This window comes from Pseudooceanicola endophyticus, assembly GCF_018760365.1.
GTDB lineage: Bacteria > Pseudomonadota > Alphaproteobacteria > Rhodobacterales > Rhodobacteraceae > Pseudooceanicola > Pseudooceanicola endophyticus.
Window position 1 is genome coordinate 285509 of record NZ_JAHIAB010000002.1, and the last position, 56346, is coordinate 341854.

53 protein-coding genes (1 of these 53 running past the window's edge) are annotated in these 56346 nt (G+C 67.5%); 22 read left to right on the forward strand and 31 right to left on the reverse strand.

The genetic code is table 11. From position 1 onward, the window contains the following. The first annotated feature begins 88 nt into the window (after window positions 1-88). Genes fabZ through lpxB form a run of 4 tightly spaced genes read left to right on the forward strand, consistent with a single transcriptional unit; the run spans window position 89 to window position 3343 of the window. On the forward strand, window positions 89-556 hold the full coding sequence (gene fabZ, locus KM176_RS04870; RefSeq protein ID WP_160891031.1) for a 3-hydroxyacyl-ACP dehydratase FabZ: 468 nt from the start codon (window positions 89-91) through the stop codon (window positions 554-556). Window positions 557-560: 4 nt separating this feature from the next. Continuing rightward, entirely contained in the window at window positions 561-1364 is an 804-nt protein-coding gene (gene lpxA, locus KM176_RS04875) for an acyl-ACP--UDP-N-acetylglucosamine O-acyltransferase (protein ID WP_160891030.1), read from the forward strand. A 9-nt stretch (window positions 1365-1373) separates the two neighbouring features. Beyond that, window positions 1374-2195, forward strand: coding sequence for an LpxI family protein (locus KM176_RS04880; RefSeq protein WP_160891029.1), 822 nt, complete (start codon window positions 1374-1376; stop codon window positions 2193-2195). Further along, window positions 2192-3343, forward strand: a complete 1152-nt coding sequence (gene lpxB / locus KM176_RS04885; protein WP_160891028.1) for a lipid-A-disaccharide synthase — start codon at window positions 2192-2194, stop codon at window positions 3341-3343. Before KM176_RS04880 ends, lpxB begins: the two co-directional genes overlap by 4 nt. A gap of 180 nt (window positions 3344-3523) precedes the next feature. On the opposite strand, the gene mnmA is transcribed toward lpxB, so the two are convergent. Further along, window positions 3524-4669, reverse strand: a complete 1146-nt coding sequence (gene mnmA, locus KM176_RS04890) for a tRNA 2-thiouridine(34) synthase MnmA (protein WP_160891027.1) — start codon at window positions 4667-4669, stop codon at window positions 3524-3526. Between the two features lie 147 nt (window positions 4670-4816). Between mnmA and sciP the strand changes: the two genes are divergently transcribed. The 5 genes from sciP (at window position 4817) to KM176_RS25140 (ending at window position 10803) form a co-directional block, all read left to right on the forward strand. Then, on the forward strand, window positions 4817-5095 hold the full coding sequence (gene sciP, locus KM176_RS04895; RefSeq protein WP_160891026.1) for a CtrA inhibitor SciP: 279 nt from the start codon (window positions 4817-4819) through the stop codon (window positions 5093-5095). A gap of 92 nt (window positions 5096-5187) precedes the next feature. Continuing rightward, window positions 5188-5907 (forward strand): response regulator transcription factor CtrA, encoded by a 720-nt coding sequence (ctrA, locus tag KM176_RS04900; protein WP_160891025.1) that lies wholly within the window; start codon window positions 5188-5190, stop codon window positions 5905-5907. A 179-nt stretch (window positions 5908-6086) separates the two neighbouring features. After that, complete coding sequence (gene ligA, locus KM176_RS04905) at window positions 6087-8477, forward strand: NAD-dependent DNA ligase LigA (protein WP_375372107.1); 2391 nt, start codon at window positions 6087-6089, stop codon at window positions 8475-8477. Further along, window positions 8474-10561, forward strand: coding sequence for an ATP-dependent DNA helicase RecG (gene recG, locus KM176_RS04910; protein WP_160891023.1), 2088 nt, complete (start codon window positions 8474-8476; stop codon window positions 10559-10561). The genes ligA and recG overlap by 4 nt, the downstream gene beginning before the upstream one ends. A 116-nt stretch (window positions 10562-10677) precedes the next feature. After that, on the forward strand, window positions 10678-10803 hold the full coding sequence (locus tag KM176_RS25140) for a hypothetical protein (protein WP_268946099.1): 126 nt from the start codon (window positions 10678-10680) through the stop codon (window positions 10801-10803). 210 nt (window positions 10804-11013) lie between these two features. Here KM176_RS25140 and KM176_RS04915 read toward each other — a convergent pair whose 3' ends face one another. Together KM176_RS04915 and KM176_RS04920 are read right to left on the reverse strand one after the other, a co-directional pair. Beyond that, window positions 11014-12420: a methyl-accepting chemotaxis protein gene (locus KM176_RS04915; protein ID WP_160891022.1), complete on the reverse strand. Its 1407-nt coding sequence runs from the start codon at window positions 12418-12420 to the stop codon at window positions 11014-11016. A 57-nt stretch (window positions 12421-12477) separates the two neighbouring features. Beyond that, a complete protein-coding gene (locus KM176_RS04920; RefSeq protein ID WP_160891021.1) occupies window positions 12478-12927 on the reverse strand; it encodes an iron-sulfur cluster assembly scaffold protein in 450 nt (149 codons plus the stop codon). An 82-nt stretch (window positions 12928-13009) separates the two neighbouring features. Between KM176_RS04920 and hisI the strand changes: the two genes are divergently transcribed. Continuing rightward, the gene (gene hisI, locus KM176_RS04925) at window positions 13010-13369 is read left to right on the forward strand and encodes a phosphoribosyl-AMP cyclohydrolase (RefSeq protein ID WP_160891020.1); all 360 of its coding nucleotides are present in this window, start codon (window positions 13010-13012) and stop codon (window positions 13367-13369) included. An 80-nt stretch (window positions 13370-13449) separates the two neighbouring features. On the opposite strand, the gene gluQRS is transcribed toward hisI, so the two are convergent. Genes gluQRS through trmFO form a run of 3 tightly spaced genes read right to left on the reverse strand, consistent with a single transcriptional unit; the run spans window position 13450 to window position 15873 of the window. Then, entirely contained in the window at window positions 13450-14307 is an 858-nt protein-coding gene (gene gluQRS / locus KM176_RS04930) for a tRNA glutamyl-Q(34) synthetase GluQRS (RefSeq protein ID WP_160891019.1), read from the reverse strand. A 4-nt stretch (window positions 14308-14311) separates the two neighbouring features. Further along, window positions 14312-14518 carry a hypothetical protein gene (locus KM176_RS04935; RefSeq protein WP_160891018.1) on the reverse strand — a complete coding sequence of 69 codons (207 nt, stop codon included), beginning with the start codon at window positions 14516-14518 and terminating at the stop codon, window positions 14312-14314. Next, window positions 14515-15873 carry a methylenetetrahydrofolate--tRNA-(uracil(54)-C(5))-methyltransferase (FADH(2)-oxidizing) TrmFO gene (gene trmFO, locus KM176_RS04940; RefSeq protein WP_160891017.1) on the reverse strand — a complete coding sequence of 453 codons (1359 nt, stop codon included), beginning with the start codon at window positions 15871-15873 and terminating at the stop codon, window positions 14515-14517. Before trmFO ends, KM176_RS04935 begins: the two co-directional genes overlap by 4 nt. A gap of 115 nt (window positions 15874-15988) precedes the next feature. Between trmFO and KM176_RS04945 the strand changes: the two genes are divergently transcribed. From KM176_RS04945 to rpsI, 3 genes are all read left to right on the forward strand, one after another. Continuing rightward, a complete protein-coding gene (locus KM176_RS04945; RefSeq protein ID WP_160891016.1) occupies window positions 15989-16414 on the forward strand; it encodes a PaaI family thioesterase in 426 nt (141 codons plus the stop codon). Window positions 16415-16573: 159 nt separating this feature from the next. Further along, window positions 16574-17035: a 50S ribosomal protein L13 gene (gene rplM / locus KM176_RS04950; protein ID WP_160891015.1), complete on the forward strand. Its 462-nt coding sequence runs from the start codon at window positions 16574-16576 to the stop codon at window positions 17033-17035. 5 nt (window positions 17036-17040) lie between these two features. Beyond that, window positions 17041-17529, forward strand: coding sequence for a 30S ribosomal protein S9 (gene rpsI, locus KM176_RS04955; RefSeq protein ID WP_160891014.1), 489 nt, complete (start codon window positions 17041-17043; stop codon window positions 17527-17529). Window positions 17530-18418: 889 nt separating this feature from the next. On the opposite strand, the gene KM176_RS25350 is transcribed toward rpsI, so the two are convergent. From KM176_RS25350 to KM176_RS05005, 11 genes are all read right to left on the reverse strand, one after another. Beyond that, window positions 18419-18547, reverse strand: a complete 129-nt coding sequence (locus KM176_RS25350; RefSeq protein WP_375372104.1) for a transposase — start codon at window positions 18545-18547, stop codon at window positions 18419-18421. Window positions 18548-18632: 85 nt separating this feature from the next. Further along, complete coding sequence (locus tag KM176_RS25255) at window positions 18633-20444, reverse strand: methyl-accepting chemotaxis protein (protein WP_160891013.1); 1812 nt, start codon at window positions 20442-20444, stop codon at window positions 18633-18635. Window positions 20445-20510: 66 nt separating this feature from the next. Further along, window positions 20511-21131 carry a TetR/AcrR family transcriptional regulator gene (locus tag KM176_RS04965; protein ID WP_160891012.1) on the reverse strand — a complete coding sequence of 207 codons (621 nt, stop codon included), beginning with the start codon at window positions 21129-21131 and terminating at the stop codon, window positions 20511-20513. Between the two features lie 3 nt (window positions 21132-21134). Further along, complete coding sequence (gene ppk2 / locus KM176_RS04970) at window positions 21135-22004, reverse strand: polyphosphate kinase 2 (RefSeq protein WP_160891011.1); 870 nt, start codon at window positions 22002-22004, stop codon at window positions 21135-21137. A 112-nt stretch (window positions 22005-22116) separates the two neighbouring features. After that, complete coding sequence (locus tag KM176_RS04975; protein ID WP_160891010.1) at window positions 22117-23064, reverse strand: alpha/beta fold hydrolase; 948 nt, start codon at window positions 23062-23064, stop codon at window positions 22117-22119. Next, entirely contained in the window at window positions 23057-24001 is a 945-nt protein-coding gene (locus KM176_RS04980; protein WP_160891009.1) for a homoserine O-succinyltransferase, read from the reverse strand. Before KM176_RS04980 ends, KM176_RS04975 begins: the two co-directional genes overlap by 8 nt. A gap of 26 nt (window positions 24002-24027) precedes the next feature. Next, complete coding sequence (locus tag KM176_RS04985; RefSeq protein WP_160891008.1) at window positions 24028-24900, reverse strand: ATPase; 873 nt, start codon at window positions 24898-24900, stop codon at window positions 24028-24030. Window positions 24901-25031: 131 nt separating this feature from the next. After that, window positions 25032-25931 carry a DMT family transporter gene (locus tag KM176_RS04990; RefSeq protein WP_160891007.1) on the reverse strand — a complete coding sequence of 300 codons (900 nt, stop codon included), beginning with the start codon at window positions 25929-25931 and terminating at the stop codon, window positions 25032-25034. A 46-nt stretch (window positions 25932-25977) separates the two neighbouring features. Then, a complete protein-coding gene (locus KM176_RS04995) occupies window positions 25978-26499 on the reverse strand; it encodes a DUF1697 domain-containing protein (protein WP_160891006.1) in 522 nt (173 codons plus the stop codon). Beyond that, complete coding sequence (locus tag KM176_RS05000; RefSeq protein WP_160891005.1) at window positions 26496-27734, reverse strand: cation:proton antiporter; 1239 nt, start codon at window positions 27732-27734, stop codon at window positions 26496-26498. The genes KM176_RS04995 and KM176_RS05000 overlap by 4 nt, the downstream gene beginning before the upstream one ends. A gap of 54 nt (window positions 27735-27788) precedes the next feature. Continuing rightward, window positions 27789-28496, reverse strand: coding sequence for an endonuclease/exonuclease/phosphatase family protein (locus tag KM176_RS05005; protein WP_160891004.1), 708 nt, complete (start codon window positions 28494-28496; stop codon window positions 27789-27791). 27 nt (window positions 28497-28523) lie between these two features. Here KM176_RS05005 and KM176_RS05010 point away from each other — a divergent pair, with 27 nt between their 5' ends. Then, window positions 28524-29195, forward strand: coding sequence for a hypothetical protein (locus KM176_RS05010; protein ID WP_202397665.1), 672 nt, complete (start codon window positions 28524-28526; stop codon window positions 29193-29195). A 24-nt stretch (window positions 29196-29219) separates the two neighbouring features. Here KM176_RS05010 and KM176_RS05015 read toward each other — a convergent pair whose 3' ends face one another. The 4 genes from KM176_RS05015 to mazG form a co-directional block, all read right to left on the reverse strand. Next, on the reverse strand, window positions 29220-30641 hold the full coding sequence (locus KM176_RS05015) for a protein adenylyltransferase SelO (RefSeq protein WP_160891003.1): 1422 nt from the start codon (window positions 30639-30641) through the stop codon (window positions 29220-29222). A gap of 40 nt (window positions 30642-30681) precedes the next feature. Beyond that, the gene (locus tag KM176_RS05020; RefSeq protein ID WP_160891002.1) at window positions 30682-31620 is read right to left on the reverse strand and encodes a nucleoside hydrolase; all 939 of its coding nucleotides are present in this window, start codon (window positions 31618-31620) and stop codon (window positions 30682-30684) included. A gap of 192 nt (window positions 31621-31812) precedes the next feature. Further along, window positions 31813-32814 carry a Fe(3+) ABC transporter substrate-binding protein gene (locus tag KM176_RS05025; protein ID WP_160891001.1) on the reverse strand — a complete coding sequence of 334 codons (1002 nt, stop codon included), beginning with the start codon at window positions 32812-32814 and terminating at the stop codon, window positions 31813-31815. A 126-nt stretch (window positions 32815-32940) separates the two neighbouring features. Then, window positions 32941-33777, reverse strand: coding sequence for a nucleoside triphosphate pyrophosphohydrolase (mazG, locus tag KM176_RS05030; RefSeq protein WP_160891000.1), 837 nt, complete (start codon window positions 33775-33777; stop codon window positions 32941-32943). Window positions 33778-33840: 63 nt separating this feature from the next. Here mazG and KM176_RS05035 point away from each other — a divergent pair, with 63 nt between their 5' ends. The 5 genes from KM176_RS05035 (at window position 33841) to KM176_RS05055 (ending at window position 39092) form a co-directional block, all read left to right on the forward strand. Further along, window positions 33841-35010, forward strand: coding sequence for a M20 aminoacylase family protein (locus tag KM176_RS05035; protein WP_160890999.1), 1170 nt, complete (start codon window positions 33841-33843; stop codon window positions 35008-35010). A gap of 4 nt (window positions 35011-35014) precedes the next feature. Further along, window positions 35015-35980, forward strand: a complete 966-nt coding sequence (speB, locus tag KM176_RS05040) for an agmatinase (RefSeq protein ID WP_160890998.1) — start codon at window positions 35015-35017, stop codon at window positions 35978-35980. Between the two features lie 183 nt (window positions 35981-36163). Beyond that, window positions 36164-37213, forward strand: a complete 1050-nt coding sequence (gene prfA / locus KM176_RS05045; protein WP_160890997.1) for a peptide chain release factor 1 — start codon at window positions 36164-36166, stop codon at window positions 37211-37213. After that, entirely contained in the window at window positions 37210-38052 is an 843-nt protein-coding gene (gene prmC / locus KM176_RS05050; RefSeq protein WP_160890996.1) for a peptide chain release factor N(5)-glutamine methyltransferase, read from the forward strand. Before prfA ends, prmC begins: the two co-directional genes overlap by 4 nt. Before the next feature lie 350 nt (window positions 38053-38402). After that, entirely contained in the window at window positions 38403-39092 is a 690-nt protein-coding gene (locus KM176_RS05055) for a DUF4167 domain-containing protein (protein WP_456239189.1), read from the forward strand. 161 nt (window positions 39093-39253) lie between these two features. On the opposite strand, the gene rsmA is transcribed toward KM176_RS05055, so the two are convergent. From rsmA to lptF, 5 genes are all read right to left on the reverse strand, one after another. Further along, entirely contained in the window at window positions 39254-40096 is an 843-nt protein-coding gene (gene rsmA / locus KM176_RS05060) for a 16S rRNA (adenine(1518)-N(6)/adenine(1519)-N(6))-dimethyltransferase RsmA (protein ID WP_160890994.1), read from the reverse strand. A 1-nt stretch (window position 40097) separates the two neighbouring features. Then, a complete protein-coding gene (locus KM176_RS05065) occupies window positions 40098-41357 on the reverse strand; it encodes a peptidylprolyl isomerase (protein ID WP_160890993.1) in 1260 nt (419 codons plus the stop codon). Window positions 41358-41449: 92 nt separating this feature from the next. Beyond that, window positions 41450-43681, reverse strand: coding sequence for an LPS-assembly protein LptD (locus KM176_RS05070; protein ID WP_160890992.1), 2232 nt, complete (start codon window positions 43679-43681; stop codon window positions 41450-41452). Continuing rightward, entirely contained in the window at window positions 43681-44790 is a 1110-nt protein-coding gene (gene lptG / locus KM176_RS05075) for an LPS export ABC transporter permease LptG (RefSeq protein WP_160890991.1), read from the reverse strand. Before lptG ends, KM176_RS05070 begins: the two co-directional genes overlap by 1 nt. Then, on the reverse strand, window positions 44787-45932 hold the full coding sequence (gene lptF, locus KM176_RS05080) for an LPS export ABC transporter permease LptF (protein ID WP_160890990.1): 1146 nt from the start codon (window positions 45930-45932) through the stop codon (window positions 44787-44789). The genes lptG and lptF overlap by 4 nt, the downstream gene beginning before the upstream one ends. Window positions 45933-46115: 183 nt before the next feature. On the opposite strand from lptF, the gene KM176_RS05085 reads away from it, so the two are divergent. Beyond that, entirely contained in the window at window positions 46116-47576 is a 1461-nt protein-coding gene (locus KM176_RS05085; protein ID WP_160890989.1) for a leucyl aminopeptidase, read from the forward strand. Between the two features lie 3 nt (window positions 47577-47579). Continuing rightward, window positions 47580-48044: a DNA polymerase III subunit chi gene (locus KM176_RS05090; RefSeq protein WP_160890988.1), complete on the forward strand. Its 465-nt coding sequence runs from the start codon at window positions 47580-47582 to the stop codon at window positions 48042-48044. A gap of 163 nt (window positions 48045-48207) precedes the next feature. Here the strand turns inward: KM176_RS05090 and hflX are convergent, their stop codons facing one another. From hflX to KM176_RS05115, 5 genes are all read right to left on the reverse strand, one after another. Further along, complete coding sequence (hflX, locus tag KM176_RS05095; protein WP_160891272.1) at window positions 48208-49479, reverse strand: GTPase HflX; 1272 nt, start codon at window positions 49477-49479, stop codon at window positions 48208-48210. Then, window positions 49479-49718 (reverse strand): RNA chaperone Hfq, encoded by a 240-nt coding sequence (gene hfq, locus KM176_RS05100; RefSeq protein WP_160890987.1) that lies wholly within the window; start codon window positions 49716-49718, stop codon window positions 49479-49481. Before hfq ends, hflX begins: the two co-directional genes overlap by 1 nt. 129 nt (window positions 49719-49847) lie before the next feature. Then, window positions 49848-51401 (reverse strand): TrkH family potassium uptake protein, encoded by a 1554-nt coding sequence (locus tag KM176_RS05105; protein ID WP_236045172.1) that lies wholly within the window; start codon window positions 51399-51401, stop codon window positions 49848-49850. Between the two features lie 13 nt (window positions 51402-51414). Further along, on the reverse strand, window positions 51415-52791 hold the full coding sequence (gene trkA, locus KM176_RS05110) for a Trk system potassium transporter TrkA (protein ID WP_160890986.1): 1377 nt from the start codon (window positions 52789-52791) through the stop codon (window positions 51415-51417). 152 nt (window positions 52792-52943) lie between these two features. Next, window positions 52944-55421: a penicillin acylase family protein gene (locus KM176_RS05115; protein WP_160890985.1), complete on the reverse strand. Its 2478-nt coding sequence runs from the start codon at window positions 55419-55421 to the stop codon at window positions 52944-52946. 76 nt (window positions 55422-55497) lie between these two features. Between KM176_RS05115 and KM176_RS05120 the strand changes: the two genes are divergently transcribed. After that, on the forward strand, window positions 55498-56346 hold the 5' portion of the coding sequence (locus KM176_RS05120; RefSeq protein ID WP_160890984.1) for an NAD(P)-dependent oxidoreductase. The gene runs 24 nt beyond the window's last position; 849 of the gene's 873 nt are visible here — the first part of the coding sequence; its start codon is at window positions 55498-55500; its stop codon lies off the right edge, out of view.

The following is a 56346-nucleotide window of genomic DNA, read 5'->3' on the forward strand; positions in this document are numbered from 1 at the left end:
GCGCTTGCCGCAACGCGGCGGTCTTGCTAGGGGTTTGTCAAAGAACAGGCGCGGGCCGCCCGCGCGCAGTAACGAGGACAGACCCCCGATGAGCCAAGAGCTTCAGACCGCCGATATCGCGCGCATCCAGCGCCTCATCCCGCACCGCTACCCGTTCCTGCTGGTGGACAAGGTGATCGATATCGACGGCTACGCCTCGGCGACCGGTATCAAGAACGTCACCATGAACGAGCCGCATTTCACCGGCCACTTCCCCTCCAAGCCGATCATGCCCGGTGTCACCATCGTCGAGGCGATGGCGCAGACCTCGGCGGTGATGGTGGGCGCGGCGCTTGGCTTTGAAGACAAGAACGTGCTGGTCTATTTCATGGGCATCGACAAGTGCAAGTTCCGCCGCATGGTGGTGCCGGGCGACGTGCTGAAGATGGATCTGAAGACCGTGCGCGGCAAGCCGGGCGGCAAGGTCTGGAAATTCGAGGGCACCGCGACCGTCGACGGTGAGCTGGCCTGCGAGGCCGAGTTCATGGCGATGCTCGAAATGCCGGCGGAGGCCTGAGCCCATGGCCATCAGCCACGAAGCCTTCATCCATCCGCAGGCGCTGGTCGAGGACGGCGCCGAGATCGGCCCCGGCGCCAAGATCGGCCCGTTCTGCCACGTCGGCCCCGAGGCGGTCATCGGCGCGCGGGTCGAGCTGATGAGCCACGTGGTGGTGCAGGGCGTGACCTCGGTCGGCGAGGACACGCTGGTGCATCCCTTCGCGGTGCTGGGCGGCATCCCGCAGGACCTGAAGTTCAAGGGCGAGAAGACCCGCCTGACCATCGGCAAGCGCAACCGCATCCGCGAGCATGTCACCATGAGCACCGGCACCGCCGGTGGCGGCGGGCTGACCTCGGTCGGGGATGACGGGCTGTTCATGGCGGGCTGCCACGTGGCACACGACTGCCGTGTCGGCAACAACGTCATCCTGGTGAACAACTCGGCCCTCGCGGGCCATTGCGTCATCGAGGACGAGGTGATCATCGGCGGCCTTTCGGGCGTGCACCAGTGGGTGCGCATCGGGCGTGGCGCGATCATCGGTGCCGTGACCATGGTCACCGCCGACGTGATCCCGCATGGCCTTGTGCAGGCGCCGCGCGGCAAGCTGGACGGGCTGAACCTGGTGGGGCTGAAGCGCCGCGGCGTGGCGCGTTCGGACATCACCGCGCTGCGCGCCGCCTTCCAGATGCTGGCGCAGGGCGAAGGCCCGTTCCAGGACCGCGCCCGGCGCCTTGGAGACGAGACCGAAAGCGACTACGTGCGCGAGATCGTCGGTTTCATCACCGGTGAGAGCGACCGCTCCTTCCTGACACCCGGCAAGGCCTGAGGGGACGACATGAGCACGACTGAAGGACGCCTGGGCATCATTGCCGGAGGCGGCGCCCTGCCGCTGCTGCTGGCGCAGGTTGCGCCCGACGCGCTGATGCTGGCCGCCGAGGGCACTGCTTGCGGGCTGCCCGAAGCGGCGCTGACCCGCTTCCGCTTCGAGAAGATGGGCGGCCTCTTCGAGACGCTGCGCGCCGGTGGCGTGACCCGCGTGGTCATGGCCGGTGCCATCGACAGGCCGAAGTTCGACATTTCGCAGGCCGATCCGGTCTTCATGGAGCTTGCGCCGCAGCTGATGGCGGTGATGCAGGCGGGGGGCGACGATGCGTTGCTGCGCTTCGTGATCACGGTCTTCGAGGAGCAGGGCTTTGCCGTCGTCGGCGCCCATGACCTGCTGCCGCAGCTGACCGCCCCGGTGGGGCTGGTCGGCGGGCCCGAACCCTCGATGGCGATGCTGCGCGATGCGGAGCGGGGCCGGGCGATCCTGTCGGCGCTTTCCGCGCTTGATGTCGGGCAGGGCTGCGTGGTCGAACAGGGCAGCTGCCTTGGGATCGAGACAGCCCAGGGCACCGATGCGCTGCTGGGCTACGTCAAGGCGACGCCTGCGGGCCTGCGCCGGGGCGAGGGCGTCTTCTGCAAGTTCCCGAAGGTGGGGCAGGACCTGCGCGTCGACATGCCGGCGATCGGTCCGGGCACGCTCAGGGCGGCTGCCGATGCGGGGCTGTCCTGCGTCGCCATCGCTGCCCGCAAGGTGCTGCTGCTGGAGGCCGACACCCTGCCGGCCCTCGCGCAGGAGCTGGGCCTGTCGCTGATCGCGCAGGACGCCGGATGAGAGTCTTCGTCATCGCCGGAGAACCCTCGGGCGATGCGCTCGGCGGGGCGGTCATGGCGGGGCTGAAGGCGCTGGTCCCGGACGTGACGTTCGAGGGCGTCGGCGGCCCGCTGATGGAGGCCCAGGGCCTTTCCAGCCGCTTCCCGATGGACGAACTGTCGCTCATGGGGCTGGCCGAGATCCTGCCGAAGTACTTCCACCTGAAGCGGCGGATCGCGGAATGCGCCGAGGCGGTGGTGGCGAACCCTCCGGACCTGCTGCTGACCATCGATGCGCCCGATTTCAGCCTGCGCGTGGCGCGGCTGGTGAAGGCGAAATCCAACGTGCGGACAGTGCATTACGTGGCGCCGACGGTCTGGGCCTGGCGCCCGGGTCGTGCCGCGAAGATGGCCGAGGTGATCGACCATGTTCTGGCGCTTTTCCCGTTCGAGCCGCCGCTGATGCAGGCTGCCGGGATGGACTGCGATTTCGTCGGCCACCCGGTGGTGACGCAGCCCGTCGCGGATGCGGCCGAGGTCGCGGCCTTCCGGGCGAAACACGGGATCGGGGGGGCGCCGCTGTTGCTGGTGCTGCCCGGTTCGCGCCGGGGCGAGGTTGCGCGCCTGGCGCCGGTCTTCGGCGATGTTCTGGGGCGGCTGTCTCAGGAGGTGCCCGGCCTGCGTGCGGTGCTGCCGGCGGCCGGCAATGTCGCGGCCCAGGTCGAGGAGCAGGTGGCGGGCTGGCCGGTCAGGCCGCTGGTGCTGGATCCGCGCGGTCAGGATGCGGAGGTCTTCGCCGCCTCGAAACGGGCGGCCTTCGCGGCCTCGGACCTGGCGCTGGCAGCCTCGGGGACGGTCTCGCTGGAGCTCGCGGCCTCGGACACGCCGATGGTCATCGCCTACAGGATGCACTGGCTGACCCAGGAGATCATCCGTCGCAAGCTGCTGGTGGATACGGTGACGCTGGTGAACCTGGTGGCGGAGAGCCGGACCATTCCCGAGTTCATCGCTGATCGATGCCGGTCCGAGCTGATCGCTCCCGCGCTGCGGGACGTGCTGGACGCGCCGGGCGCCCAGGAAGAGGCGATGCGTCTGACGATGGAGCGGCTGGGACGCGGCGGAGAGCCGCCGGGGATGCGGGCGGCGCGGGCAATCCTGGCGCGGCTGTGAGGGAGGGGGCGCTGCCCCCGTCGCCTGCGGCGACTCCCCCGGGATATTTCGGGCCAGATGACAGGGGAGCCGGGCCGGCTCCGCAGGAGACAGCAGGGGTGGACCCGGCTCGATGCCGGGTCCGCCCCTGCGTTGGTCATGTATTGGTAAGATCTGGGGGGCGTAGGTAAGGTTACCCGATCAGTGGCCGCGCCAGATCCAGCCGCCGCCCAGGATGCGGCTGTCGCCTGTCTCGTAGAAGACGCAGGCCTGGCCGGGGGAAATGCCCTCTTCCGGGGTCAGCAGCTCCACCTCGGCTTCGGTTTCCGAGATCGGGCGCAGGATCGCCTCGCGCGGCGGACGGGTGGAGCGGACCTTGACCGAGATCTCGTAGCTTTCCCGGTCGGTGAAATTGCCTTCGCCCAGCCAGTTGATCTCGCGAATCGGGACGCGGCGGGTGGAGAGCATCTGCTTCGGGCCGACGATCACCTGCTTGGCATCGACGTCGAGCTTCACCACGTAGAGAGGCTCGGAAAGCCCGCCGATGCCGAGGCCGCGCCGCTGGCCGATCGTGTAGTGGATCACGCCGGTATGGGTGCCGAGGATCCGACCATCGGCATGGACGATCTCTCCGGGTTCGGCAGCGCCGGGGCGCAGCTTTTCGATCACCGAGGCGTAATCGCCGTTCGGCACGAAGCAGATGTCCTGACTGTCGGGCTTGTCGGCAACGGCGAGCCCGTATTCCGCCGCCAGCGCCCGGGTCTCGGCCTTGGAGGCCAGGTGGCCCAGCGGGAAGCGCAGGAACGCGAGCTGCTCGGGCGTGGTCGAGAACAGGAAATAGCTCTGGTCGCGGTTGGCATCGGCGGCGCAGTGCAGCTCGGGGCCGTTTTCGCCCATCTTGCGCTGGATGTAGTGGCCGGTCGCCATGCAGTCCGCGTCGAGGTCCTTGGCGGTCTCCAGCAGGTCCTTGAACTTCACCCGCTCGTTGCAGCGGATGCAGGGCACGGGGGTCGCGCCCGCAAGGTAGCTGTCGGCGAATTCGTCGATCACGGCATCCTGGAAGATGTTCTCGTAATCAAGGACATAGTGGGGGAAACCCATCTCTTCCGCGACACGGCGCGCATCGTGGATGTCGATCCCCGCGCAGCAGGCGCCCTTCTTGGCCAGCGCGGCGCCGTGATCATAGAGCTGCAGCGTCACGCCGATGACGTCGTAGCCCTCGGACTTCAGCTTGGCGGCCACGACTGAGCTGTCCACGCCGCCCGACATGGCGACGACGACGCGCGTCTCCTGAGGGGGCTTCGGGAAGCCCAGAGAATTCAGTCCGGTGGCGGTGTCCAGTCCCATGGCGGCTCCTGACTGCCCCGGGGTGGATGGATCGGGGCGCAAAGACGGTGAGAATATAGGAAAATGCGAGATACTCTCAACCCCGCGTTTCACCCCCCGTTAAATCGGCGGCCCAAGGATAGGTCTGTTCCACGGAGGGTCGGAGTGATGTATCTCAAGAAGGTTCAGGGGCCAAGGGCGGTCACATTGCCGGACGGCCGTGTGATGACGCGCGCGGATCTGCCGCCGCCCGAAACGCGACGCTGGGTGGCTTCCCGCAAGGCGGCCGTGGTAAAAGCCGTCGTGCATGGTCTGATCACCCAGGACGAGGCGCAGGAACGATATGCGATTTCCCCCGAGGAATTCCTTGAATGGGTGAGTGCCGTGGCCAATCATGGTGAAGAGGCCCTGAAGGCCACCGCCCTGCAGAAATTCAGACAACCCTGAGCTGATGAACATTTCAGGAATAATCGGTAACGTTGAGTTAACCAATTGGCGTCACCATCGTTCAAGTCTGGGGATTAACGGAGAAAGCTGGCATGCGTGTGCTATTGGTGGAAGACGACCCGACCACGTCGAAGAGTATCGAGTTGATGCTGACCCATGCCAATCTGAACGTCTACACGACGGATCTGGGTGAAGAGGGCATCGATCTTGCGAAACTTTACGATTACGACCTGATCCTGCTGGATCTGGGGCTGCCGGACATGAACGGCCACGAGGTGCTGCGACAGCTGCGGCTGGCGCGGATCGAGACGCCGATCCTGATCCTGTCGGGCGCCGACGACACGGAAAGCAAGCTGCGCGGTTTCGGCTTCGGGGCCGATGACTATCTGACCAAGCCCTTCCACCGCGAGGAGCTGGTGGCGCGTATCCACGCGATCATCCGCCGCTCCAAGGGCCATTCGCAATCGGTCATCCGCACCGGGCGGATCGAGGTCAACCTGGATGCCAAGACGGTGGAGGCCGACGGCAAGTCGGTGCATCTGACCGGCAAGGAATACCAGATGCTGGAACTGCTGAGCCTGCGCAAGGGCACCACCCTGACCAAGGAGATGTTCCTGAATCACCTCTACGGCGGCATGGACGAACCGGAACTGAAGATCATCGATGTCTTCATCTGCAAGCTGCGCAAGAAACTTTCCACCGCCACCGACGGCGAGAATTACATCGAGACGGTCTGGGGCCGCGGATATGTGCTGCGCGATCCCGAACCCGCGCGGATCGACGAAAAGCGCATGGCGCTCGGCGCCGGCTGACGGCGCGGCAGAGGGGCGACGGGCGCGACATGCTCGGACTGGACCTTGGATGCGACGCCCCCTATCACTCGGCTTGACGACCCCGTTCGGGGACACAGGTTCGAGTGAAGGGGGCGTTTGCCATGGCGCAGGAAAAATCCGCTGAAAACAACGGGTCGGACGCGGCTGACGTGACCGGGATGACCCGGGATCAGGCCGCGGCGGAACTGGCGCGGTTGGCGCAGCTGCTGGGGCAGGCGAACCTGGACTACCACCAGGCCGATGCGCCCGAGCTGAGCGATGCGGAATACGACCGGCTGAAGCGCCGCAATGCGGAGATCGAGACCGCCTTCCCGGATCTGAAACGTGCCGACAGCCCGTCGGAGCAGGTGGGTGCGGCCCCGGCAGAGGGTTTCGGCAAGGTCCGCCATGAACAGCGGATGATGTCGCTGTCGAACGCGTTCGAGGATTCCGATGTCGAGGATTTTGCCGCCTTCCTGCGCCGCTACCTGAACCTCGTGCCCAATGCGGCGCTGGCCTGTACGGCGGAGCCCAAGATCGATGGGCTCAGCCTGTCGCTGCTTTATGAAGACGGCAAGCTGGTGCGCGCCGCCACCCGGGGCGATGGCGAGGAGGGCGAGAATGTCACCGCCAACGCCCGGACCATCCCCGACATCCCGCAGGAGCTGCACGGCGCCCCCGACCGGCTGGAGGTGCGCGGCGAGGTCTACATGAGCCACGCCGATTTCCAGGCGCTGAACGCGCGCCAGGAAGAGAAGGGCGCCAAGACCTTCGCCAACCCCCGCAACGCCGCCGCCGGATCGCTGCGCCAGCTGGATGCAGAGATCACCCGTGCCCGTCCGCTGAAATTCTTCGCCTATGCCTGGGGCGTGCTGTCCGAGCCGCTCTCGGACACGCAAATGGGTGCGATTGAACGTCTCAAGACCCTGGGATTCCAGACCAATCCGCTGACGAAGCTGTGCGAGACCTCGGCGCAGATGCTGGCACATTACCACGATATCGAGGCGCAGCGCGCCACGCTGGGCTATGATATCGACGGCGTGGTCTACAAGGTCAACGATCTGGGGCTGCAGGCGCGCCTCGGGTTCCGGTCCACCACGCCCCGCTGGGCCATTGCCCACAAGTTCCCCGCCGAACTAGCCTGGACGCGGCTGGAAGGCATCGACATCCAGGTCGGGCGCACCGGCGCGCTCTCGCCGGTTGCGCGGTTGCAGCCGGTCACCGTGGGCGGTGTCGTCGTTTCCAACGCCACGCTGCACAACGAGGATTACATTCGCGGCCTCAACAACACCGGCGAGGAGATCCGCGAAGGCAAGGATATCCGCGTCGGCGATTGGGTGCAGGTCTACCGCGCCGGGGACGTGATCCCGAAGATCGCCGATGTGGACCTGTCGAAACGCCCCGAGGACGCCCAGCCCTATGCCTTCCCGCAGGTCTGCCCGGTCTGCGGCTCCGAGGCGATCCGCGAGGAAGGCGATTCGGTTCGCCGTTGCACCGGCGGGCTGATCTGTTCCGCGCAGGCCTTTGAAAAGCTGCGCCATTTTGTCTCCCGCAATGCTTTCGACATTGAGGGGCTGGGCGCCAAGCAGGCCGAGTTCTTCCATGCCATGGGCTGGATCGCAGAGCCCGCCGATATCTTCACCCTGCCGGCGCGCGATGCCGCCGGCGAACGCCTGGTGCGTGATCCGAAGGCGGCGCTTGCCGCGCTGGAGGCCGCCGAGGAACAGCGGGGCGAGGCGATGGCCCGCATGGCCGAGATGCTGCGCGGCGCCGGCGTCCCGGTGGATGACACCGATGCCGATCACATCGCCGCCGCCATCCGCCACCTGGCAAAGACGCCCTTGGCGCAGGTGAAGGGCTGGGGCTCCAAATCCGCGGAAAACCTCTTTGCCGCCATCGACACCCGCCGGGTGATTGAGCTGAACCGCGTCCTTTTCGCCCTTGGCATCCGTCATGTGGGCGAGGTCGTCGCCGCCGATATCGCCCGCCATTTCGGCACCTGGGAGCGCATGGTCGCCACGCTCGACGCCGCCCGCGCCGCGCAGGAACGTCACCTTGCCGCCGAGGCCGCCGAAGTCGCCGAGCGCGCCGAGGCGAAGAAGGACGGGCGCCGCGCCTCTCTGAAGGCCGCGCGCGATGCCGTCTGGGCCGAGGCGCCGGAGGTGGAGCGCGCCTCGGTTCTGGCCTGGGAAGAGCTGGTCGGGATCGAGGGGATCGGCGCCAAGGTCGCCGCCTCGCTGACCGCCGCCTTCGCGCAGGAGGCCGAGCGCGCCTCGATCGACCGGCTGGTGGCAGAGCTGAAGATCCAGGCGGTCGAGGCGCCGCAGACCTCCGACAGCCCGGTCGCGGGCAAGACCGTGGTCTTCACCGGCACGTTGGAAAAGATGACCCGGGCCGAGGCCAAGGCCCGCGCAGAGGCGCTTGGCGCCAAGGTCTCGGGCTCTGTCTCGGCCAAGACGGATCTGCTGGTGGCGGGGCCGGGGGCGGGCTCCAAGGCCAAGAAGGCGGCGGATCTGGGCGTGGAAACCATTGACGAGGACGGCTGGCTCGCCCTCATCGGCGACGCATGAGCGGGCGGCCGGAACCGCTTTTCCCGCTCTTCGCGCAGCTGGCCTCGCTGCCGGGGGTGGGGCCGAAGACCGCGAAGGCGCTGGAGGCGCTGCATGTCACGCTGCCGCGCGACCTGCTGTTCCTGCTGCCCCATTCCGCCATCGACCGGCGCCGCCGGGCAACGATCAACGGGCTGGTGCTGCCCGCCACCGCCACCGTGGCGGTGCGGGTGCTGCGCCACATGCCGCCGCGCGGGCGGGGCGCCTACCGCATCCAGGTCGCCGATTCCGAGACCCAGTTCGACCTGATCTTCTTCCACGCCCGCGCCCCCTATCTGGAGCGCATCCTGCCCGAGGGCGAAGAGCGGCTGGTTTCGGGCCGGCTGGAACTGTACGACGGGCGTGCCCAGATGGCGCATCCCGATTACGTGCTCCCGCCCGAGGAGACCTCGGAGATCCCGGCGTTCGAACCGGTCTATCCGCTGACTGCCGGGGTCACCCAGAAGGTCATGGCGAAGGCCGTCGCCGCTGCGCTGGAGCGCGCGCCCGAGTTGCCGGAATGGATCGACGCCCAGCAGAAGGCGCAGGCGGAATGGCCCGACTGGAAGCGCGCGCTGACCTTCGCCCATCTGCCCGAACGCGGCGGGCCGCCCGACCCCAAGGACCCTGCGCGCGAACGCCTGGCCTATGACGAACTGCTGGCGCATCAGCTGACGCTGGCACTGGCGCGCAACCGCAGCCGGGCGTCGCGGGGGCGCGAAAGCCATGGCGACGGGCGGCTGCGCGACAAGGTTCTGGCTGCGCTGCCCTATACGCCCACCGGCGCCCAGACCCGCGCGGTGAAGGAGATCGCCGCCGACATGGCCGCGCCCGAGAAGATGATGCGCCTGTTGCAGGGCGACGTGGGTGCCGGCAAGACGCTGGTCGCGCTGATGGCGCTGCTGGTCGCGGTCGAGGCCGGCGGGCAGGGCGTGCTGATGGCGCCGACGGAAATCCTGGCGCGCCAGCACCTTGCGGGCCTGCAACCGCTGGCCGCTGCCGCCGGTGTCCGGGTCGAGATCCTGACGGGCCGCGACAAGGGGGCCGAGCGTCGCCGCAAGCTGGAGGATCTGGCGAGCGGCGCGATCGACATCCTGACCGGCACCCATGCGGTCTTCCAGGACGAGGTGGTCTATCACGATCTGCGGCTGGCCATCGTCGACGAACAGCACCGCTTTGGTGTCCGGCAGCGGATGCAGATCGGCCGCAAGGGGCAGGCGGCGGACATGCTGGTGATGACCGCGACGCCGATCCCGCGCAGCCTGTCGCTGGCGCAATATGGCGACCTGGACATCTCGGTGCTGGACGAAAAGCCGCCCGGTCGCCAGCCGATCCGGACCTCGCTTGCCGGAACCGACCGGCTGGACGAGGTGGTTGCGCATCTGAATCGCGCCACCTCCGAGGGGCAGCAGGCCTACTGGGTCTGCCCGCTGGTCGAGGAAAGCGAAAGCTCGGACCTGACCTCGGCCGAGGTGCGGTTCAAATACCTGCGCGCCGCCCTGGGCGAGGGGCGGGTGGGGCTGGTGCATGGCCAGATGCCTGCCGAAGAGAAGGACGCCACCATGGCGGCCTTCCAGGCGGGCGATCTGGACGTGCTGGTCGCGACCACGGTGATCGAGGTCGGCGTCGACGTGCCCAATGCCACGATCATGGTGATCGAACGGGCCGAGGCCTTTGGCCTGGCGCAGCTGCACCAGCTGCGGGGGCGGGTCGGGCGTGGATCCGGCAAGTCGACCTGCCTGCTGATGTACCAGCCGCCGCTTTCCGAGAGCGCGACGAAACGGCTGGGCCTGATGCGCGAGACCGAGGACGGTTTCCGCATCGCCGAGGCCGACCTGCACATGCGCGGCGCCGGGGATCTGATCGGCACGGCGCAAAGCGGGCTGCCGCGCTTCCGCGTTGCCGATCTGGAAACCCAGCCGCAGCTGATGGCCGTGGCGCAAAGCGATGCCCGCGCCCTGCTGGCCCGTGATCCCGAGCTGACCTCGGAGCGGGGACGGGCGGCGCGGATGTTGCTCTGGCTCATGGGACAGGACGAGGCAATTCGCCTGATTTCAGTGGGTTAAGCTTTTATCCCCTGATTTGTCCCTGTTTGTTCTCAAAAGTTCTTAAAAAGTTCTTTACTGGGACGGAGGGATGTGAGAACAAATCAGCAACGGAACCGATCACAGGGAACAGACCGATGCTGAAGACCTTCCTCCGCGTATGCCGCCGCTCTCCGGGCACCATGATGGCCGATGTGATCGGCGTGGCCGCCCTGGGCGTGCTTCTGGTCGGTTCGCTGTATCTGCCCGGCTCCTTCGCCTGACGCCGGAGCCACCGCTTTCAAGAGATCGCCGTTGCGCCCCAGGGCGCCGGCCCGCCTGCACCGCAAGCTGCCTTAGGGCCCTTCCGCTCCCCAATGGGAGGTCCGGTTGCCTAGCCGGAGCGCCGGGTTTGCCTCATGCCCCGGTGCGCCCCTGTCCCGTGCACTTGCCAACTGGCCGTCACGCCCCAACCCCGGGTGTGGCGGCCCCTTTCAGAACCGGTAGGCCAGCCGCAGCCCGCCCCAATGGCGGCCCTTGACGGTGATCGGCGCCGAAAGATCCTTCATCATCGCGAAGGCGCCGCCCCCCATGTCGCGGCGGTAGACCTGCAGCAGGAAGGGCTGGCGGTTGCGCCCGGCCTTCAGCCCGACGCGGTCGTCGAAGATCCGCCGGTTGCGGCAATGGGCCATGTTCCAGACGGGATCGTCGCCCTGGGGCTGCGAGAAGGCGGCGTTATGCGTCGGCAGGTAGCCGTTGCGATCCACGGCGGCGCAGAAGACGATGTGGTCGCCCAGATCCAGCGCCTCTTCCTGCAGATCGGCCAGCAGCGTGTCGGTCAGCCGGGTGAACCGGGTGGTGACCTGTTCGGGATCGGAATTCGGCACCGGGCGGTACTCTTCGTCGAAAAGGTCGGCGGCACTGATCCGGCCGCTTTCCAGCGCGGCCTCGAACAGGGCCGAGATCCGCGCGGCGCGGGCCTGCACGTCCCGGATCAGGGTCAGGTCCTCTGATCCGCCGCCGGCAAGGACGCTGGTCTGCACCATGCTTTCCGACATGTCGGCCAGATCCGCGATGCGTTCATGGGCTTCCGAAAGCGTCTCGGCGGTGTCCTTGACGACGTCGAAGCTTTGTTCCACCTGCGGGGCGAAGCGGTTCAGCGCGGTGCCGGCCTCGGTCGCGTCGTCGCGCACCAGCTTCATGCGGTGCACCGTCTCGCGAAAGCTCTGCTCCACGGTGCGGTTGCGGTCTTCCGAGGTGGCATAGATCGCCGAGAGCACCTGAGAGTCGCGCGCCACCTGTCCGGTCTCGCCCTGGAGGGTGTGGATCCAGTCCGCCATCCGTTCGATATTGTCGCGGATCTGTTCGGCGGCGGTGCCGGTCTGCTGCGACAGCGCATTGATCGCATCGGCCACGACGGAGAAACCGCGCCCCAGCTCTCCGGCCCGGGCGGCCTCGATCTTGGCGTTGATCGCCAGCATGTTGACCTGGGCGGCGATGGCGGCGACCTGATCGTTGCTGGTCTGCACCGCCTCCAGGACACTGCCGACATCCTGACTGCGGGTGGCCAGGGTGTCGACCCAGCTCAGCACCCGTGTACCAAGGCCGCCGGCCTCGCGCGTGAGGGCCAGCGCCTCGGAAAAGGCGGCCTCGGTCGCTTCGAGCTGGTCGTAGGCCTTGACGATGGTTGCCATGACGGCTGCATTCATCTGCAGCACATGGCCCGAATCCTTGCGCATCGCATTGAGCTGGCGCAGCAGCCCCTCCGTACGGTCGGTCATTTCCTCGAGGTAGCCGCCGACATCGACGACCTCACGACCGATGTCGGAGGCTATGCCCGCCAGCCGGTCGAGCGAGAGGTCCGCAGGGCGCGGATCGGGAAAGGCGGTGTCGTGTTCCATGCCGGGCCGTCGAATGAACTGCCCGGACCGGAGTAGAGCGGAAGTGAGAAGATGCGGTTAAGCGCAGTGCGTCTGTTCGGCCTCGTCCATCGCCTGCGACAGCGCGTCCAGCGAGAGCATGATCGAGGCGTGGCGGTTCTTGTACTCGCGCGCGGGCTGGAGCACCTCCAGGCCGTCGAAGGGCGCGGCGGGCACCGGGCCGCCCTCTTTCAGCATGGCCTTCAGCGCATCGCGGGCCGCCAGGATCTGGGCCTTGGTGCAGCCGATGACATTGGCGCCCACCACCGAGGCCGCAGCCTGGCCAAGCGCGCAGGCGCGCACCTCCTGGCCATAGCCGGTGATCCGGCCCGCTTCGGTGGTGACATCGACGGTGATCGTCGAGCCGCAGAGCGGCGCGCGCTTGCGCACCGTGGCATCGGGGTCGGAGAGGCGTTCCTGTCGGGGAATGTCGGCCGCCAGCGCGAGGATGCGGGTCGAGTAGAGCTTGATCAGGTCGGTATCGCTCATGGGGGCTCCGGGGCTGGTGGTCTTGGCCGGTGAGATGTCATAGATAGGCCCGGATTTCCGCAATGCAAAGGGGGCTTGCCCGATGAGCTTCGATCCCGCCACGCTGACCTATGACGAAAAGGGCCTGATCCCGGCCATCGCCCAGGATGCCGAGAGCGGCGACATCCTGATGTTCGCCTGGATGAATGCCGAATCCGTTGCCCGCACCCTGGAAAGCGGCAAGGTGACCTACTGGTCGCGCTCGCGCCAGAGCTTCTGGGTGAAGGGAGAGACCTCGGGCCATGTGCAGACGCTGGTCGATTTCCGCATCGATTGCGACCGGGATTGCCTGCTGGTGCTGGTGCGCCAGGAGGGGCCGGCCTGCCATACCAACCGGCGCTCCTGCTTCTATACCGCGGTGCGGGAGGGGGACGAGGTCGAGCTGATGAAGCCGATGGTCTGAGGATCGCAGGGCGGGGGGCTCTGCCCCCGCGCCTTCGGCGCTCCCCCGGGATATTTGGGGCCAGATGACGGGGAGCGGGGCTAGAGGCCGACCAGTTCGCGGATGCCCGCCGGCGTGATGCCCTGGGCGCGGTAGAGCGAGAGGGCGCGGGCGTCGTCGCGTTTGGCGAGCCGCTTGCCGTGTGCGTCGCGGATCAGGCGGTGGTGGCGATAGAGCGGGGTGGGCAGGTCGAGAAGCGCCTGGAGGAGGACGTGGATCGCCGTTGCCTCGAAGAGGTCCTGGCCGCGGATGACCTCGGTGATCTCCTGGGCGGCATCGTCGATGACCACGGAGAGGTGGTAGGAGGTGGCCATTGCCGGGCGCGAGAGCACGACGTCGCCGACCTTGTGGAGGAGGTCTTCGGGCGGGAGGGCGATGAGGCCGGTCTCGCCCTTCGGACCCGCGCCGCATTCGACGAAGGCGAGGCGGCGGGTTTGCGCCAGCGCGCGGGCCATGTCGAGGCGCAGGGTGACGCCTTCGGGCATCGCGCCCCGGGGGGGCGTGTCGGGGCGGCAGGTGCCGGGATAGACCAGCCCGTCGGGTCCGGCCACCGGCGCGGCGCCTTCCTGCGGCGCCGAGGCGGCCTCGGCGATGTCGCGGCGGGTGCAGTGGCAGGGGTAGAGCAGGCCCATGTCCCAGAGCCGTTGCAGGGCCGCGTGATAGGCGGGCAGGCGGTCGGACTGGCGCATCACCGGTTCCGGCCAGGTGAGGCCCAGCCAGTGCAGGTCATCGCAGATCTGCGCTTCCCATTGCGGGCGGGCGCGGGAACGGTCGATATCCTCGATCCGCAGCAGGAAGGTGCCGCCCGCCTGCTGTGCCAGGTCATGGGCGATCAGCGCCGAGAAGGCGTGCCCGAGGTGCAGCGGACCCGTGGGCGAGGGGGCAAAGCGCGTGCGCAAGGCCCTAGTCGCGGCCCCGGTCCTGCCAGCGGCGGTCTTCGCGCCGCTGGTAGATCAGGATCCAGGCCAGCAGGATGAACATCGGGTGGGTCAGCCCGCCGGAGAAGATGATCGCCGGCAGCCAGATCACGAAGACCACGATGGCCAGGAAGGGTCGCCCCGCGAAGAGGATCGACAGGGGCGGCAGGAAGAGGGCGAGAACGTAGTTCATTCGGCAGCCTCCTGCGGTTGGCCCTCCAGCCAGGCGGTCCAGAGCTCCTTGGCGCGGTCGGTATAGCCCTTGTAGCGGTCCTTGCGGCCGCGACGGCCCCCGCGCACGCCCTCGAGCGGCGGGAACAGCCCGAAGTTCACGTTCATCGGCTGGAAGGTCTTGGCCTCGGCGCCGCCGGTGATGTGGTGGATCAGGGCACCCATGGCGGTTTGCTGGGGCACGGGCGCGACCGGGGTCCCGAGGATCTCGGCCGCGGCGAGGCGGCCCGCGAGAAGGCCCATGGCGGCGCTTTCCACGTAGCCCTCGACCCCGGTGATCTGGCCGGCAAAGCGGATATGGGGCCGCGATTTCAGCCGCATCTGGTCATCCAGCAGCGTCGGAGAGTTGATGAAGGTGTTGCGGTGGATGCCGCCCAGGCGGGCGAAGCGGGCGTTTTCCAGCCCCGGGATCATCCGCAGCACCTCGGTCTGGGCGCCGTACTTCATCTTGGTCTGGAAGCCCACGATGTTGTAGAGCGTGCCAAGGGCGTTGTCGCGGCGCAGCTGGACCACGGCATAGGCCTTTTCCTCGGGCTTGTGGGTATTGGTCAGGCCGACGGGCTTCATCGGGCCGTGGCGCAGGGTCTCGCGACCGCGCTCGGCCATCACCTCGATCGGCAGGCAGCCGTCGAAATAGCCGGCGGTCTCGCCCTCGTGGAACTCGGTCTTCTCGGCGGCCAGCAGCGCGTCGATGAAGGCCTCGTACTGGTCCCTGGTCATCGGGCAGTTGAGGTAGGCCTTCTGCTCTTCCTCGGTCTCGCCCTTGTCGTAGCGCGATTGCAGCCAGGCCACGCCCATGTCGATGCTGTCGGCATAGAGAATGGGGGCGATGGCGTCGAAGAAGGCCAGCGCATCGGTGCCGGTCTCGGCCTGGATAGCCTTGCCGAGGCCCTCGGAGGTCAGCGGGCCGGTGGCGATGATCCACTTGCCCTCGCTCGGCAGGGTGTCGATCTCTCCGGCTTCGACGCGGATCAGCGGATGCGAGAGCAGCCGGTCGGTGACCGCCTCGGCGAAGGGATCACGGTCCACGGCCAGGGCGCCGCCGGCGGGCAGGCGGTGCTTGTCCGCCATCTCCATGATCAGGCCGCCCGCCGCGCGCATCTCCCAGTGGAGAAGGCCCACGGCGTTCTGCTCGTCATCATCGGAGCGGAAGGAATTGGAGCACACCATCTCGGCCAGGTGGCCGGTCTTGTGCGCGAAGGTGCCAACCTGGGGGCGCATCTCGTGGATCACCACGGGAACCCCGGCCTGGGCGGCTTGCCATGCGGCTTCAGAGCCTGCCATGCCGCCGCCGATGATATGCAATGTCTCGGTCATGGGCGGCATGTAGGCGAAGGCGGGGCGCTTGCAAAGGGGCTGCGCGGGGTCTTGCGCGAAAAGCGCTGTTTTCCGGGGCGGCGGGATCGGCCATGGTAGGGCAGGAGGACGCGCGATGGATCTTGAGGCCCTGCGGAATTTCCTGCGCAGCCGCTTTCCCCAGGTGGCCGGGGATTACCTGCCCGAAGAGCACGAGGGCAGGCTGGTCCTGCGGCTGCGGGTGGGCGCGCATCACCTGCGTCCCGGGGGGACGGTTTCGGGGCCCGCGCTTTTCGGGCTGGCCGATGTGGCCTTCTACCTCGCGCTGCTGGCGCGGATCGGACCGCAGGCGCTGGCGGTGACGACCTCGGGCCAGATCGACTTCATGCGCAAGCCCGGCCCCGGACGGGATGTTCTGGCCCGACCCGAGATCCTGAAGCTGGGGCGGCGGCTGGCGGTGGGCGAGGTGCGCCTTTACAGCGAGGGCCTGCCGGATCCGGTGGCCCGGGCCGCGCTGACCTACGCGATTCCGCCGGATCCGGGCGGCAAAGCGGGCGCTTGAATGTGGTATCATTATACCTATTTTGCAACCATATGTTTTTGCTTTATTAATTTGGATCTTGTCCAATTGACGGGGGCGAATTTGGCTGTATAACCCGGCCATCACGTCGCCCGCGGGTCTTCGGACAGCGCGGGCTGCCAATTTTCAAAGGGCACCGTCATGAAAACCTTCTCTGCAACGCCTGCAGACATCGACAAGAAGTGGATCATCATCGACGCCGAAGGCGTCGTGCTGGGCCGTCTTGCATCGATCGTCGCCATGCGCCTGCGTGGCAAGCACAAGCCGTCGTTCACCCCCCACATGGACATGGGCGACAACGTCATCGTCATCAATGCCGACAAGATCCAGCTGACCGGCAAGAAGCGTGGCGACAAGAAATACTACTGGCACACCGGCTTCCCGGGTGGGATCAAGGACCGCACCGCGGGCCAGATCCTGGACGGCAAGTACCCGGAGCGCGTCGTGACCCTCGCGGTCAAGCGCATGCTGCCCGGCAACCGCCTGTCCCGCCAGCAGATGACCAACCTGCGCGTCTACGCAGGCGCTGAGCACCCGCACGAAGCGCAGGCGCCGGAAGTGCTGGACGTCAAATCCCTGAACTCCAAGAACACCCGGAGCTGAGTCAGATGGCTGATCAAGTGAATTCCCTGGAAGAGCTCAAGGGTGCTGTCGCCGAAGCCGGCACCGTGGTCACGCTCGACGCACCGCGCGAGCCGGTTCGCGACGAACTGGGCCGCTCCTATGCCACCGGCAAGCGTAAAGACGCTGTTGCCCGCGTCTGGGTCAAGCCCGGCTCCGGCAAGGTCACCGTCAACGGCAAGGACATGAGCAAGTACTTCGCTCGTCCGGTTCTGCAGCTGATCGTGAACCAGCCCTTCGGCATCGCCGGCGTCGACGGCCAGTTCGACGTGATGGCCACCGTCAAGGGCGGCGGTCTCTCCGGTCAGGCCGGTGCCGTGAAGCACGGTATCTCCAAGGCGCTGCAACTCTTCGACCCGTCCCTGCGCGACGCTCTGAAAGCCGCCGGCTTCCTGACCCGCGACAGCCGCGTCGTCGAGCGTAAGAAGTACGGTAAGCGCAAGGCACGCCGCAGCTTCCAGTTCTCCAAGCGCTGATCCTTCGCGTTTCGGAACGATTTCGGAAAGGGCTCGCTTCGGCGGGCCCTTTTCCTGTTTGGACAGGTTGGCGGGCGCCGGGATGGGCGGCACAGGGCCGGACCTGCTTGGGGCGCCCTGTCGGGCGGTCTCGCCCGGTCGGGGAGGTGTTCCATCGGAGGCAGCATGGGATTCCGGGGCGGCGTCCGGGAAGGGCCGTCTGACGGGGTTGAGGCCCCAGTGCCTGGTCCGTGCTTGCAGCCGATCCGGAGGTCACCCCGAAGATCGGGATCCTGGCCGCCGGCGATGGTGCGCGCCGGCGCCATTGCGGGCAGTGGACAGGATCCGGATCGTGCAGGACAGCCACGGCCAGCGTCAGGGGCCGGGGGATCGCGCGGTGCCTTCCCGGGGTCCGGGGCCGACCCCATCGGAACGGCGTATTGCCGCGACAGCTCGACCGTCGCATGTCGGAACCGACCCGCCACTGTGCGACCGGCTGTTCCCATTGAATGCCCCCGTTTCTTGGGCGCAATCGTGTCGCAGTCTCCGCTTGAAATCGACGGGCGACAGCATTCCGTTTCGGGCGTGCTTGGGCTTCGGGGTGTCGAACATCTCCATGCAGTCGAACATATCCTGCCCGGCTTCTTCGCGTGTTCGGTCGGTGGCCTGATGCCCGGTCCCGAAGGCGCATCTCACGTGCTGCCCGGCAGGCACATGTGACGGCAATCTGCCAAGAGGGGGCATTGCTGGCGAAATACGCGGGCGCCTTTGTCTGGCACACAGTCTCCCTGCTGATCCTCACAGTTTACGGTATCCCGCTCCTCCGCCACTCTCAGAAGCGCGCGCTTGAGCCGACGGATCCGGGCCTCTTTCCCGGCGTCACCAGATGATGCCTTCGCGAACGTCTTCTTCAGGCGCAGAGCGCTTGATGGCTCTTGTCCAGACGCCCAGCCACCTCCCTGATCGGGGAACGCCTCTCCATGATCTGAGAGACGGCGTCTCTCTTGAAATCGTCGTGGAACTTGGTGCGGCTCGTCATGGCCTCCTTGCCTCAAAATTGGCTTAGAGGGCGTCCACGAGACACGGGGCTATTCGGCGGGGCTATTCGGCCAGAGGCCGGAAGGTCAGGCCCGGCGCCGGTCCGGTTGCGCCTCTCGTCCTGCCCGGTTGTTTGCGATGCGGCGATCGCTCAGATCGACCCCGCCGGTGATGCGGAACTCTCCGACCCGTGCAGCCAGGGTGTTGGCCGTCTCAGACAGGACGGCATTGGACGACAGGGTTTCCTCGAAGATCGCGGCATTGGACTGGGTGAAGGCCTCCAGTTCGGTAATGGCGGTGCTGACTTCGCGCAGGCCGCGGGATTGGTCCGCAGTGGCCTCCGACACGGCCTGCATCCGTTCCACCGTCCGTTCGACCGCGGTGCGGATTCCGGAAAGCGCCGTGCCGGTGGTCTTTACCAGATCGACACCGCGATGGACATGCGAGGCCGAGGTGTTGATCAGCCCGTCGATCTCCTTGGCGGCGTTGGAGCTGCGCTGCGCCAGGGCCCGCACCTCGTTGGCGACCACGGCAAAGCCGCGCCCGGCCTCGCCGGCGCGCGCGGCCTCGACCCCGGCATTCAGCGCCAGCAGGTTGGTCTGGAAGGCGATGTCGTCGATCACCGTGATGATCTTGCGGATTTCCGAAGAGGATCCCTCGATCTGGTCCATCGCCGACACCGTCGTTTCCATGAGCTGGTTGCCCGATCCGGCCTGATTGCGGCTGTCCTCGGTGGCGGTGCGGGCAGCCGCTGTGTCGCGGGCGATTTCCTCGATCAGCGTGGTCAGCTGTTGCAGCGTCGCCGCCGCGTCCGACAGGGTTGCGACCTGCTTTTCGGTGCGCCGGCCCAGATCCTCGGCGGCATCGCGGATCTCGCGCGACTGGTTGCGGATCGAGACGACCTCGGCCTGAACCACCGTCATCGCCTCTTCCAGCCGCGCGACCCCGGCGTTGAAGCTTTCGGAGAGCCCGTCGAACTCGCTTGGCAGGGGCTGGTCGATGCGGGTGGTCAGATCGCCCCCGGCCAGCGCCGCCAACCGCTCGCGCAGCAGGGCGATCACGGCCTCGACCCCGGCGCGGTGACGGGCCTGGGTGGCGGCGACCTCGGCCTCGGCCTGGCGCAGGGCGGCGGCATTTTCCTCCGAGCGGCGCAGCGCATCCTCCGCCTCGCTGCGGGCGCGGGTGGCCGAGGCAATGGCCTCCTCGGTCAGGGTCATAGCCTCTTCCGCCTCGCGCTGGCGGCTGTCGGCCTGGGCCAGGGCAATGCGGGCCTTTTCCATCGCGGCCTCCAGCTGCCCGTGGCGGCGCTCGGAAAACAGCGTCTGGGTCCGCCGGGCCGAGATCATGAGGGTCAGCAGCCCGCCGGTCAGCGCCAGGGCGCCAAGCTGGAACAGCACATGAGAGAGCCCGCTGTCCAGGAAGACCAGCCTTGGAAACAGCAGGCCGAGCAGCAGGTGATGGGCCAGGATCAGCGCGCCGGCCCCGGCCAGCGCTGTGCGCGAGGACAGCATGGAGATCGCCGCCAGGGCGATGAAGTACAGAACGTGGCTGTCGGATTGCACGGGCTGCCCCTTGAGGGCGGCATTCAGCAGGATGCACTGGGCGACCAGCGCCAGCGCCAGGGTGACATGCCCCGCGCGGCTGTCCCGGCGGGCCGCAAGCACGGCGCCGAGGGCCGCCAGAAGCGTTGCGGGCAGGACCCAGGGCAGGGTGCCGTTGTCGGCAAACCAGGCGGCGGCAGCCACCAGCAGGGGGAGAGCCATCCCCGCAAGGCCAAGCGCCCGGGCCACCTGCCGGCGCTGCCGAAGGAAGCGCGGGCCAAGGGGCGACGTGCCCTGCGGCTCTGGCCCCGGGCCGGTGGCCCCGGCAGAAAGGATTTCGTCGGTCGTCGTCGTCACGGCAGGCCCCGGCGCAGGATCATCCCCTCCGGAGTGACAGATTCGCCTTTCCCGGCGCTTAACCCCTCAGCGGTCCGCTTCGATCAGGCCGAGGCCGCGCAGGTAGATCCCGATGCCGCTTTCCAGCAGGTCCTCGGGGTTGTAGGGGCTTTGCGATCCGGGCGAATTGCGCGCGAAAAGCTCCACGACACCGTGGCACATCGCCCAGATATGCGCCGAGAACATCGAGGCCGGAGGGCGCTTATCCTCGGGAATGTGACGCGAGAGGTCGCGCGCGGCACGCTCCAGCACCTCGCGGGCGCGGGCGGCGACGGCGGCCAGCTCGGGGGTGCGGTTGACGGAAATCCCGCTCTCGAACATCGAGATGTAGTGGCCGGGATACTTGCGGGCGAAGGCCAGGTAGGCGCGCCCCGTCGCCTCGAAGGCGGCCAGAGCCGAGGGCTGGCCGGTCTGGTAGGCATAGTCGATCACGTCGGCGAAGATCTCGTAGCCCTGGCGGGCGGCCTCGGCGATCAGGTCTTCGCGGCCCTCGAAATGGCGATAGACGGCGGCGGGGGTGACACCGGCCTGCTTGGCGGCCTCCGACAGGGTGAAGCCGGTCGGGCCCTTCTCCTCGATCAGGGCAAGGGCGGCCTCGACCAGCGCCTGACGCAGGTTGCCGTGGTGATATCCGCGTTTCTTCGGCATCGTTCAGGCGTCCCAGATCCCGGGGCCGCCGCAGATCAGGGGATCGGGGCGTCCGACCAGCCGGGCGTCCTTGTCGGTGTAATCCAGCGCGTTCAGCACCGTGCGCATGGCGGCCAGCCGGGCGCGGCGCTTGTCGTCACTGCGCACCACCGTCCAGGGGGCGTGATCGGTATGGGTATGGTCCAGCGTCTCGCGGATCGCGTCGGAATAGCTGTCCCAGCGGGACAGGCCCTGCACGTCGATCTCGCTCAGCTTCCATTGCTTCAGGGGGTCACGTTCCCGGTCCAGGAAGCGTTTCAGCTGCTCGGCGCGTCCGACGTTCAGCCAGAACTTGAACAGGTGCACGCCGTCCTCGACCAGCATCCGTTCGAAATCCGGCACCTGCAGGAAGAAATGCCGGCGCTGCTCGGGGGTGCAGAAGCCGAAGACATGTTCCACCACGGCGCGATTGTACCAGGAACGGTCGAACAGGCTGATCTCTCCGGCGGTGGGCAGGTGCTTGATGTAGCGCTGGAAGTACCACTGGCCGCGCTCGCGCTCATGGGGGGCGGGCAGGGCGACGACATGGATGCCGCGGGGGTTCATGTATTCGTGGAAACGCTTGATCGTGCCGCCCTTGCCGGCGGCATCGCGCCCCTCGAACAGGCAGACGACCCGCGCGCCCGAGGTCTGGACCCAGGCCTGCATCTTCAGCAGCTCGACCTGAAGCGCCTCCAGCTCGGCCTCGTAGGGTTTGCGCGCCAGCCGTTCCAGATAGGGATAGCCGCGGTCCAGAATGTCGCCGGGCTCGGCGCGCTTGATCGCCTCGCGCACCGCGCGGGGGGCGTCGTTGCGGTAGTATTCGCTGATGGCGCCATTGAAGGGCAGGTCCACGGGGTCTTCCTTTCGCGGTGAGTGTCGCGCGTGCGGAAGATGTAATGTGAAAAGCTTTAACGGGGAAGGGCACGCGGCGGAAAGGCCCGGAAAACCGGGGGAATTTCCACGTTCAGAGGGGCGCGCGCAGGGCGGCGCGGTCGATGGCGGCGATCACCCGGGCGCGGGCGGCATGATGGGGCATGTGGCCGATGCCGGGCAGCGGCGTCAGGGTGGTGCCGGGGATCTCGGCGGCCAGGCGGGCGGAATGGATCGACAGGCCGACCGTGGTGTCGGCAGTGCCGTGCACCACCTCGACGGGCAGGGTGATCTGCGGATAGAGCGGGCTCTGCGCCGCCAGTTCAGCGCGCAGGCGGGTGCGCTGGCGAGCGTTCTCGACGAAGGCGCGGGGGCGCAGGATCAGCCCCAGGCCGATGTGATCCCCATAGCCGTCGGGCGCCTCCTGCGGCGCGAAAACGCCCTCCATCTGGGCGCGGACATAGGATTCTGGCACCCAGGCGCGGATCAGATGGGCCAGCGCCGGGCCCAGCAGCGGCATGGACAGCCGGGCGTGGAAGGCATCGAGCCGCCCGCGCCAGGGATGAGTGGCCCCCGCCACCGACACGATGGCCGAGGCATCGCCGGCCTGGCGCAGCGCCCAGGCCATCGCCACGGCGCCGCCGTAGCTGTGTCCGACGATGACGGGGCGGTGCAGGCCCAGCAGCCGCGCGGCCTCGGCCAGGTGGTCGGCCTGTTCGGCGATGCTGGCGCCGCCCTGTCCGATCCGGGCGCTGTAGCCCATGCCGGGGCGGTCGAAGACCGTCACCCGGTAGCGTTTCGCCAGCTCGGGAGCGAGGCGGAAGGTATAGTCGCGGGTGTTGCCGGAGGCGCCGTGGATCAGGACCACGTCGCGGCCCCGGCCCATCTGCACCGCATGGACCCGGTGCCCCCCGACCGAGATCAGCCGCCCCTCGGGCGGGTGTTCGGCCCGGGCGCGGGCTTCAAGGCGGGCACCGCGCCAGGCCGTCAGCCCGGCGCCGGTCGCCAGCAGGACGATCAGGACCGCCCAGAGGTCAGCCAACCACGGCTTCCTTGCGCCCGATCGCCATCAGGTCGTAGGGGGTTTCCTGGTAGATGTAGTTCACCCAGTTGCCGTAAAGCAGGTGGGCATGGCTGCGCCAGCGGTTCAGCGGCGTCTTCGCGGGATCATCGTCGGGATAGTAGTTCAGCGGCACGCTGATCGGCGTGCCCCCGGCGACATCGCGGTCATATTCCTGCTTCAGCGTATCGCTGTCGTATTCGAAATGATTGAAGACATAGAGCGCGTTATGCGCGGGATCCTCGACCAGGCAAGGGCCGGTGTCGGGATTGCCCAGCAGGGTCTTAAGACCACCGCCGGCAGCCTCGATGTCGGACTGGCGCACCTCGGTCCAGCGCGACACCGGCACCGTGCAGGCATCCGAGAAGCCGCGCAGGAACGGCGAGGCCGGCGCCATGTTGGTCTGCGGATAGCAGCCGAAGTACTTTTGCGGCAGCAGGTGCTTGGGCACGCCGTTGAAGTAGTTGATCATCGCCATGCCGCCCCAGCACACCCCGAAGGTCGAGAAGACATGGCTCTGGGTCCATTCGAAGATCTCGCACAGCTCGTCCCAGTAGGTCACGGCCTCGAAGGGCAGGTGCTCTATCGGGGCGCCGGTGATGATCAGCCCGTCGAACTTCTCGCCGCTGGCCTTCACCTCCTGGAAGGGACGGTAGAAGCTTTCCATGTGGTCGGCGGCGGTGTTCCTGGTCTGATGCTCGCTCATGCGGATCAGCGACAGGTCGATCTGCAGGGGCGTCGCGCCGATCAGCCGGGCGAACTGGTTCTCGGTCTGGATCTTCTTCGGCATCAGGTTCAGCAGGCCGATGCGCAGCGGGCGGATATCCTGGCGGGCGGCCTGATCCTCGGACATGACCATGACGCCCTCTCGGGTCAGGACGTCGTAGGCGGGCAGGTCGGAGGGGATCTTGATCGGCATGTCTGAACTCGGGCTTCTGGAAGAACCTAGGTAGCGTCGTGACCGCGGCGCGCAAGGGCGGTCGCGATCAGCTCATTGAAATCCGCGGCAGAGCGGACGGCAGCGACCTCGTCCGCAAGGACCGTCACGCCGCGGCGCGCCATGGCCGCATAGCGCGGCTGGCGGTGGGCCAGGGCGCGGGCGTAGGTCCAGCGGACGAAGGCATCCGGGTCGACGGTCTCGGGAGTGCGCTCGAACGTCTCCAGATATTCCGCCCAGGCCTGCCGCAGGAAGGAAGGTTCGTAATACATCGGTTTCGGCGCCCGGTCAAAGCGACGGATCAATTCTTCCGTATGTGCCTCGTCGCCCTTGATCCAGACCAGCAGGGCGCTGTCGGACAGCGCGGTCAGGATCTCGTCCTCGGGGTTGTCGGGGTCGACCACCTCGCAGATCGAACCGCCGCTGTCGCAGACGAAATGCGGGTAGCCGTAGAGGTCCTTGGCGCGGCGCACGAAGCGCGGCGTGTCCAGCAGCGAGGCGATCTCGGCCTGGCGGTGCTGGTCCTGGCGGATCATGTATTCCTCGAAGGCCAGCCCGCCCTTCGAGGGGTCGCCGGGCTTGCCCAGGTAGGTCGAAAGCGGCGCCAGGTTGTTGAAGGTGATGTTGGAGCCGATGTAGATCGAGTCCGACATCAGCAGTTCCCGCAGGAAGGGGACCTGCATGGCATGACGCTTGGCATTGTCGGCAATGTGCTCGCCCATGTAGCGCGTGCCGATGCGGTAATCGACCGAGTAGTGGAACCAGTCGCCCGCGTCGCGCAGCAGGTTCGAGACATGGGTCTTGCCCAGCCCCGACATCCCGAAAAGCAGAATGCTTTTCTGCGGGGCATCCCGCCAGTCCTGCGCCGATTGGTAAAGCATGAGTTCCGGGCCCTTCCGTTGCCCGGGCCGGTGAGCCGGGGCGATTGTGTCCCGGCATGCCTAGGCGAAGGCGCGGGAAGGGTCAAACCCCGGCGCTGCGCGCGGGGCCGTGGCGTGGCGCCGCTGCCGTCCTAGCGGGCGCCGGATGCCGGGGCCCGGGTTTCCGCCCAGATATTGAGGTAGTTGCCCGCAAAGATCACCGCCGCGCCCAGCAGCACGATTGGGTCGAACGGGTCGCCCAGCACCAGCGCGCCGAGGATGGCGGCCAGCGGCAGGCGGGTGAAGTCGATGGGCACCACCAGCGTCGCCGGGGCAAAGCTGAGCGCCGAGGTGACGCAGAAATGCGCGGCGAGGCCGGCGACCCCGACCAGGATCAGCAGCGGCAGGGTGGCGGCGCCGGGCAGGGTGACCTGGCCATCGTAGCCCGCGCAGATCAGGCCGAAGACGGTTTGCAAAGCGGTCATCCAGAACAATATGCAAAGCGTCGGCACCGTGCGGGTCAGCCGTTTCGTGGTCAGGAAGGTCAGGGCAAAGCCCACCGCCGCGATGCCTGCCGCGATCACCCCCGGCGACAGTGGCTGCGAACCGGGGCGGGTAACGATCAGGATCCCGACAAAGCCCAGCAGGGCCGAGAACGCGCGGGTGCGGGTGATCCGCTCGCCCAGCAGCAGCGGCGAGAGCAGCAGCACCCAGAGCGGAGAGGTGAATTCCAGCGCGAAGACCTGCGCCAGCGGGATCACCGTGATGGCGTAGAACCACAGGTTCTGGGCGGTGAAATGCGCGAGGTTCCGGCCCAGGTGCAGCCCCATGTGGCGGGGCGAGATGTCGCGCCAGCGGCCGCGCAGGGTGATCACCAGCACCATGATCGCCAGCCCGGTCAGGCTGCGCCAGGTCATGATCTCGAACGTGTCGAAGGTGGCGCCGAGGCTGCGACCGGCGATGGCCATGGCAAGGAAGGAGACGATGGCCCCGCTCATCCAGAGCACGGCGCGGAAGACATCCCGGGTCTGGGTCACGGAGGGGCCTTTCATTTGATCCGTCAAGCCTTGTGGCGGGCCGCGGACCATCTGGCAAGGCTCATGCCTGTGCGAGGACGCGCCGCAGCGTCGTGACGTTGCGCATCGTCACCGGGCGTTTCAGCGCGGGCTCGATCCGGGGCGACAGTTTCGAGCGTCCCAGCCCGTTCGGTGCCGAGAGGTAGAAACAGCCCCGCCCCGGCGCCAGCTGCTCTGCGGCGGTGCACCAGGGCGCAAGTGCGGCCAGGTCGGGCAAGGGCGCGTCGCCGGACCAGAAACCCAGGTGCAGCCGCGCGGGATCGCCGTCGAAGGGCTGGGCCGCAAGCGCGGCGGAAAGGGCCTCGGGGCGCAGCGCCACGGCGGCGGGACGGAAGCCGAAGCGCGCCGCGATCAGCTCGCCGATCCGGGTGCAGACGGCGTCGGGATCGGTTTCGGGCAGGTGCAGTGCGACATTGCCGCTCTGGATCAGGGTGCGGACATCGCCCGCGCCGCTGTCCTCAAGCGCGGCGCGCAGGGCGGCCATGGGCAGCTTGCCGGTGCCGCCGACGTTGACGGCGCGCAGCAGGACCAGCCAGTGGTTCACTGGCCCACCTTCTGGGCCAGCCTGCCCACCGTCAGCCCCTGCACCAGGATCGAGAAGACGACCACGCAGTAGGTCGCCGCCAGGATCATCGGTTTCGCCTCGCTGTCGGGCAGCGACAGGGCCAGCGCGACCGAGATGCCGCCCTTCAGCCCGCCCCAGGTCATGATCGGGATCGTGCCGTTGCCGAAATCGACCCGCTGGCGCAGCAGCAGGATCGGCACCGCGACCGAGATCAGCCGCGCCACCAGCGACAGCCCGATCGCGATGACGGCGGCGATCAGGTAGTTCGTCTTGAAGGCCACCGCGAAGACCTCGAAGCCGATCAGCATGAAGAGGACGGCGTTCAGGATCTCGTCGATCATGGACCAGAAGGCCTCGACATATTTCCAGGTGCGTTCCGACATGCCCTTGCGGGCGCCGATGTCGCCGATCAGCAGCCCCGCGCTGACCGCCATGATCGGCGCCGAAAGGCCAAGCGCGGAGGCAAGCTCGTAGCCGCCGAAGGCCAGCGCCAGGGTGATCAGCACCTCAAGCGCGGGTTCGTCGATGTGGCGCATGACGCGGAACACCAGGTAGCCCAGCACGACCCCCGCGATCAGCCCGCCGCCGGCCTCGCGCGCGAAAAGCACGACCACCTGCGACAGGCTGGTGCCGTGGCCCTCGGCCGTGCCGTCGGGAAAGGCGATGGAGACCAGCAGCAGGTAGACCACGTAGCCCACGCCATCGTTGAAAAGGCTCTCTCCGGCGATGCGGGTCTCCAGCGATTTGCGCAGCTTGGCGGCCTGAAGGATGCCCAGCACCGCGACCGGATCGGTCGGAGAGATCAGCGCGCCGAAGACCAGCGCCACCGCCACCGGAAGCCCCGTCACCCAGGAGAAGGCATAGCCCACCACGGCGGTCGACAGCGCCACCCCAAGGGTCGCCATCAGCAGCACCATCTTCCACTGGCTGCGCAGGTCCGCCACCTTGACGTGCAGGGCGCCGGCGAACAGCAGCAGGCCCAGCATCCCCTCCATCAGCGCCTCCGAGAAATCGAGGCCCGAGACGACCTGGCGCATCCTGTCGGCCAGTCCGAAACCGGGGAAGAAGGCGTCGAAGATCATCATGCCGACCGAGGTCAGCAACGCCCCCAGCAGAATGCCGATGGAGGCGGGCAGGCGGAAAAAGAGGTAGTTGATCGTGCCGAAGACGGCAGCCAGCACGATCAGCAGCGAGGCGATCTGGACGAGGGACATGGGAGGATCGGTTGCATTGGGAAACAGGGCCGGAATGCGCCGGCAGTCCCCGAATTATTGAACCCCGCGTGCCGAAAGGTCCACCGTCAGCGGCAAATGATCCGAGGCAATCCGCGCCGGCTGCACCCTGTGCGGGCGCACCGGACCGGCCTGCAACCCGCCCGAGATGCCAAAGCGGTCAAGCGGCCCGACCGGACGCAGCGCCGGGTAGCTGGGCGGCGAGGGCAGCAGGTCGATGAAGCCCAGTTCCGCATCCAGATCCGCCCCCGAACCCCATTCGTTGAAATCGCCCGCGATCACCAGCGGCAGCGGCTCCAGCGGTTCGACCGCGCGGCGCAGCGCGGCGCATTGCTGGCGCCGGGACCGCCCGATCAGCCCCAGGTGCACCCCCATCAGCCGCAACGGCCCGATCGGCGTGTCCAGGTCGGCAATGATGGCGCCGCGCGGCTCCAGCCCCGGCAGGTCCAGCTTGCGGGTCTGCCGGCAGGTGATGCCGGGACGCACGATCATCGCATTGCCGTGCCAGCCCAGCGATCCGCCCGGCTGGCCGAAGGGCAGCACCTGCCAGCCCTCGCGTTCGATCATGTCATGGGGCAGGGCGGCGGGCCGGGGCGGCAGGCGCTTGTCGGCTTCCTGCAACACGGCGATGGCGGCGCCGGTCTGTTCCAGCACCTCCAGGCAGCGGCGCGGATTCCGGCGCAGGTCCAGGCCCACGCATTTTTGCAGGTTGTATGTTGCGATGCGAAGGATAGGTGATGTCATGCTTGAGGTCTGGCAGGGAGGAAAGAGATGCGCCACCTGTTTCGCGAACAAACCCTGGTGACGCGCCTGATCTGGCTGTCCCTGCTGTTTTCCATGGTCGAGGCGCTCGTCCTGGGGCGCTGGCCGCTGGCCTTTGTCGCGCTGGCGACGCTGGTGCTGTCCATGGCACCCCTCCTGGTGGCCCGCCGGGTGTCGATCCGGATTCCTCCGGGCTTCTTCACGGCGATTGTCCTTTTCATATGGGGCACGATCTTCCTCGGAGAAGTCTTCGATTTCTATAATCGTTACTGGTGGTGGGACATCGTGATGCACGGCGGCTCTGCGGTGGGCTTCGGCATGATCGGCGTGGTGCTGATCCTGATGATGTTCCAGGGTGACCGCTACGCGGCACCGCCCCTGGCCATGGCCTTCTTCGCCTATTGCTTCGCGGTCTCCATCGGCGCCACCTGGGAAGTGTTCGAATTCTCGATGGACCAGGCCTTCGGCACCAACATGCAGAAGTCCGGTCTGATCGACACGATGGGCGACCTGATCGTCGACCATGTCGGCGCGATCCTCGGGGCCTCGGCGGGCTATGCCTATCTGAAAGGCCAGGAGAGGGGCGGCCTGGCGGGCATGATCAACCAGTTTGTCGAGCGCAATCCCCGGCTGTTCAACCGGCTGAAGGACAGCCGGCTGGGAGAGAAGTTTCGTAAATGATCCAAAAGGCTTGTGGCCCGTTCTTCAGGTCCCGCAGAAAGTTGCGGCAACCTCTTCATCCGGCAGCGGAGGCCGGGTGTAGGGGCTGTCCTTCAACGCCGGATCAAAGGGATCGGAGAGCGCTGCGTGCAGGCGTTCGAAGGGGCCCATGTCCCCGGTCAGCGCCGCCGCAAGGGCCTCTTCGACGCGGTGGTTGCGCGGGATGATCACCGGATTCACCCGGGCCATCAGCGCCTGCGGATCGGCTTCCTGAGAAAGGCGTGCCCGCCAGCCGGCCTCCCACTCACGGAAGGGCGCGGGGTCGGTGAACTGATCGGCTGCGGTGCCATCCCCCAGCCCGCGGAAGGTGTTGGTGAAATCCGCCCCCTGGTCCTGCATCAGCCCCAGCAGCGCCTCGATCATCGGGCGGTCCGTCTCCGAAGCCGCCGCCAGCCCGATCTTCTGGCCGAAACGGCGCAGGATCTCGGCGCCGATCAGGGCGGGCATGGCGTTCACCTCCTCGGTATAGGGGGCGACCATCGCCTCGGGATCGTCCTCCAGCAGCAGCAGTGCCGAGGCCAGCTGCGCCATGTTCCAGGCGATGATGTGGCGCTGGTTGTCATAGGCATAGCGCCCCTGCCGGTCGATCGAGGAAAAGACCGTCGCCGGGTGGTAGCGATCCATGAAGGCACAGGGGCCGTAATCGATCGTGTCGCCCGAGATGGTGCAGTTGTCGGTGTTCATCACCCCATGGATGAAACCCAGCGACATCCATTGTGCCACCAGCGCGGCCTGCCGCGCGATGACGCCCCTGAGGAAGCTTTGCGGGCTGTCGGCATCCGGGTCATGGCGGGCGATGGCATGGTCCAGCAGCAGCCGCATCCGCGCCTTGTCGCCCCGCGCCGCGAAGAATTCGAAGGTCCCGACCCTGAGGTGTGATCGCGCGACCCGCGTCAGCACCGCGCCCGGCAGCACGGTTTCGCGCATCACCGGATCGCCGGTGGCCACGGCCGCCAGCGCGCGCGAGGTCGGCACGCCAAGTGCCGCCATCGCCTCGGACACCAGGTATTCGCGCAGCACCGGCCCCATCGCCGCCAGACCGTCGCCACCGCGTGAAAACGGCGTGCGTCCCGATCCCTTCAGCTGCAGGTCCCAGCGGCTGCCATCCGGCGCCACCACCTCTCCGATCAGCAGGGCCCGTCCGTCGCCCAGCTGCGGGGAAAACCCGCCGAACTGGTGCCCGGCATAGGCCATGGCCAGCGGGGCGGCGCCCTCGGGCAGGGCATTGCCGGAAAACACCTGCGCCAGCGCGCCGGGATCCTCCGGCGCTGCGATCCCCAGGTCTTCGGCCAGGCGGCGGTTGAACGCCAGCAGGGAGGGGGCGCCCGCCGGGCGCGGCGCCTGGCGGACGAAAAAGCCCTCGGGCAGGGCGGCATAGGAATTGTCGAAGCGCATGGAAAGGGTCATGCGCCCAAGCTAAGCCCGCCCGGCCCCGATTGCCAGAGCCTCAGAGCGTGGCGATCCGTTCGCTCAGCAGGGCAAAGAAGCCATCGGCATCGACATCGCCCATGAAGGTCGCATTGGGCGCCCGTCCGGAGACGCCCCACCAGTCCGCCACCGTCATGCCCAGCGTCAGCTCGGAACGGGTCTCGATCTCGACATTGATGAAGCGCCCCGAGAACAGCTCGGGCTTCAGCAGATAGGCGATCACGCAGGGATCATGCAGCGGCCCGCCCTCGGAGCCGTATTTCGCCACGTCGAAACGTTCGAAGAAATCCAGCCAGCCGGCCACGGCGTTGCCGACCGGGGTCCCCAGATCCGAGAACACCGCGCAGCGTGCCTTGGTGGTCAGCACCTTGTGCGTCACGTCCAGCGGCATGACCGTGATCGGCACCCCAGATTTGAACACGATTTCCGCCGCTTCCGGGTCAACATAGATATTGAATTCGGCTGCCGGAGTGATATTGCCCACCTCGAAATAGGCGCCCCCCATCAGCACGATTTCCCGGACCCTGGAAATGATGTCCGGCGCCCTTTCGAAGGCCGTCCCGATATTGGTCAACGGTCCCAGCGGGCAGAGCGTCACCGTTCCCTCGGGCTCTGCCCGCAACGTTTCGATGATGAAATCGACACCATGTTGCGGCTGCAGTTCCATGGTCGGCTCGGGCAGGTCCGCGCCGTCCAGGCCGGTGGCCCCGTGGACATGTTCTGCCGTGACCAGCGGGCGGCGCATCGGCGCCTCGCAGCCGGCAAAGACCTTCACATCGCGGCGCCCGGCGACTTCGCAGACCACCCGCACATTGCGCCGGGTCAGTTCCAGCGGCACGTTGCCGGCCACGGCGGTGATGCCCAGCACGTCGATTTCGGCGGGGCTCGCCAGGGCCAGCAGGATGGCGATGGCGTCGTCCTGCCCGGGGTCGGTGTCGATGATGATCTTGCGCGCCACGGGGCGGTCTCCTTGTCCTGACCAGTTTGATCACTTGGTCAAAAGCCTGCCGCTGCCCTGCGATCCTGTCCATGCCTCCCGCAACGGCAAGCGCCGCGCTCCCCGTCATCTGGCTAAAAATATCCCGGGGGAGGCGCGGTTTGCCGCGCCGGGGGCAGAGCCCCCCGCACGACCGCTCCGCAAGGCGCCGGCTCAGCCGTCGAAATCGACCTCTTCCATCAGCCGCAGCGCCTCGGGGCGCAGCCGGGCCAGCGCCATCAGGTCGACGTCATCGGGGGTGAAGCGGCCCCAGCTGGCCACCAGCTCCGAAGGTTCGGCCTCGGGGCTGACGGGATATTCATAATTCGCCTCGGCATAGATCGCCTGGGCCTCGGGCGAGACCAGGAATTCCATGAAGGCCAGGGCATTGTCGCGGTTCGGCGCCGCCCGGGTCATCGCCACGCCCGAGATGTTCACATGTGCCCCGCCGCCCTCGAAGGTGGGGAACAGGATGCGCACGCTTTCAGCCCAGGCCTTCTGCTCGGGGTCTTCCAGCATCTTGCCCATGTAATAGGTGTTGCCGATGGCGATGTCGCATTCGCCGGCCCAGATCGCGCGCACCTGCGCCCGGTCGTTGCCCTGGGGCTTGCGGGCCAGGTTGCCGCGCAGCGTCTCCAGCCAGGTCTTCGTCTCGGCCTCGCCATGATGGGCCAGGTAGGCAGCGGTCAGGGCGATATTGTAGGGATGCATCCCCGAGCGGGTGCAGATCCGGCCCTTCCAGGCCTCCGAGGCCAGGTCCTCGTAGGTGGTCACCGCACCATCCTCGACCCTTTCGCGGCTGGCATAGACGATGCGGGCGCGGCTGGTCAGGCCCCACCAGTGCCCCTCGGGATCGCGGAAGCCCTCCGGCACGGCGGCACGCAGCACCTCGCTGTCCACCGCCTGGGTCACGCCCGCATCCACCACGGCCTTCAGCCGCGCGGCATCCACCGTCAGCACCAGATCCGCCGGAGAGCGCTGCCCCTCGGCCTTCAGCCGCTCGACCATGCCCTCGCTCAGGTAGGCCACGTTGACCTCGATGCCGCTCTGGGCGGTGAAGGCCTCGACCAGCGGGGCGATCAGCTCGGGCTGGCGGTAGGAATAGAGGTTCACCTCCTCGGCCAGCGCGGGCAGGCCCGACAAGGCAAGGGGCAGGGCAAGAACTGCGGTTTTCATGGTGAACCTCCCGATACTGACGAAAACGTGATCGCAGATGTTCAACCAGAGGGTAGGGTGCCCGTCAATGCCTGATTGAATCTCTCGGATATGACGGACGGCCCGTGGCGCGGTCCCTGTCGCCTTCTATTCGGCGGCGCGGGCGGATTTCTCCTGTCGCTTCACCTCGTCCCAGAGCGCGTCCATCTCGGCCAGATCACTTTCCGTCGGACGTTTACCCATCGCTTCAAGAGCGTCCTCTACGGCATTGAAACGGCGTGTGAACTTGGCGTTTGCGGCGCGCAGCGCGACCTCCGGATCAACCTTCAGGTGCCGCCCGAGGTTGGCCATGACGAATAACAGGTCGCCGAATTCCTCCTCGACTTCGGCCTGGGTCAGGCTGTCCCGCGCCTCGACCAGTTCGCCGGCCTCCTCGTGGATCTTGTCCAGCACCTCGGCCGCGCCGGGCCAGTCGAAGCCCACACGCGCCGCGCGATTCTGCAGCTTGACCGCGCGCATCAGCGCCGGCAGCGCCTTTGCGACGCCGTCCAGGGTCCGCGTCTCGGCCTTGCCGGCGCGCTCGGCCGCCTTGATCTTCTCCCAGTCGACGGTCTGCTGCGCCGCGCTCTTGTCGCGGCTCTCGTCCCCGAAGACATGGGGGTGGCGGTGGATCATCTTCTGGGAGACCCGCCGCGCCACGCTCTCGAAGCTGAACAGCCCCTGTTCCTGCGCCATCTGGGAATGGAAGACCACCTGCAGCAGCAGGTCGCCCAGCTCGCTCTCCAGCTCGTCCCAGGCCTGCCGCTCGATCGCGTCGGCGACCTCGTGGGCCTCCTCGATCGTGTAGGGCGCAATCGAGGCAAAGTCCTGCTCGATGTCCCAGGGGCACCCTGTGACAGGATCGCGCAGCCGTTGCAGGATCGCCAGCAGTTGCGGCATACCCTGCGGGACATCGTGGATCGGATCGTGATCGGTTTCGGCCATTGCGGAGCCCCCCGGTTTCAGCTTTCCTGCAAACTGACGGCAGTGTCCGAAGGAGTCCAGACCATGCCCGTGATCAACCGCCTTGCCGGCCTGTCCGAAGAGATGACGGCCTGGCGGCGCCATATCCACAGCCACCCCGAACTTGGCTTCGATTGTCAGGAAACCGCCGCCTTCGTGGCGGGAAAACTGCGCGAATTCGGGATCGAGGAAATCCACGAGGGCATTGCCCGCACCGGCATCGTCGCCATCATCGAGGGCCGCGCGCCCGGGCGCACCATCGGGTTGCGCGCCGACATGGATGCCCTGCCCATGCAGGAGCTGACGGGCCTCGACTATGCCTCCGAAGTGCCGGGGCGGATGCATGCCTGCGGCCATGATGGACATACGGCGATGCTGCTGGGGGCGGCGAAATACCTCTCGGAGACCCGCAACTTCGCGGGCCGCGTGGCGCTGATCTTCCAGCCCGCCGAAGAGGATGGCGGCGGCGGTGGCCGTATGGTCGAGGAAGGGATCATGGAGCGCTTCGACATCGCCGAGGTCTATGCGCTGCACAATGCCCCGGGCCTGCCCGAGGGCAGCTTCATGACCACGCCGGGGCCGCAGATGGCGGCGGTCGACACGATCCACATCCATGTCCGCGGCAAGGGCGGCCATGCCGCCACCCCGCACGAGACGAAGGATCCGATCCCGGCGGTGATCGGCATGGTCTCGGCGATCCAGACGATCCCGTCGCGCAACCACAATCCGCTGAAGGATCTGGTGATCTCGATCACCCAGATCCATACCGGCAGCGCCGAGAACATCGTCCCCGACACCGCCTATATCAACGGCACGGTGCGCACCTACGAGGAGTCGGTGCAGGACATGGTCGAGGCCCGCCTGCAGGAGATCGTCGCCGGCCAGGCCGCCGCCTACGGCGTCGAGGCCGAGCTGATCTACGAACGCTGGTACCCCGCGACGGTCAATGATGCCGACTGCGCCGCCTTCGCCGCCGATGTCGCCCGCGAGGTCGCCGGAGAACGCCGTGTGCTCTGGGATCAGGGCCGCGAGATGGGGGCGGAGGATTTCTCCTTCATGCTGAAGGCGCGTCCCGGCGCCTTCCTGTTCATCGGCCAGGGCGACACCGCCGCCGTCCACCAGTCGAAATACGATTTCAACGATCGCATCGCGCCGGTGGGGGCCAGCTTCTTCGCCCGCCTGATCGAAACCGCCCTGCCTGTCGGAAAGGACTGAGACGATGGCTCTGGAAGATGCAAAGACCCAGGTGGATCAGGCCTTCACGCGGACAGATCCGCGCGGGCTCAGCTACGAGAACGCCTTCGGCGGCGCCCCGAGCTTCCTGCGGCGTCGCTACACCAAGGACCTCGCGGGCTACGATCTGGCGGTGACCGGCGTGCCCTTCGATCAGGCGGTGACCAACCGCACCGGCACCCGCCTTGGCCCCCGCGCGATTCGCGAAGCCTCGACGCTCCAGCCCTATGATCCGCCCTATGGCTGGGGCTTCGATCCGCTGGGTGAATTCGCCATCGCCGATTACGGTGATTTGGCCTTCGACTACGCCAAGGTGGCAGAGTTCCCCGAAACCCTCACCGCCCATATCCGCTCGATCCTTGACCAGGGCGCGGCCTCGGTGGTGCTGGGGGGGGATCACTACATCTCCTTCCCGATCCTCAAGGCCTATGCCGAGAAGTTTGGGCCCCTGTCGCTGGTGCATTTCGATGCTCACAGCGACACCTGGCAGGATGACGACATGTCCCGGATCGATCATGGGACGATGTTCTACAAGGCGATCAAGTTGGGGCTGATCGATCCCGCGACCTCGGTCCAGGTGGGCATCCGCACGGTGAATGACAGTGCCTGGGGGATGAACATCATCGACGCCCCCGAAGTGCACGAGGTCGGCCCGAAGGCCACGGCGGCGAAGATCCGCGAGATCGTCGGGGATCGCCCGTGCTACCTGACCTTCGACATCGACTGCCTGGACCCGGCCTTTGCGCCCGGCACCGGCACACCGGTCTGGGGCGGCCTCAGCTCGGCCCAGGCGGCGGCGATCCTGCGCGGCATCGCGGGCATCGACCTCAAGGGCGGTGACGTGGTCGAGGTCTCTCCGCCTTTCGACACGACAGGCGCCACCGCCATCGCCGGCGCCCATGTGGCGATGGAGATCATTGCCCTCTGGTGCTGGACGCGCCGGAAGGCCTGAGGGCATCCCTTTCGAAGAAACGGGGCGCCTCCGGCGGGGATATTTATGGCCAGATGACAGGGAGCGGGCGCTCTTCATCATCTGGCCGGAAATATCCCGGGGGAGTCTCCGCAGGAGACGGGGGCAGAGCCCCCTCACGGGCATCCCCCTTGACCCGCGCGCGGGATTGGGAAACAGCAAGACATGATTTCCGAAGACAGGCTGGTCCGGATCACGGGCCGATACGAATTCATCGAGGCTAAGATGGCGGAAGGCGGGGGCGATTTTGTCGCCCTGGCCCGGGAATATGCCGAGCTGAAACCCGTGGTGGAGGCCGTGCGTCGCTACCAGGTCCTGCTTGGCAACCTGCGGGAGGCGGAAGAGATGCTCTCCGATTCCGAGATGAGGGCCCTTGCCGAAGAGGAACTCCCGCGTCTGAAGGCGTTGCTGCCGGAGCTGGAGCACGAGGTGCAGCTGGCCCTGCTGCCACGCGATGCCGCCGATGCCCGCCCCGCCATGATCGAGATCCGCCCCGGCACCGGCGGTGATGAGGCCGCGCTGTTCGCCGCTGACCTGCTGCGCATGTATCAGCGCTATGCCGAAGGCCGGGGCTGGTCCTTCGCCATTGTCGCCCAGCAGCTGACCGAGCTCGGCGGCATCAAGGAGGTGACGGCGGCGATCAAGGGCGAGGGTGTCTTTGCCCGGCTCAAGTTCGAAAGCGGCGTCCACCGCGTCCAGCGCGTGCCCCAGACCGAGAGCGGCGGGCGCATCCATACTTCGGCCGCCACCGTCGCGGTGCTGCCCGAGGCGCAGGAGGTCGATATTCAGATCGATCCGAACGACTTGCGCATCGACACCATGCGCAGCTCGGGCGCCGGCGGTCAGCATGTCAACACCACCGATTCCGCCGTTCGCATCACCCACGTTCCGACCGGCATCGTCGTCACTTCGTCAGAGAAGTCCCAGCACCAGAACCGGGCCATCGCCATGCAGGTTCTGCGCAACCGTCTCTTCGACATGGAACGCCAGAAGGCTGCCGAGGCCCGCGCCGCCGACCGCAGGGCGCAGGTCGGTTCGGGCGACCGCTCCGAACGCATCCGCACCTACAACTTCCCCCAGGGCCGGATGACCGATCACCGGATCAACCTGACGCTCTACAAGCTGGACCAGATCCTGCAGGGCGATCTGGACGAGGTGATCGATGCGCTGATCGCCGATCACCAGGCGCAGCTTCTGGCCGAGACCGGCGCATGAGCCCCGCCCTGGCCCTGCGCGCGGCCGCGCGGACCCTGACCGAAGCCGGAATTCCAGGCGCCATGCAGGATGCCCGGCGCCTGCTGGCCCATGTGCTTGATCTGGCGCCCGAACGGCTCAGCATCGACATGCCGTCGCAGCTGGACGCGGCGCAGCAGGCGGCCTTCGAGGCCGCGATCACCCGGCGGGCCGCGCATACGCCGGTCTCGCATATCACCGGCCAGCGGCTGTTCTACGGGCGGCGTTTCGCCGTCAGCCCCGACGTGCTCGATCCGCGTCCCGAGACCGAAGAGCTGGTGGCCGAGGCGCTGGAGCAGCCCTTCGCCTCGGTGCTGGACCTGGGCACCGGATCCGGCTGCATCCTGCTGACCCTGCTGGCGGAACGTCCCCGGGCGCGGGGCCTGGGCGTCGATCTCTCGGAGACGGCGCTGGCGGTGGCGCGCCGCAACGCCGAGGCGCTGGAGGTCGCGCAGCGCGTGACGCTGCGCCCGTCGGACTGGTTCCAGGCGGTGGAGGGGCGCTTCGAGCTGATCGTCTCCAACCCCCCCTACATCGCCGAAGCCGAGATGACGGCGCTCTCGCCCGAGGTGCTGCGGGAACCCCGCATGGCCCTGACCCCCGGCGGGGACGGGCTGGCGCCCTACCGGGTGATCGCCGCCGAGGCGGCGCGCCATCTTGTCCCCGGCGGTCGCCTCCTGACCGAGATCGGCTGGCAGCAGGGACCCGCCGTCGTCGCGCTGTTCCACGCGGCAGGGCTTGAAAATGTCCGCATCCGCGGCGATATGGATGGCAGGGATCGCGTGGTCTGTGCCGAGGCGCCGCAGCCAGGCACCACCTGAACAGCCGGCAAACCCCGGCGCGCCCTCCCCGAAGGTGGATGTGAAACGGCCCGATTGCGGGAAACCTGCCAAATCTGGCTAAAAGTTTCACTTCCCCCTTGTCATCTGCAACGGAGCATGCTTATTCCAGTTGAGACCGGGATGCGGACGCTCGCCCAAGTTAGGCAAGCCCCCCCGGAACCAAGCCAGACAGGAGCCGCTCTCCAGCTTACGGTGCCAAGCCAGCGCCGCGGGGATGAGGCGGCGACGCATGACAAACTCAAGGCTAGACAGCTGACCTTATGAGATCTTCGAAATCACGTTCGCGGAACAAGTCCCGCAACCGGTCTGTCGGCAATATTGTCAATCGGGTGTTCGATTCCTCGGGCCCTGAAGGCAAGGTGCGCGGCACGCCGCAACAGATCATCGACAAATATACCCAGCTGGCGCGCGATGCGACCCTGGCCGGGGACCGTGTGGCCACGGAAAACTTCTACCAGCACGCGGAACATTACCTGCGGATGCTCGGAGAGGCGCAGCGCGACCAGGAAAACCGGCGCGAGCAGCAGGAAGCCGAGAACCGCAACCGCCAGGCCGAGCGGGACCGTGATCGCGCACCGCGCCCCGAGCGGGACGGCAATGGCAATGGCGCGCAGCAGGGGCATCAGGCCCAGCACGCTCCGGCGCCGCAGCCCGCAGCCGAGGCAGAGGCCCCCGTGGCCGCCGAAGCCGCCCCGGTGACAGAGGCCGGCGACAAGCCCGACAGGGCCCCGGAAAAGACCGAGGACAAGCCCCGGGCCCGCAGCCGCAAGGCCGAGGGCGAGAAGGGCGACAAGCCCGCCGCCAAGCCGCGCCGCAGCCGCGCAAAGCCGGCGCTTTCGGATGACGTAATCGACACTTCCTCCGGTGAGGATGACGGCTCGATGCTCGTCGAAACCCCCGAGGACAAGGCCAGCAAGCCGGCGCCGCGCAAGCGTGCCGCCTCCAGCCGCTCCAAGAAGCCCACCGCAGCCGAGGCCGCACCGGGGGGCGACAAGCCCTCTTCGGAAGCCGCCGAATAATCGCGGCTTCCGGTTCAGATCGAAAAGGGGCGGTCCCGACGGGCCGCCCCTTTTCGCATGGCTCTCTCATCTGGCCGGAAATATCCCGGGGGAGTCTTCCGGTACGGAAGACGGGGGCAGCGCCCCCGCACCGCCTCCTGCAGGGGGCTCCGTCTCGGGGCTCAGCCTGCCGCGATGTTGCGGGCCAGGGCGCAGAACTGCTCCAGCCCGATGGTCTCGGCACGGTCGGTGGGCTTGATCCCCGATGCCAGCAGACGGTCCTCGATGTCGGGCGCCGCGCCCTTCAGGGCGGCACGCAGCATCTTGCGGCGCTGGTTGAAGGCCTGGGCCACGACGCGTTCCAGCACCTTGGGATCGGCGGGATAGCGCGGCTCGGGCAGGGCGGTCAGATGCACCACGGCCGAAGAGACCTTGGGCGGCGGCGTGAAGGCCTCGGGCGGCAGCGAGATCGCGATATGGGCCTCGGCGCGCCAGGCGCACAGGATCGCCAGGCGGCCATAGGCCTTGGAGCCCGGGGTCGCCACGATGCGCTCGGCCACCTCGCGCTGGAACATCAGCGTCAGGCTTTCCCAGAACGGCGGCCAGTCCTTCGGCGTCAGCCAGCGCACCAGCAGCTCGGTGCCGACATTGTAGGGCAGGTTCGCCGCCACCCGGATCGGCGGCGTCAAATGGGCCAGCGGATCGACCTCCAGCGCGTCGCCCTCGATCACCTGAAGCCGTCCGGGGTAATGCGCGGCAATCTCGGCCAGGGCGGGCAGGCAGCGGCTGTCCTTCTCGATGGCCAGCACCTTGCGCGCCCCTTCGGACAGCAGCCCGCGGGTCAGCCCGCCGGGGCCGGGGCCCACTTCCAGCACGTCGCAGCCCGACAGGTCGCCGGCCTGGCGGGCGATCTTCGCCGTCAGGTTCAGGTCCAGCAGGAAGTTCTGGCCAAGGGATTTCTTGGCGGCGAGGCCATGGGTCGTGATGACCTCGCGCAGGGGCGGCAGCCCGTCGATCGCCGCCATGTTATTGCACGATCCTTGCGTCTGCACGCAGCTCGGCCAGGTAGCCATCCGCATAGGAGCTGAGCTGGCGGTCCTTGAGCTGGTTCATCACCTTGGTGCGGTCGATATCGGCGGGCACGCCGGCGGGGGTGCGCCCGCAGAGCATCAGCAGCTCCAGTGTCTGGCCGTTGTCGCGCGTCACCGCGGTCGAGATCTCGTTGTCGTCAAGCTTGGCCAGCGCCACGGCCTCGTCGGTGGGGATCTTGTCGGGGGCCAGGCTGACCCGGTCCAGCAGCTTCTCGGGCTGGCCCTTGTTGATGCCGTAAAGATCGTCGCAGGTGTCGATGCTCTGGGCGATCTGGGCGGCGCGGGCCATGGCCTCGGGGGAATGGCCGCCGGGGATGTAGTAGCGGGCGAAATCGATTGCCGAATAGGTCTTCTTCGGCGCCGCGTTCTCGCGCAGGGCGCGCAGCTGGAACAGCGCCAGTGCCCCTTGGACCTGCAGCGGCGGTGTCACCTCGCCGGGTTTCAGCGCCATGATCTGGGTTTGCAGCACCGGCGGCAGGTTCGAGATCGGCATCCAGTCGACCTTGCCGCCCTCTGCCGCGCTCTGCCCGGCAGAGACCTTGCGGGCGGCATCGGCGAAGGCGGGGATCGAGTGGATCTGGGAGATCTGCTCGGCCAGCCGCGCCGCGCCCTGGGGATCGGAGCCGGTGGGGATGAAGATTTCCGAGATCGCGACGCTGACGCTGCCCTGGTTGGCCTGGGCGGCCAGCGCGGCATCGACTTCCTGCTCGGTCACGTCGACCTTGGACTGGAAGCGGGCCCGCACCAGCTCCTGCCAGGTGGCGCCGGCGCGCACGAAGTCGCGGAAGGATTCCTTGTCGATGCCGGCCTGGGAAAGGCGGGCCAGGAAGTCGTTCAGCGACAGCTGGGTGCGGCTGACGTATTGCTCCATCGCGGCCTGGATCTGATCGTCCTTCAGCGCGAAGCCGAAGCTGTCGGCGGCCCCCAGTTCCAGCTTCTCGTCGATCAGGGCATCGCGGGCCATCTTGCGCACGTCGCCGGGCGCGCCCAGCACGGTCAGCAGGCGGGTGCGCTGGTCGATTTCGTACTGGGTGATCACCTTGTCGTTGACCCGGATCGCCGGGCCGAAGGTCTGGGCGGAGGCCCCCTGGGGCGCCAGAGGCGCGAGGGCCAGCATCATCGCCAGCGCCAGCGGGAGGGCCCTGGCCCCCGCGCGGGATTTGCCTTGGAAGCGCGTCGTCGCGGGTGTGCTCATCTCTGCCTGCCCTTGTCCTTTCGGGGCCGGAACGCCTGTCCCGGCCTGTCGTTTCTCGGCCACATGTATAGCCCTTTGGCGCCCTGTCTCAATCAGTTACTGCAAGACTTGCGCGTGCTTCCGCCTGCGTCATTGAGCGTGAAGCCCCGCAGGCCCACGGTGAAGGTAACGTCGGTCGAAGGGGTGACCACCTCGGAGGAGCCGTAGCTGCGATCCAGGCCCAGGCCGACCTCGACGCATTCGTTGCGCCAGGTCACGCCCAGCCCGGCCTTGACCGGGCGTTCGGCGGCGATGTCGTAGCGGGCATTGGCCGACAGGCCCCAGGTGTCGTTGACCTGCACGCTGCCGTCCAGGCCCCACTGAGAGACCACCTCGGCGCGGTCCTGCTGTTCGTCGCGGGGCAGCCAGACATAGCTCGCCGAGAAGGTGGTGCGGGTGCTGATCCAGCTGGCCAGCGCCTCTGCCTTGTCAAGCTGCAGCGCATCGGCGGGATCGTAGAGGCCGCGCGCGGTCACGGACCAGCCGCCCGGGGCGGCGACCTGGCCGGCGATCAGCACGTCGGAATAGCGCGAATCCAGCCCCGAAGACCGGCTGAAATCGGCATCCACCTTCTGCTGCCAGACCTGGCCCACGACTCCGCGCAGGGTCCAGTCGGAGGCGGTGTAATGCGCCCAGCTCAGCCCGTAGGCGGTGCGCCAGCCGCGTTCGCGCCGGTCGGGGGCGGAATAGCGGGTCAGGCCCAGCAGGTTGCCCTCGTCGAACTCGACCCGGGTGCTTTCCTCGTCCGCGACCTTCAGCGCGTGACCGCCCGACCAGGCCAGCTGGGCGACCGGTTCGATCACGTCGCGGCTGCCGTCGGCATTGGCGCGCTGCATCGGCAGGCGCAGGGTGACGGCGCTGTAGGGGGTGATGCCGGACTGGCTGTCGGGCAGGGTGCTGTCGTCCATGGTGCGGAAACTGTCCGCGACCATGCCGCCCAGGGTTTCGACCCGCAGGCCATGGCGCAGCGTCCAGGTGCGCCGCCAGTCCGAGGAGACCGACAGCCGCGCCACGTCGCGCCCCTCGACGATGCCGTCGGCATCGGGGGTGTCGCTGTCGGAGATCCGGTAATGCCCGTGCAGCTCTGCGCCATAGCGCAGTTCGCCGCCGATCAGGGCCGGGAACAGCCGCTTCTCGTAGCTGGCATCGCCGATGTAGGAGGGGATGGTGTTGTAGTTCTCGTCGGCGCGCAGCGAGCGGTAGTGCACCATCGAGAAGCCGATCCATTCATCCCGCCGCGCCCGGTCCAGCGTGATCTCGCTGCGCAGGCGGTCCTCGTCGGAATAGTCGTAATCCGACAGGTAGGAGACATCCGACACCGCCTTCAGCGAGAAGCTGAGCGTGAAGTCGCGCGGCAGGTAGAACAGCCCGTCCGCCTGGATGTACCCGCGCGAGCTGAAGTCGCTGTCGAGGTCATCGCGCGACACCGCACCGATCACCGAGAGCGCACCGGTGCGGTAGGCCTGGCGGTAGCGGAACTCCATCGTGCGGGTCTTGTCCGAGATGAAGGGCGTCAGCGTCAGGTCGCGGTTGTCGCCGAGCCGCAGGTAGTAGGGCAGCTTCATGCCCGTGCCCAGCGTGGTGTCGCGGCGGAATTCCGGGATCAGGAAGCCGCTGGCGCGCTTCTGGGTCGGATCCGGCAGGCGCAGTTTCGGCAGGTAGAGCAGCGGCACGCCCATCACCTCGAAGCGGGCCTTGTCGAAATAGAGCTGCCCGGCCTCGGTGTCGTGGACCACGCTTTCGGCGCGGATCTGCCAGAGCGGCGGCTTGCTCTGGCCGCAGACCTGACAGGAGGACACGGTGGTCTTGTAAAGCTGGGTATAGCGCCCCTCGACCCGGGCGACCTGGGCGGCGGCAAGCTGCACCTGCTGGTTCAGCATGATCCGGGCACCGCGCATCAGCCCGTTCTGCAGGTCGCGGTCCAGCGTGCCGCTGTCGGCGACGATCACCGTGCTGCCATCGGCCTGGGTCAGGGTCATCGGGCCTTCCAGCGCCAGTTCCCCGGTTTCCTTGTTGTAGGTGACGCGGGTGGCGCGCAGCCGCACATCGCCCTGAAGCGCCTCGACATGGCCCTCGGCCACCAGCTTGTCGGGGCCCTCCATGAAGATCTTGTCGGCCACCAGCATTGCCGGTCCGGAGGTGTCCTGCGCCTGCGCGCCCCCGGCCAGCCCCATGGCCAGCGCCAGCCCCGCGCCGAGCGTCCAGCGCCAGCGCGGCGCCGGGGTGGCGCGGGTCAGGGATCGGGTCGGGGCGCCGCGCTTCGCGGCGGCAGGCACTGGCGGCATCAGCCGTCCTCCATCTGCAAGAGAAGCCCGGTGGCCAGCAGCAGCGAGGCGATCGGCGGCGCCCAGGCTGCCAGCATCACCGGGATCTGGCCGGATTCCCCCAGCACCTGGGCGAAATTCCGGATGTAGTAAAGCGAGAAGCCCAGCATGATCGTTGCCAGCACCGCGACACCGGTACGGCCGAAACGCGCCGGGCGCATGGTGAAGGCCGAGGAGACAAGCACCAGCGCCACCAGGAACAGCGGCCGGGCCAGCTCCATCTGGAACCAGACCAGGTGCCGGCGGGCCGCAAAGCCGGCGGCGCGCAGCTCCTGGATATAGGCCGGCAGCTGCCAGATCGAGATCGAGGAGGGCGAAGCGAAACTGTCGCGGATGCGCTGCTCGGTCAGGGTCGAGGGCAGGCTGTACTGCGGCAGCACCATGGCCCCGGCCTCGGGGTTGGTGCCGGCATCGAGCGGCCAGATCTTCACCCCGCGCAGCTGCCAGGCGCCATCGCTCAGCCGGGCCGAGGCGGCCTCGATCCGGCGGCTGGGCACCTGGCCGCCGTCGGTCTCGGTGAAGGTCAGGAAGGAGACGTCGTAAAGTTCTGTCGCCTGGGCATTGGCGCGGCTGGCCCGGATCACCGTCTGACCCTCGGCGGTGCCGCCCTGACGCAGCCACAGCCCGTCCGCCGAGACCGACATGACATCGCTGCCCCCGGTCTTGTAGCGTTCGGAAATGTCGGAATAGGCCCGCGAGGTCGCGGCCACCAGCGGGTTCATCACCGCGACGATGAAGACCCCCAGCAGGAAGGCCACGATCAGCGGCGAAACCAGCGTGCGCAGCGCCGAACGCCCGGCGGCACGCACCACCACCAGTTCGGAGGAGCGCGCCAGCGACAGGAACAGCGTCACCGTCGACAGGATCATGATCAGCGGCAGGATCTCATAGAGCGCCGCCGGCGTGGCCAGCAGCGTCAGCCCGAAGATCCGCCCGAAGCCCACCCCGTCGTCGGAGAACTTGCGCAGCTCCTCCACCAGATCGATGAAGAGGGTGAGCAGGAAGAACACCCCGAAGATCAGCAGGAAGGAACGCAGGAAGCGGCGGGCGAAGTAAAGGTGCAGGATCATGCCGGGGCCTCCGCGCGGCGCTGGCGCCGGCGTATCGGACGGGCCGCCCACCACAGCAGCGCCGCGCTGATCAGCAGCCCCACCAGCGAAGGCAGGTACAGCAGCGGCCACAGGTCGCCATCCTTGCGCACCGGGCCGGTGACGCCGCCCTCGATGCCCTTAAGCAGCACCAGGAGCGCCACGGCGATGATGATCTGCTTCCAGACCCCGAAGCGGCTGAAACCACCGATCTGCAGCGCGGCAAAGCCGATCAAGGCCGCGGCAATGCACAGCAGCGCCTGGGTGATGCGGCCATGGGCCTCCTGGAGGATGCGGCCCCGGGTGTTGCCGGTCAGCGTGCCGGCGGCGTCGGGATCGGCCAGCAGGGTCAGGGTCGACATGCCCCGCATGGTCGGGCGGATGCTGTCGCTGCTCTTGATGAAGCTGCCGATATCGTAGGTCATGTCCTGGAAATGGGTGGTGAACAGCCGCTGGGTGCTTTTTTCCAGCGATTGCGTCAGCCCGTCGACCATCACCAGTTTCGGTGCCGGGCCGTCGCTGCCCTTGGAGGCGGTGTTGACGATATAGGCGCGCGCGGCGGTGAAGGTCTGCGGCTCTTCTGCATTGCGGCGATCCGACAGGAAGACATCGCGCAGTGTGCCGTCGTCGTCGATGTCGCGGATGTAGAAGGTGACACCCGAGGTCGGGTGCAAGAAGGCGCCCTCAGTCAGCATCCGGGCGGTGATGTTGCGGGCGATCTCGCTGTCGCGGGTCTGCATCTCCTGCTGGCTGAGCGGCACCAGGACCTGGGTCAGAAGCGACATCATCGCGGCGGCGATCAGCCCGAAGACCAGCGCCGGACGCGCCAGCCGCCAGGGCGAGAAGCCGGTAGCGCGCATCACCACCAGCTCGCTGTCCGAAGACAGCCGGTTGGTGACATAGACCGCCGCGGCAAAGACCGCGATCGGCAGAACCGTGCGGATCACCCCCGGCAGGGTCAGCGCGGAATATTCAAGGAAGACCAGTGCGGTCTGGCCATCGCCCAGCAGCCGGTCGAACAGCTGCACCGCCGCGTTGATCCAGTAGATGGCCACCAGCACGAGCGTGAAGAAGCCGAACAGCATCATAAGCTGCGACAGCAGATATCTGTCGAAACGCGCCAATCTTCGCTCCCGAATGCGTCGTCCGCCTGCACTCGGGCAGGGTCCGCCTAGGATAACGGGTTTGCGGGGCGGGTAAAACTGCATTCTGGTCAAAGCGGCGGTCGCGCGCTAGCCTCCGTCACGACATCCGCCACGACAGCCGGCCCGGCGGGCCGGCAGACCCGATTTCAAGGACCCCAGGATTTGACCCAGCCCGTCTCTCTCGCCTTTACCGAAACCGATCTGGAGGCGATTGCCGGGGCCGAAGGCCGCGTGGCGCTGGTGCTTGATCCCGGGCGCGGCCTCTCGGCGCTGGCCCGCCGGGTCAATAAGCTGACCCGGGGGGCGGTGCTGCGGCTGGTGGAAAGCGCGGGCTTTGCCGATCGCGCCCCCGGAGAGATCATCACCCTGGCCTGGCCGCAGGGGCTGGCCGCCGAGGCGCTCGACATCGTGCTGCTGCCGCGCCGTCCCGAGGCGGCGCTGCTGCGCAGGACGGGCGGCAAGCTTGCCAAGCTTTCCGCCGAGAAGGGGCTGCTGGTGCTGGCCGGTGCGCTGCAGGGCGTCGAGGACCTGGCCCTGGGGCTGCTGTTGCGCGGCTATGCCTATGATGCGCTGAAAAGCCAGAAGGCCGCGCCCCGGGGGGCGGTCACGGTGATGGGCCGCGTGCCCGATGCCGATCCGGCGGCACTGCAGGCGCTGGCCGAGGGGATCTTTTTCACCCGCGACCTGGTGAATGCACCGGCCAACCTGCTGACCACCACGCGCTTCGCCGAGGAACTGCTGGCGCTGCGCGATCTTGGGATCACCGTCGAGGTGCTGGAGGAGGACCAGCTGGAAGAGCTCGGCATGGGCGCGCTGCTGTGCGTCGGCCAGGGCTCGGCCAGCCCCTCCAAGGTGGTGGTGATGCAATGGGCGGGCGGCACGCCCGGAGAGGCGCCGCTGGCGCTGGTCGGCAAGGGGGTTGTCTTCGACACCGGCGGCATTTCCCTCAAGCCCGCCGGCGGCATGGAGGACATGACCATGGACATGGGCGGCGCGGGCACCGTGGCGGGCACGATGAAGGCGCTGGCACTGCGCAGGGCGCCCGCCAATGTCGTCGGTCTGGTCGGCCTCGTCGAGAACATGCCCTCCGGCACGGCCGTGCGCCCCGGCGACGTGGTGACGACGATGAAGCGCGACACGGTCGAGGTGATCAACACCGATGCCGAGGGGCGCCTCGTGCTGTGCGACGTGCTCTGGTACGCACAGGAACGGTTCCAGCCGAAGGGCGTGATCGACCTGGCGACGCTGACCGGGGCCTGCATTGTGGCGCTGGGCCACGAGAATGCCGGCGTCTTTTCCAATTCCGACGCGTTCTGCAATGCCTTCCTGAAAGCCGCGGCGGCAGAGGGCGAGGGCGCCTGGCGCCTGCCGCTCGCGCCGGCCTATGACCAGCTCCTGAAAAGCCGGGTTGCGGACATGAAGAACGTCGGCGGTCGACCGGCGGGATCGATCACCGCTGCCCAGTACCTGCAGCGCTTCGTGAAGCCCGGGACCCCCTGGATCCACCTCGACATCGCCGGCGTGGCCAGTCTGAAGTCGGAAAGCGATCTGGCCCCGACCGGGGCTACCGGCTGGGGCGTGCTGGCCCTGGACCGGCTGGTGCGCGACGGCTTCGAGGGCTAACGGATGGGCCAGGTCTATTTCTACCATCTCACGCGCTCTTCGGTCGACGGCGCCTTGCAGGCGTTGCTCCCCCGCGCGTTGCAGGCCGGCTGGCGTGTTGCGGTCCGGGGCCGCGAAGCGGAACGGCTCGACTGGCTGGACCAGAAGCTCTGGCTCGGCCCGGACGAGACCTTCCTGCCGCATGGTCGCGATAGCGCCCCCCATGCCCAGCTGCAGCCGATCCTGCTCACCCAGGGCGTTCCGGCCAATGAGCCTGATTGCCTGATGGCCATTGACGGCGCCGATCTCACACCGCAGGAGATTGCCCCGCTGAAACGCGCCTGCATCCTGTTCGACGGGCGTGACGAGGCCGCCACGGCTCATGCACGCATCCAGTGGAAGGCGCTGACCGGCGCGGGCTGCGCGGCGATCTACTGGTCGGAGGAATCCGGGCGCTGGGAAAAGAAGGCGCAAAGCGGCGGCCAGTGAACCGCTGCCCTGTGGAGTGAGCTGCCGCCTGTCATTTTCTTGTTCCAAATACCTCCGCCGGAGGCTTGGCGCGGCGTCGCCGCGCCAAATCCGCAGGGAGAGCTTTCGGAATGGCGCGGTGCGCCATCGCTTCGCGGAAGGTATTTGAGAACAAGAAAATGGGTCAGAGATCGCGGAATTTCGCCGCCTGGCGGGCCGTCCAGAGCAGGTCGAGCTCGATGCCGTTCTCGGTCTGGCGTTCGGCCTGCACAATGCCCTCCTTGAAGGCCCATGCACGGCGCTTGCCGTCGGACCATTCGAGGGTGACCGTTTCGGCGTGCCGTTCGGAATCGAGGGTCCGGGTGATCTCATCCAGCAGCTCGGGCAGGCCCTGACCGGTGATCGCCGAGATCGGCAGGACCTGTTCCTCGCGGATCGCGCGCTGAATGAGGTTCGGAGCCTCCTCCTCGGGGAGCAGGTCGATCTTGTTCCAGACCTCGAGCACGGGGATGTCTTCAGGCAGGCCCAGATCGGCGAGAATGTCCTCGACGTCCTGTTTCTGTTCCTCGCTCTCGGGGTGCGAGATGTCGCGGACATGGAGCACCAGGTCGGCTTCCAGCACCTCTTCGAGCGTGGCGCGGAAGGCGGCGACCAGCTGGGTCGGCAGGTTCGAGATGAAGCCCACCGTGTCCGACAGGATGATCTCGGCGCCGCTGTCGAGCTTGACCCGGCGCATCGTCGGGTCAAGCGTGGCAAAGAGCATGTCCTTGGCCAGCACATCCGCCCCGGTCAGGTGGTTGAACAGTGTCGACTTGCCGGCGTTGGTATAGCCCACCAGCGCGACGATCGGGAAGGGGACCTTGGCGCGGGCGGCGCGGTGCAGTTCGCGCGTTTTCACCACCTGGTCGAGCTGGCGGCGCAGGCGCACCAGCTGTTCGTCGATGGCACGCCGGTCGGCCTCGATCTGGGTTTCGCCGGGGCCGCCGACGAAGCCGAGACCGCCGCGCTGGCGTTCCAGGTGGGTCCAGGCCCGGACCAGGCGGGTGCGCTGGTAGGCCAGGGCCGCCATCTCGACCTGGAGGACGCCTTCGCGGGTGCGGGCGCGGTCCGAGAAGATCTCGAGGATCAGGCCGGTGCGGTCGAGGATCTTGACCTTCCAGGCCTTCTCGAGGTTGCGCTGCTGCACGGGCGTCACGCGCCCGTCGATCAGCACCAGCTCGGTCTCCGCCTCGGAGAACATCTGCTTGAGTTCCTCGACCTTGCCGGAGCCGAAGAGCGTCTTGGGTTGCGGGGTCGCCAGGCGCACCACCTCGTTGCCCACGACCTCGAGACCGGGCAGCGCTTGGGCGAGGCTGACGGCCTCGGCCAATGCGTAGCCGGGGGCGTGACGGGTGTCGTCACGCCGCATGTCGGGGTGGATCACGAAGGCGCGCGTGGGCGCTACCTCATGGCCGATCAATTGGTGTCGTCGCCTTCATAGAGGGTGATTGCCTGCGACGGCATGATCGTGGAGATCGCGTGCTTGTAGACCAGCTGGGCCTGGCCGTCGCGGCGCAGCAGGACGCAGAAGTTGTCGAACCAGGTGATGACGCCCTGCAGCTTCACCCCGTTGATCAGGAAGATCGTGACCGGAACCTTGGTTTTCCGGACATGGTTTAGAAATGCGTCCTGGAGATTCTGTCGGTCGGAAGCCATTCTCGTTGTGCCTTTTTGTTTCTTATTGCCTGGTGCGGCTTTTCGTCTTGCCGGCGAAGTATGAGGGCGGGATTCGGAAACTTCCAGCCCCGAGTGCCGGTTTTTGTGACCCGTTGTGAAAAAGCTGCCTCAGTCGCGCCACAGGTCCGGATTGAACAGCGCGATGATCGCCAGAAGCTCCAGCCGGCCCAGCACCATGATCGCGCAGAGCGCCACCTTGGCCCCCGGGGTCAGCAGGTTCAGCGCCACCGGTTCGGCGCCGCCGTAGACCGTCAGCGGGCCGGTGTTCGACAGTGCCGCGACCGAGAGCGCGGTGGCGTTCTCGAAGCCGATACCGAAGAGCGAGAGCAGCGCCATGGAGCCGGCCAGGCAGATCGCGAAGAGCATGAAGAAGACCCAGGCATGGAAGGCGCCCTGTCGGCGAATGCGCCGGCCGGCAACGCCGTGGCCCGAGATCGAGGAAGGGTGCACCAGGCGGTCCAGCTCGCGCCGGCCATTGAGGTAGAGCGCATAGACCCGCAGGAGCTTGACGCCGCCGGCGGTGGTGGCGACGCCGCCGCCGATCATCGCCAGGCCCATCAGGATCATGCCCGGTGTCGACAGGCCCGACCAGTTCTGCGCCGTGTCCCAGTCCGCGCTTTCCCAGCCCGTCGTCGTCAGGAAAGACAGCACGGTGAACAGAGAGCCCCAGAAGGCCCGCAGCGCGGTCAGCACGTCCTGGGTCGATTTCACGTCGATGGCGCCGATCCAGTGGCGCAGGAACAGCAGCGCCGGCACGATGAGGACCAGCGCCAGGCCCATGCGGATCTCGGGGTCGCGGTGCAGCGCCAGCCGCGAGGTCACGGTGTCGGAGGTGAAGGTGATCCGCGACAGGGCGAAGATCATGAAGACGGCGATGACCATCTCTCCGGGGATGCCGGAGGTCGCGTTCTGCACCCCGCCGATCGGCGAGATCCCCGAGGTCGAGAGCGTCGACATCGCGTGGCACAGTGCCACCAGTGGGGTGTCGCCCGCCATCAGCAGCAGGATCCACAGCACCACCGTCAGCCCGATGTAGATCGGCAGCAGCTGCAGCGCGCCGCGGATCATCCGGCGGATGACGCCGGCGCGCTGGAACCGGTCGAGGCGGGTCTCGCTCTGGTCGCGGCCCGCGGCGGTGACCTCGAAACCGCCCAGCGACAGCGGGGCCATGACGGCGGCGGCGGCGATCCAGATCAGGAAACCGCCCATCCAGCCGACCTGGGCGCGCCACAGGTGCAGCGGCGCGGAAAGCCGGCGCGGATCGTCGTAGAAGGTCATGCCGGTGGTCGTGAAGCTCGAGACCATCTCGGCATAGGCATTGACGAAGCGGGTGTCGGGCAGGCTTTCCGAGAACGGCAGGGCCAGCAGCAGCGGCAGGCCCATGAAGGCCGCGAACAGTGAGAGCAGCGCGTGCAGGTCGCCGCGCCCGGTGTTCAGAAGCGGCCGGGTGCCGCGCGCCAGCGCGATCAGGAAAGAGACCGTGGAGCCCAGGAAGGCCACGTAGAAGAAGTTCCGCGCGACCAGGTAGTTCTCCTGGACCAGGCCCACGGTGGCGGGCACCAGCATCGACAGGCAAAGCGACAGCGTGATCCCGAGGAACAGCGGCTGGCTCTCGATGCGGTTGCGCATCGTGTTGGGGCGGGGCTGGTGGGTATGGACCATCCGGGGCCCGACCTCAGAAGTAGTCGATGGAGACCTGCAGCAGGCGCTCCACTTCCGGAACATCGGGGGTCAGGGCGAAGATGACCACGGTATCGCCTTCATCCACGATCATGTCGGCGGTGGGTTTCATCACCTTGTCGCCCTTCATCACTGCGCCCACCAGCACGCCTTCGGGGAAGTCGATGTCGCGGATCGGGCGACCCGACATGGGCGAAGTCGACAGCACCTCGGCCTCGATCACCTCGGCCTCGGCATCGCCGATGGAATAGACGCCGCGCACCCGGCCATGTCGGATGTGCCGCAGGATCGAGCTGACGGTGGTGGCGCGCGGGTTGATGTAGGCATCCACCCCCAGCGGCGCCATCAGCGAGGTCAGCGTGGGATCGTTGATCAGCACGATCGACATCGGACAGCCCAGGTTCTTGGCCCGCACCGCGGTCAGCATGTTGGTCTTGTCGTCATCGGTGACGCACAGGACGGCATCCGCGCGCGAGATCCCGGCCTCGGCCAGCAGCGCGGAGTCAAGGCCGTCGCCATGCAGCACGATGGTCCGTTCCAGCCCGTCGGCGGCGCGTTCGGCCACCGCGCGGTTCTTCTCGATCACCTTGGCGCGGACCCGGCGGCCCTTCTGCTCCAGCGCGCGGGCCACGGTCAGGCCGACATTGCCGCCGCCCACCAGCACCACGCGTTCCTGCTGGCGGTTCGACTTGCCGAAGATCTCCATGGTGCGGGGCACGTCCTCGGCATGGACGCAGATGTAGCAATCGTCCTTGGGGAAGATCTGGTCGCCCGGCTCGGGGGCGAAAAGGCGCCCGTCGCGGCGGATGCCCACCACGATGGCGCGCAGGGTGGAAAACAGGTCGGTCAGCTGGCGCAGCGGCGTGTTGATGACCGGGCAGTCCTCGTCGATCTGGATGCCCAGCAGCTGGGCCTGGCCACCCAGGAACTGTTCCACGTCGAAGGCGGAGGGGGCGGAAAGGCGCTGCAGCGCGGCCTCGGCCACTTCCAGCTCGGGGCTGATCACCACGTCGATGGGCAGATGGTCGCGCCGGTAGAGATCGGAGTAGATCGCATCCAGATAGCTGCGCGAGCGCAGCCGGGCGATCTTGCGCGGCACCGAGAAGATCGAATGGGCCACCTGGCAGGTGACCATGTTCACCTCGTCCGAGAAGGTGGCGGCGATGATCATGTCGGCGTCGCGTGCCCCCGCGCGGTCCAGCACGTCGGGGTAGGAGGCAAAGCCCGCGATCCCCTGCACATCGAGCGTATCGGTGGCACGGCGGACCAGATCGGGGTTGCTGTCGACGACAGTGACATCGTTCTTTTCGCCCGACAGGTGGCGGGCGATCTGCCATCCGACCTGACCGGCGCCGCAGATGATGACCTTCATGCGTTCGGATCCTGCTGTCTCTGGGAGTTCTGCATGGCAGAGGCACCCCGAAGGGTCAATTCAAATCCCCGGTCGTGCCTGTTGGCGCCACCATGGCCGTGGCGTCGCCCGCCCGGGGCTGCCACCGGGATGGGCAGCCCCGCCGCCGGGGCTCAGTTCCCCGGCACAAGCTTGGTTTCGCCGACAGAGGCTGCGCGGGCCAGCGCGGTATCGAGCGACATTGGGATGTATTCGCCGCGCCGCCACAGTTCGCCCAGGTCGTCGTAGTGGCGCGACAGCGGGTGGCCGGACTGCCCGGTCGAGATGATGAAGACCGAACTGTCGGGATCGGCGAAATCGTAGACGCCCCGGTAGCCCGCGCCATGCACGTCCAGGAAGGGATCGGGCCCGGTGCCCTTGGTGGCGCCACGGTTCAGCGTGTTGTCCCCGCCCGAGGTGCGCTGGCGGATGTTCACCAGGTACTTCAGGATCGGCACCTCGCCCAGCACCGGATGGTCCTGCGCGGCCTGGTGCACATCGCCCCACCGCAGGCTTTCCAGGTTGTCGCCGTAGCGTTCCTTGATCCACAGCAGGGCCGCGTCAAGCGATTGCTGGGCGATCTGGTCGCAGGTCTCGACGGTTTCGGTCTGCACCACGTCGCACCATTTCGAGGCGCCGTCGATGTTGCGGAAGACGCGTTCGATGAAGACCGGGTCGACATGGGTGAACTCGTCGGCGATCGGGCCCAGCTCGTCGCGGATCAGCCGGTCCTGCAGGGTCGAGATCCAGACCGCATAGATCAGCGGCTCGGGCATGTGCTCGTTCATGTCGCCGTTCCAGTCGGCCAGCATCTTCAGCGCGTCCTGGCGCATCCGCTCGGGCGTGCCCTTCGGTGCGGGATCGCCGTTGTACCACAGGTTCCTGCCGATCAGCGGCAGCAGAGAGCGCGCGGTGAAGCTGACGGTATCCAGCTGCGCCTCGATGAAGCTGTCGCGGGTGTGGACCTTGCGGCTTTCCATCAGCTTCTGCCAGCGGTGGATGCGCTGCGTGTCGCCCCAGTCGAAGGTGATGTTGTGGGGGAAGGGCGCGTCGGTGACCTTGTTGTTGGTATTGCCCAGGATGCCGCTTTCCGGGTTCACGATCTCGGGGTTGTCGGCATAGGGGAAATAGCCGTTCCAGCGGTTCTCGGGCTTCCAGCCCAGCGTCGGCATCCGGCCCTGGCTGTCGTGGGCGGGATTGCGCGCCGGGACCGCACCGATGGTCTTGAAGGCGATGGAGGTCGCATCGGCCAGCATCAGGTTCTGCGACGGCGCGATCTGAAGCTTGCCGGCCTCGATGCCCTGCTGGACATTCTTGGCGTACATCAGCTCCACCCCGGCCGAAAGCGTGGTGTCGTGATCCGACAGCGCCGTCCAGTTGATCGCGGCGACATGGCCGGGCGGGGTCACGGTGTCGAGGTTGTAGAAGCTGCCGGGCAGCACCGGGCCATTGTCGGTCCAGCGCAGGGTCAGGGTGACCGGGGCGGCATCCTTGATGCTGATGATGGTCTTGCGGGTGACGAAGGGCTTCCAGCCGTCGGGGGTGCGGTATTCCTGCGGATGGTCGGGGTTCAGCTCTTCCATGTAGACATCGAGGTCATCGAGCCCGGAAGAGGTCAGCCCCCAGCCCAGGAACTGCGAGCGCCCCGAAAGCACCAGCGGCAGGCCGGGGATGGTGGCACCGATGACACCGCCCTGCTGCAATTGCAGGCGCGCCAGGTACCAGATGCTGGGGGCGGTAAAGCCCAGGTGCGGGTCGTTCGCCAGCAGGGTTCCGCCGGTGGCGGAACGCTGCGGCGCGGCCGCGAAGGCGTTCGATGCGCCTTCGAGGCCGGGTGCGGGGAAGGGCGACAGCGGGTCGGCGGGCAGCCCGTCGCCCTGGGCCGAAGCATATTGCGTGAAGCCCTGCGCCTGCATCAGCTGGGCATAATCGGGCAGGGCGGTCAGCGGCGCGCCGGGCGTCTGGGGCAGGATGTCATCGACCATCTTCTGGTCTGGCAGCGCCAGCGACACCCGCGCGCGCTCCACTTCGGAGGCCAGAGAGCCGTCCATCTCCAGCGCCATGAGCTTGCCAATGGCGATGGAATCCGCCGGCGTCCAGGGCGCCACGGGCACGTTGAACAGGAACATCTCGGGCGCGCCGCGCCCCAGGCTGTCCTTGTTGATCTCGTCGAGCCGCGCATTCACCCCGGCGGAATAGGCCTTCAGCGCCGCCAGCGTGCGCGGGTCTTGCGCAGAAACCGAGGCCTGCGCGGCCTTGTAGAGGTCGTAGCGCCGCATCAGCTTGTCGATGGGCAGGGTCCGGGTGCCGAAGATCTCCGACAGGCGCCCCTCGACGGTGCGCCGCAGCATGATCATCTGCCAGAGCCGGTCCTGGGCATGGGCATAGCCAAGGCCGAAGAACACGTCCGGATCGCTCGCCCCGAAGATATGGGGCACGTCGGCATTGTCGCGCACGATGTCGACGGGGGCGGAAATTCCGCTGACCCTCAGGGTCTTGTCGTAGGTCGGCAGCGATCGCGCGGCGAGAAAATAGGCCAGCCCGGCGCCCAGTACGGCAATGATGACCATTGTCCCGGCAATGCGCAGCAGCCAGCGAAAGACGAATCTCATATGTTCCCCATGCCCTTGCGTTCCGCGTTTGCCGCGGACAGTGTTCCGGCGATGGTTCAATACAGGGGTTTGTCCAATGGCGAAAGTCGCCTTTCTGGGTCTCGGGGTCATGGGCTATCCCATGGCAGGTCACCTTTGCGCGAAGGGACACGAGGTCAGCGTCTACAACCGCACCACCGCCAAGGCCGAAGCCTGGGTGGCCGAACATGGGGGCCGTTTCGGCCGCACCCCCGCCGAAGCGGCGCAGGGTGCGGACTTCGTGATGACCTGCGTCGGCAATGATGACGACCTGCGCGCGGTCTGCGCCGGGGCGGACGGCGCCTTTGCGGGCATGGCCGAAGGCGCGGTGCTGGTCGATCACACGACCGTCTCCTCGGCGGTGACGGTGGAGCTGGCGGCGCTGGCCGAGGCGAAGGGCCTCGGCTATGTCGATGCGCCGATTTCCGGCGGCCAGGCGGGGGCCGAGAATGGCGTGCTTTCCGTCATGTGCGGCGGCCGTCCGGAGGTCTTCGAGGCCGCTGCGCCGGTAATCGACGCCTACGCGAAAATCTGCCGGCTGATGGGGCCCACGGGCGCCGGGCAGATGACCAAGATGTGCAACCAGATCGCCATTGCCGGTCTGGTGCAGGGCCTCTCGGAGGCGCTGCATTTCTGCCAGAAGGCCGGGCTGGATGGCGACAAGGTGGTCGAGGTGATCTCTCAGGGGGCGGCGGGGTCCTGGCAGATGCAGAACCGCTACCGCACCATGCTGGACGATCACTTCGAACATGGTTTCGCGGTCGACTGGATGCGCAAGGACCTGGATATCTGCCTGACCACCGGCGATGAGATCGGCGCCAGCCTGCCGGTCACCGCGCTGGTCGATCAGTTCTACAAGGATGTGCAGAAGCTGGGCGGCGGTCGCTGGGATACCTCGGCGCTGATC

Excerpts from the sequence above, each read along its gene's own strand:
- prmC (WP_160890996.1), top strand. The coding sequence starts at position 37,210 with ATGAGCCCCGCCCTGGCCCTGCGCGCGGCCGCGCGGACCCTGACCGAA.
- KM176_RS05090 (WP_160890988.1), top strand. The coding sequence starts at position 47,580 with ATGGGCCAGGTCTATTTCTACCATCTCACGCGCTCTTCGGTCGACGGC.
- prfA (WP_160890997.1), top strand. The coding sequence starts at position 36,164 with ATGATTTCCGAAGACAGGCTGGTCCGGATCACGGGCCGATACGAATTC.
- speB (WP_160890998.1), top strand. The coding sequence starts at position 35,015 with ATGGCTCTGGAAGATGCAAAGACCCAGGTGGATCAGGCCTTCACGCGG.
- KM176_RS05115 (WP_160890985.1), bottom strand. The coding sequence starts at position 55,421 with ATGAGATTCGTCTTTCGCTGGCTGCTGCGCATTGCCGGGACAATGGTC.
- KM176_RS05070 (WP_160890992.1), bottom strand. The coding sequence starts at position 43,681 with ATGCCGCCAGTGCCTGCCGCCGCGAAGCGCGGCGCCCCGACCCGATCC.
- KM176_RS05065 (WP_160890993.1), bottom strand. The coding sequence starts at position 41,357 with ATGAGCACACCCGCGACGACGCGCTTCCAAGGCAAATCCCGCGCGGGG.
- lpxA (WP_160891030.1), top strand. The coding sequence starts at position 561 with ATGGCCATCAGCCACGAAGCCTTCATCCATCCGCAGGCGCTGGTCGAG.
- KM176_RS04945 (WP_160891016.1), top strand. The coding sequence starts at position 15,989 with ATGGATCTTGAGGCCCTGCGGAATTTCCTGCGCAGCCGCTTTCCCCAG.
- rplM (WP_160891015.1), top strand. The coding sequence starts at position 16,574 with ATGAAAACCTTCTCTGCAACGCCTGCAGACATCGACAAGAAGTGGATC.
- KM176_RS04980 (WP_160891009.1), bottom strand. The coding sequence starts at position 24,001 with ATGCCGATCAAGATCCCCTCCGACCTGCCCGCCTACGACGTCCTGACC.
- KM176_RS04935 (WP_160891018.1), bottom strand. The coding sequence starts at position 14,518 with ATGAACTACGTTCTCGCCCTCTTCCTGCCGCCCCTGTCGATCCTCTTC.
- ligA (WP_375372107.1), top strand. The coding sequence starts at position 6,087 with ATGACCCGGGATCAGGCCGCGGCGGAACTGGCGCGGTTGGCGCAGCTG.
- KM176_RS05000 (WP_160891005.1), bottom strand. The coding sequence starts at position 27,734 with ATGTCCCTCGTCCAGATCGCCTCGCTGCTGATCGTGCTGGCTGCCGTC.
- KM176_RS05010 (WP_202397665.1), top strand. The coding sequence starts at position 28,524 with ATGCGCCACCTGTTTCGCGAACAAACCCTGGTGACGCGCCTGATCTGG.
- trkA (WP_160890986.1), bottom strand. The coding sequence starts at position 52,791 with ATGAAGGTCATCATCTGCGGCGCCGGTCAGGTCGGATGGCAGATCGCC.
- mazG (WP_160891000.1), bottom strand. The coding sequence starts at position 33,777 with ATGGCCGAAACCGATCACGATCCGATCCACGATGTCCCGCAGGGTATG.
- hfq (WP_160890987.1), bottom strand. The coding sequence starts at position 49,718 with ATGGCTTCCGACCGACAGAATCTCCAGGACGCATTTCTAAACCATGTC.
- KM176_RS05015 (WP_160891003.1), bottom strand. The coding sequence starts at position 30,641 with ATGACCCTTTCCATGCGCTTCGACAATTCCTATGCCGCCCTGCCCGAG.
- KM176_RS25140 (WP_268946099.1), top strand. The coding sequence starts at position 10,678 with ATGCTGAAGACCTTCCTCCGCGTATGCCGCCGCTCTCCGGGCACCATG.
- fabZ (WP_160891031.1), top strand. The coding sequence starts at position 89 with ATGAGCCAAGAGCTTCAGACCGCCGATATCGCGCGCATCCAGCGCCTC.
- ctrA (WP_160891025.1), top strand. The coding sequence starts at position 5,188 with ATGCGTGTGCTATTGGTGGAAGACGACCCGACCACGTCGAAGAGTATC.
- recG (WP_160891023.1), top strand. The coding sequence starts at position 8,474 with ATGAGCGGGCGGCCGGAACCGCTTTTCCCGCTCTTCGCGCAGCTGGCC.
- KM176_RS04965 (WP_160891012.1), bottom strand. The coding sequence starts at position 21,131 with ATGCCGAAGAAACGCGGATATCACCACGGCAACCTGCGTCAGGCGCTG.
- KM176_RS05025 (WP_160891001.1), bottom strand. The coding sequence starts at position 32,814 with ATGAAAACCGCAGTTCTTGCCCTGCCCCTTGCCTTGTCGGGCCTGCCC.
- rsmA (WP_160890994.1), bottom strand. The coding sequence starts at position 40,096 with ATGGCGGCGATCGACGGGCTGCCGCCCCTGCGCGAGGTCATCACGACC.
- mnmA (WP_160891027.1), bottom strand. The coding sequence starts at position 4,669 with ATGGGACTGGACACCGCCACCGGACTGAATTCTCTGGGCTTCCCGAAG.
- KM176_RS04920 (WP_160891021.1), bottom strand. The coding sequence starts at position 12,927 with ATGAGCGATACCGACCTGATCAAGCTCTACTCGACCCGCATCCTCGCG.
- KM176_RS05105 (WP_236045172.1), bottom strand. The coding sequence starts at position 51,401 with ATGGTCCATACCCACCAGCCCCGCCCCAACACGATGCGCAACCGCATC.
- rpsI (WP_160891014.1), top strand. The coding sequence starts at position 17,041 with ATGGCTGATCAAGTGAATTCCCTGGAAGAGCTCAAGGGTGCTGTCGCC.
- KM176_RS04880 (WP_160891029.1), top strand. The coding sequence starts at position 1,374 with ATGAGCACGACTGAAGGACGCCTGGGCATCATTGCCGGAGGCGGCGCC.
- sciP (WP_160891026.1), top strand. The coding sequence starts at position 4,817 with ATGTATCTCAAGAAGGTTCAGGGGCCAAGGGCGGTCACATTGCCGGAC.
- KM176_RS04985 (WP_160891008.1), bottom strand. The coding sequence starts at position 24,900 with ATGCTTTACCAATCGGCGCAGGACTGGCGGGATGCCCCGCAGAAAAGC.
- lptG (WP_160890991.1), bottom strand. The coding sequence starts at position 44,790 with ATGATCCTGCACCTTTACTTCGCCCGCCGCTTCCTGCGTTCCTTCCTG.
- KM176_RS05005 (WP_160891004.1), bottom strand. The coding sequence starts at position 28,496 with ATGACATCACCTATCCTTCGCATCGCAACATACAACCTGCAAAAATGC.
- lpxB (WP_160891028.1), top strand. The coding sequence starts at position 2,192 with ATGAGAGTCTTCGTCATCGCCGGAGAACCCTCGGGCGATGCGCTCGGC.
- KM176_RS25350 (WP_375372104.1), bottom strand. The coding sequence starts at position 18,547 with ATGACGAGCCGCACCAAGTTCCACGACGATTTCAAGAGAGACGCCGTC.
- trmFO (WP_160891017.1), bottom strand. The coding sequence starts at position 15,873 with ATGACCGAGACATTGCATATCATCGGCGGCGGCATGGCAGGCTCTGAA.
- KM176_RS05035 (WP_160890999.1), top strand. The coding sequence starts at position 33,841 with ATGCCCGTGATCAACCGCCTTGCCGGCCTGTCCGAAGAGATGACGGCC.
- hisI (WP_160891020.1), top strand. The coding sequence starts at position 13,010 with ATGAGCTTCGATCCCGCCACGCTGACCTATGACGAAAAGGGCCTGATC.
- KM176_RS04915 (WP_160891022.1), bottom strand. The coding sequence starts at position 12,420 with ATGGAACACGACACCGCCTTTCCCGATCCGCGCCCTGCGGACCTCTCG.
- KM176_RS04990 (WP_160891007.1), bottom strand. The coding sequence starts at position 25,931 with ATGAAAGGCCCCTCCGTGACCCAGACCCGGGATGTCTTCCGCGCCGTG.